The sequence below is a fragment of the Nonomuraea typhae genome (assembly GCF_009760925.1).
GTDB classification, from domain to species: Bacteria; Actinomycetota; Actinomycetes; order Streptosporangiales; family Streptosporangiaceae; genus Nonomuraea; species Nonomuraea typhae.
This window is the reverse complement of record NZ_VRLV01000002.1, coordinates 224382-282052: the sequence shown is the minus strand read 5'-3', so window position 1 is coordinate 282052 and position 57671 is coordinate 224382. Positions and strand designations below refer to the sequence as shown.

Below are 57671 nucleotides of genomic sequence, written 5' to 3'. Positions count from 1 at the left end.
GGCTGCATGACCTCCTCGGCCGAGGTCAGGCGGGGGCTGCGCGTGGTCTCCAGGGCCATGCGCAGCACGTGCTCGCGCATGGCCTCGTACGACTTGAGCAGGTCGCCGGGCGTGGCCAGGCCCGCCTCGACGAGCATGGTGGCGGTGCGCAGCAGCGGATCGCGCTCGACGTCGGCGCGGATCTCGCGCTGGGTGCGGTAGGCGACCTCGACGTCGGAGCCGGCGTGGCCCATGAGCCGCACGGTGGACAGGTGCAGGATCGCGGGCGAGCGGTTGGCCCGCACGTGCGCGGCCGCGCGGGTGGCGGCGTCGTAGGCGGCGGCCAGGTCGCAGCCGTCGGCGGAGAAGTACTCGATGCCGGGGCGGCGCGCGGCCTGCTCGACCCAGCCCTTGGGGGTGCGCACGCTGATGCCGATGCCGTTGTCCTCGCAGACGAACAGGATCGGCATCGCCTGCCCCTGGTAGGTGGCGTAGGCGGCGGTGTTCAGCCCGGTCTGCGCGCTGGCGTGGTTGAGGGAGGCGTCGCCGAAGCTGCACACGGCGACCGCGTCCTCGGGCCAGGCGCCGGACACCCCGAGCGCGCGGGAACGTTCTATGGCGAAGGCCACGCCGACCGCCCTGGGCAGGTGGCTGGCGATGGTGGAGGTCTGCGGGATGATCGCCAGCTGCGGGTGGCCGAAAACCTTGTGCCGCCCGCCGGCGATGGGCTCCTCGGCCGCCGCGGTCAGGCCCATGAGCACGTCGCGGATGCCCTGCTCGGGCAGGCGGCCGGCCTGGGTGGAGCGGGTGAGGTAGAAGGCGCCGGAGCGGTAGTGCAGGAGGGCGGGGTCGCCGGGCCGCAGCGCGGCGGCCACCGCGGCGTTGCCCTCGTGCCCGGCCGAGCCGATGGTGTAGAACCCCTGATCCTGCTGGCGCAGCCAGCGGGCGGCGATGTCGAGCAGCCGGCTGTCGAGCTGACGGTGGAAGAGCTCGAGAGCGAGCCGGCCGGTCAGCGTGCTTCCCTCCCGGACCGGTGTCGACGGGTCCCGCGGGATGCCCGGCCTGAGGTCGGCTACGGCTTCGAGGAAGTGAGTCTCAACTGTGTCGCGCGCCACAAGCCCGATTATGCCCCCCAGCGGCCTCGTGAGGAGGTGACATGTTCTGGACCGGCGGCTTTGACAGAAATTCCTTACGAGTTGTCGGCTTTACGAACCTTTTGCGTGTCCTAAACGTCTACTACAGAGAAACGCGTGGCACCCTCAATGCCGCGTTGACCGCTTGCGGACTCCAGAAAGGACGGAAACCCGCATGTCGCAACGCATCCGTGCCGTAGCCGTCGCGCTCGCGATGGGTGCCGGGGCACTCGCCCTGGCCTCTCCGGCGTCGGCCGCGGCCGCACCGAGCATCTCCGACGTGGACGTGAGCCCATCGCCGGTCGTCGTCTTCGACAACTCGGTCACGGCGACGTTCAGCTTCACCACGAAGGGCGCCGGCAAGGCCGAGCTCCAGCTCCGGGCGCCCGGGGACGTCTCCGTCCCCACCCCGGTCGAGCTGAAGCCCGCTCCCCACGGCGAGTGGACCAAGTGGACCGGCACCAAGACCTTCGACGCCGGCAACGCCGGGCGCTGGAACATCCTCGCCATCGCCCACGGCGACGGCGAGAGCTCTTCGCGCGGCTCGTTCGAGGTGAAGAAGGCTCTCGACACCAAGATCGCCAACTTCGGGGCCACCCCCGACCTCGTGCCGAAGGGCGGGACGATCCGCGTGTCCGGCCGCCTCCTCGCCGAGGGCAAGGGGTACGGCGGGCAGCAGGTCACCATCACCTTCCGTGAGAGGGGCACCGACGCCTACCGCCACATCGTCAAGATCGGCACCGGCGGCTCCGGCTGGTTCTCCACCCACGTCAAGGCCGAGGCCACCGGCTGGTGGCGGGCCGAGTTCGACAAGACCTCCACCGCCAGGGGCTCGGTCAGCGACTCCGACCGCGTGGACGTCAAGGCAGGCGACCGGCCCAGCCGGATCGTCGGCTTCGACGCCTCGCCCGAGCCCGTGGACAAGGGCGACCGGCTGCAGTTCACCGGCACCCTGCAGGGCCGCGGCTGGGACGGGCTGTCCGGCGAGCGGGTCACGATCCAGTTCAAGGCCCACAACTCCAGCCGCTGGGAGAACGTGACCAGCGACGTCACCGGACGCGACGGCCGCTTCTGGGCCGGCGCCCGCGCCTACGCCTCCGGTTGGTGGCGGGCCGTCTACGCCGGCGCCCCCGGCATCGACGGCTCCGTCAGCAACACCGACTGGGTGCGGGTGGAGTCCCCGACTCCGCCGCCTCCGCCGTCCAAGGCCGACACCCGGCTGATCAAGTTCAACGCCTACCCCGAGCCGGTCAAGCGCGGCAAGCACCTGAAGTTCAAGGGCGTGCTGCAGGTTGAGGACGGCGGCGCCTGGGAGGGCTACGGCGCCAAGGTCCGGCTGTACTTCAAGCCCGCCGGCTCCAGCAAGTACCGCTACGTCAAGACCACCTGGTCGACCGACAGCGGCAAGATCTACACCAAGGTGAAGGCATCGAAGTCGGGCCGCTGGCGCTTCGTCTTCAACGGTGACTCCGACACCTACGGCGACACCAGCAGCAGCGACTACGTCCGCGTGAAGCGCTGACGCTCCGCTGCTTGCCGGGATTCATCTGGGCGCGGGTCTCTTCGGGGGCCCGCGCCCTTCCCGTCTCAGAAGAGGCCGTTCCGCGGCCGGCTCAGAGGAGGCCGCGTTCCATGGCCGTCTCAGAGGAGGCCGCGCTCCATCGCCGCGACCACGGCCGCGGCCCTGGTCTCCACACCCAGCTTGGCGAAGACGTTCTTGAGGTGCGTCTTCACCGTGGTCTCGCTGATCAGCAGCGTCCTGGCCACCTCCTTGTTGCCCGCGCCCCGGGCGATCAGCCGCAGCACCTCCAGCTCACGGGGGCTCGGGTCGCTGCGCGGGCCGCGCTGGGCCATCAGCTGACCGGCCACCGCCGGGGACAGCACCCTGCCGCCGGCGGCAGCCGTACGCACCGCCTGGTGCAGGTCCTCGCGCGGCGTGTCCTTCAGCAGGTAGCCGGCCACCCCCTCGGCCAGCGCACGGCTGACGTCGCCGTCGGTGTCGTAGGTGGTCAGCACGATCACCTTGAGCGCGGGGTGGGCGGCGTGCAGGCGGCGGATCGCGCCCACGCCGTCCAGATGCGGCATGCGCAGGTCCATGAGGACCACGTCCGGCTCGGCGGCGCGGGCCAGCGCCAGCGCCTCGCGGCCGTCGGCCGCCGCCGCGACCACCGTGATGTCGGGCAGGCCGTCGAACATGCCGCGCAGGCCGTCCCTGACCACCGGGTGGTCGTCCACGATCATCAGGCGCACGGGATGCTCACGCACAGCGCCGTCCCCTCTCCCGGTGCCGACTCGACCGTGACCGAGCCGCCGACCGCCGCCGCGCGCTCGCGCATCGCGGTCAGCCCGTAGCCGCCGGTCTGTTCCGTGGTGAATCCGCGGCCGTCGTCCAGGACGTCCAGGGTGACCTCGGCGTCCATGTACGACAGGGTGATGGCCACCCGTCGCGCCCGCGCGTGCTTGGCCGCGTTGGCCAGCCCCTCCTGCGCCGCCCGCAGCAACGTCGCCTCGACCTCGGGATCCAGCGGGCGCGCCCGCCCGTCCACCGCCATGGTGGCCGGCACGCCGCTGGCCGCCGACCAGCGTGCCGCGACGTCGGTCAGCGCCATGTCGAGCCGGGCGCGGCGCAGCGGCCCGGGCCGCAGCGCCTCCACCGAGCGCCGGGCCTCGCCGAGGTTCTCGCGGGCCAGCTGCTTGGCCACCCGGATCCGCCGGCGTACGGCGGGCGGATCGTCGATCGCCTGCTCGGCCGCCTCGAGCTGGGCGATGATCCCGCTGAAGCCCTGGGCCAGCGTGTCGTGGATCTCCCTGGCCAGCCGCGCCCGCTCCTCCAGAACCCCGATCTCACCCTCCTTGATCAGGCGGTTGGCGAACATGCCCATGATCATGATCAGTCCGGCGTTGGCCACGAGCGTGCCCAGGACCCGGGGATCCGAGGCCACCGCCGCCAGCCTGCCGCCGGCGCCGAACGAGGTCAGCACCAGGGCCACCGCCCCCGCGTAACCCCACTTCCTGGGCAGCATCACCCAGGGCAGCGGGCACATGCCGAACTGGGCGACCTCGAAGATGGGCTCCCGCCGTACCAGAAGGAACAGCAGGCCCAGCAGGACCAGGAAGTGCCAGATCATCGGGTGCAGGCGCGGCCGCTCGACGTCGCCGCGCACCACGAACAGCCAGTAGTAGGCGCCCATGACGGCGGCCAGCCCGAGCGTCAGCGGGCGGCCGCCGCCGACGCCCATCAGCGCGGCGAGCGCGGACGGCGTCGCCAGGCAGACGTAGAACAGCAGGTGGAAGGCGTGGGGCCAGCGGATCATTCCCAGCGGAAGGTCAGGGCGGCGATTGCCGTGCATATCACGATTATTCCGGTGAGCAGCAGGAGCGGCAGCGCCGCGGGTGTCCCGAACCACCCCTCGCGCATCGCCGTCACCGCCTGGGTGAGCGGCAGGTAGTCGCCCACCCTCCGCAACGCCTCCGGCAGCCCCTCGCGCGGGATCGCCGCCCCGGCCAGGAAGATCATCGGAAACATCACGGTCAGCCCCATCAGATCCGCCGTCCGCGCCCGGGGCGCCAGCGCCGCGATCACGAACCCGATCGCGCACGTCATCAGCGTGCTCAGCAGGAACGCCAGCACCAGCGGCAGCGGATGGGCGGGCGGATCCACCCCGAACACCGCCATGCCCGCCCCGACCACCAGCAGCGAACCGACCAGCCCCATGACCAGCTGCGCCACCACCTGGGCGCCCAGCAGCGCCAGCGGCGAGATCGGGGTCACGGCCAGCCGGCGCAGCACCTTGCGCTCGCGATAGGTCGCCACGATCCCCGGCAGCGCCGCGATCCCGCCGATGGCCAGGATCATCGCCATGTAGCTCGGCAGGAAGATCTCCAGCCGCTTGTTGCCGCTGTTGAGGACCAGCAGCATCAGCGGGAACGCGACCATGAAGAACAGGCTGCCCGGATCGCGGGCCAGCATCCTCAGCTCGTTCAGCGACAGGTGGGCGAACGCTCTCACAGGACACCCTCCAGCGACTGCGCGCCCGCGCGCTCCATCAGCTCCCGTGGCGGGCCGATCGCCGCCACCTTCCCCGCCCGCAGTACGGCGACGCGGTCGCACAGCTCCTCCGCCTCGTCCATGAAGTGGCTGACCAGGACGATCGTGGTGCCCGCCAGCTTCATCCCCCGCACCAGGTCCCACGTCTCGCGCCGGGCGACCGGGTCCAGGGCGGTGGTCAGCTCGTCCAGCACCACCAGCTCCGGGTTGCCCACGAGAGCCAGCGCCAGGAGCAGCCGCTGCCGCTGGCCGCCGGAAAGGTCGCCGAACGCCTGGTTGCGCAGCTTGCCCAGGTCCCAGGTCGCCTCCAGTGCCTTGACGTCGGCCGGGTCCGGGTAGAAGGAGGCGAACAGCTTGAGCGCCTCGCCGGCCTTGATCCGGTCCGGGAGGGCGCCGTCCTGCAGCTGAACGCCCACCCGGCGGGCCAGCTCTCTCCGGTTCGCCGGGTCGATGCCCAGGACGGTGACGGTGCCCCGGTCGGGCTTGCGCAGGCCGATCAGGCATTCGACCGTCGTGGTCTTGCCCGCGCCGTTGCGGCCGATGAGGCCGAAGGTCTCACCCGGTGCCACCTCGAACGACACGCCGTCCACGGCTGGGGCGCCGCCGTAGGTTTTGCGCAGGTCGCGCACGATTATCGCGGTCATGATGCCGATGGTGGCGGGCGGCGGACCTCGCGGGCATCCTCCGGTCCGGCGCGGTGCCATCCCCCGAACGGAGGACCCCGCCGGTCTAGTCCGTCCGCCGGAACTGCAGGATCCCCACCCCCAGAAGGACGGCGCCCAGACCCGCCACGACCCCGAGTTCCAGCACCACCGGCACCTGCCACCCGAACCACTGCACCCCGGGGTTCAGCACGGCGTTGACCTGGTCCGGCACGTTCAGGTGCGAGAACACGGCCTGCCGCATCGGGTCCACCGCATAGGTCATCGGGTTGATCACGGTGAGGATGTGCAGCCACGACGGCAGGTTCGCCAGCGGGAACATCGCTCCCGACAGGAACATCATCGGCATGATCGCCATCTGCATCAGCCCGAAGAACGTCTGCATGTTCTTCATCCGCGCCGCCAGCATCACCCCGAACGCGGTGATCGTGAAGGCGGCCAGGAACATCTCGGCCAGCAGCGTGAGCATGAGGCTCGGCGAGTAGGGCACGCCGACCAGCCCGGCCATCGCCAGGATCACCACGCCCTGCCCGGTGGCGACGAGCGCGCCGCCGAGGCTCTTGCCCAGCACGATCGCCCCGCGCGAGACCGGCGCGACGAGCATCTCGCGCAGGAACCCGAACTCGCGGTCCCAGACGATCGAACCGGCCGAGAACATGCCGGTCATGATGACCGTCATCGAGATCATCCCGGGATACATGAACGTCCGGTAGTCGACGCCCGGGATGCTGCCCTGCACCAGCGAGCCGAGACCGGTGCCCATGACGAACAACCACAACACAGGCTGGAAGAACATGGACAGCATCCGGGTCCGGTCGTTGACGAACCGCAGCATCTCCCGGTGCAGCACCACCTTGATGGCCCGCAGGTCGTGCCCGGCGCTGCGGGCGGGCACCACGACCGCGATCGTCTCACTCGTCATCGCCGCACCATCGCTCTCATCCAGTCGTTCTTGCCGCCGCCGGCCTCGGCGTCCCTGATGGTGGAGCCGGTGTAGGACATGAAGACGTCGTCGAGCGAGGGCCGTGACACGCTCACCGACCTGATGGGCAGGCCCAGTTCGGAGAAGAGCCGGGGCACGAACTCCTCACCCGAGGCGACCGCGAACGTCACCGCCCCCTCGTGCACCGCCGCCTCCAGGCCGAAGCGCTCGCGCAGCGCGGTGATGGCGGCCTCGTCGTCGCCGGTGTGGATCTGGACGCGGTCCTCGCCGATGCTGGCCTTGAGCGCCTCGGGCGAGTCGACGACGACGATCTCGCCGTGGTCGATGATGGCGATCCGGTCGCAGTACTCGGCCTCGTCCATGTAGTGGGTGGTCATGAAGATCGTGATGTCCTCGGTCAGGCGCAGCCGGTTGATGTAGCCCCAGATGGCCGCCCTGGTCTGCGGGTCGAGGCCGACGGTCGGCTCGTCCAGGAACAGCACCCTGGGGGAGTGGAGCAGCCCGCGGGCGATCTCCAGCCGCCGCTTCATGCCGCCGGAGAACGTCATGACCTTGGCGTCCTTGCGGTCCCAGAGCGCGACCATCTCCATGACCTGCTGGATCCGGTCGCCGACGATGTGGCGCGGCACGCCGTACAGCTCCGCGTGGAAGCGGAGGTTCTGCTCGGCGGTCAGGTAGGAGTCGAGGGTGGGGTCCTGGAAGACCAGCCCGATGTTGCGCCGCACCTCGTCCCGGGCGCCGACCACGTCGTGCCCCGCGACGGTGGCGCTTCCGCCGGAGGGGTTGGCTAGCGTGCAGAGCATGCTGATGGTCGTGGTCTTCCCGGCGCCGTTGGGCCCGAGGAACCCGAAAACCTCTCCTGGGGCGACCTCGAAACTCACCCCCTTGACCGCGTCGACCTTCCCATAGGTCTTTTTCAGATCGTGTACGGCTACCGCCGGAATCAACGTCATCTAGTCCTCCGCCAGGATCTGGAACATCGACTTGCGCGTCCGCCGGAGCAGTCGCTTGGCCTCGGCGACCTGCTGATCGTTGGCCGTGTGGACGAGGTGGTGGAACGCCTCCCCGACCTGCCCCCACAGCAGCCGCAGCTCGTGCCGGTCCTCGGGCACCGTCCGCGCCACCTCGTCCCAGGGCGCGCTCCGCGTGGCCGCCCGTTCGGCCCCCTTGCGGCCCTCGTCGGTCAGCCGGAAGGTACGGCTGCCGCCGGAATCGTCGCCGCTCACCAGCCGCTCGTCCTCGAGCTGCTGCAGCGCCGGGTACACGGACCCGGGACTCGGCCGCCAGACGCCGCGGCTGCGCTCGGCGATGTCCTGGATCATCTGGTAGCCGTTGCGCGGTCCCTCGAGGAGAAGGGCCAGCAGGGCGGCTCTGACGTCGCCCCGCCGTACGCGCGGGGCGGTCACGGGGATGGGCGGGCCTATCGGGTGAAACGGGGTGCCCGGGGGCGGCGCGTCCAGCGCCCAGGCCGTCAGATCGTCGGCCCATTCGTCGGATTCGGTCATGTTCGTCACCTTCCAACTATCTAGATGCCTCAAAGATATATCTAGATAGTTGGGCCATCAATCGGATTTTCCGCTTCGCCTTCGAGGCGGGCGCCGCCGTGCGCACCGCCAGCCACGCCGTCGAGCGCATGCGCTCCCGCGGCTCTCAAGGACGAGGCGTCAGCTCCGGCGCGCTCGACCTGCTGCTCCGCCTCCACGACAGCGAACGCGGCATCAGCATCGGCGACCTGGCCCGCGCCGCCGGGGTCAGCTCCCGCAACGTCACCGGGCTGGTCGACACGCTGGAGCACGACGGACTCGCCCGCCGCGTCCCCGATGCGAAGGATCGGCGTTCGGTTCTGGCCGAGATCACCCCTGCCGGGCGGGCGTGGATCGCGGCGTTCCGCAGACCGTCGCAGCTCGCGATGCGGGCGATGTTCCACGGGTTCACGCCCGGAGAACTGGCCGTCCTGCGTGACCTGTGCCTGCGGCTGACCGTCAACCAGCTCCGCCTCGCCGGCCATGCGCGCCAGATCGGGCGGCGGTCATGACCATGACGGCCGGGAACGGACCCGTCGCACGGTGCGCGGCTACCACGAGGCCCGATTCCGCGGCGAGGTGTCCGCGGCGGCCGAGCATCTGGGGGAGCCGTTCCGCTTCCAGAGCCCGTTCATCACCTCCGGCGATCGGGCGGGCCATCTGGCGGCCCTTCCGGGATTCGTGTCGATCGTGACCGGGGTCGAGCTGATCAGCGAGTTGTACGGCGAAGCCGAGGCGACGCTCGTCTACGACGTGCACACCGCGACGCCGGTGGGCACGCAGCGCACGGCCGAGCACTTCCGGCTGGAGGGCGGCAAGATCGTGTCGATCATGCTGGTGTTCGACGCCTCACCCTGGCAGCCGATGAAGGCTCAGATCCTTGGTTAGGGGATGTTAACCAAGGCCGTATGGGACAGGGCGTAGAGGAGGTCGGCGGCGTCCGGGGAGGGGAGTTCGCCGGCGCTGTGCGGGGTGGAGTTGAGCAGGCCGAACACCGCGTGCGTGGCGGCGCGCAGGCGGGCGGCCGGGACGCCGGGGCGCAGTTCCGTGAGGACCGTGACCCACTCCTCCACGTACAGGCGCTGCAGGCGGCGGATCTGGCGGCGTTGCGGGTCGGGGACGTTGCCCAGCTCCCGGTCATGGACCGTGATCAGGTACGGCTCGCGCACGGCGAAGGCGATGTGGCCGCGCAGCAGGGCCGAGAGCGCCTCCTGCGGGGTGGCGGCGGAGGTGACCAGGCCGGCGGCGGCGTCGTGCAGGCGGGAGCTGATGTCCAGCAGCATCTCGGCCAGCAGGGCGTCCTTGCCGCTGAAGTGCTTGTAGAGGGCGGGCCCCGACACTCCTACGGCGGCGCCCAGGTCCTCGATCGAGACCCCGTGGAAGCCGCGTTCGGCGAAGAGCCGGGCGGCGGCTTCGAGAATCTCGGCGCGTCTGGCTCCGCGGCTGCGGGTAGGAGTGCTCATGTCTCATATTCTAGACAGTTACGTTAATGATGACTAACCTTTCCAGCATGACTGACTGGCCGGTGATCAAAACGGTCGCCGATTCCGGGGCCGAGGTCTTCAAGACCAACGCCGAGCTCAACGAACGGCTCGCCGCCGAGCTGCGGGAACGGCTCGCCCACGCGGCGCTCGGCGGGCCCGAGCGCTCGCGGCAGCGGCACGTCGAGCGGGGCAAGCTGCTCCCGCGCGACCGGGTCGACGGGCTGCTCGATCCGGGGTCCCGGTTCCTCGAGCTGTCACCCCTGGCGGCCAACGGGCTCTACGACGACCAGGCTCCGGCGGCGGGCATCATCACCGGCGTCGGCCGCGTGTCCGGGCGCGAGTGCGTGATCGTGGCCAACGACGCGACGGTCAAGGGCGGCACCTACTACCCCCTCACCGTGAAGAAGCATCTCCGGGCGCAGGAAGTCGCGCTGCACAACCGGCTTCCGTGCATCTACCTGGTCGACTCGGGCGGCGCCTTCCTGCCCAAGCAGGACGAGGTCTTCCCGGATCGGGAGCACTTCGGGCGGATCTTCTACAACCAGGCGACGATGTCCGCGCAGGGCATCCCGCAGATCGCCGCGGTGCTCGGCTCCTGTACGGCGGGCGGCGCCTACGTCCCGGCCATGAGCGACGAGGCGGTCATCGTCCGCAACCAGGGAACGATCTTCCTGGGCGGCCCGCCGCTGGTGAAGGCGGCGACCGGGGAGGAGGTCAGCGCCGAGGAACTGGGCGGCGGTGACCTGCACTCCCGCATCAGCGGCGTCACCGACCATCTCGCCGAGGACGACGCCCACGCGCTGGCCATCGTCAGGAACATCGTCTCCACCCTGGCCCCGAAGGCGCCGCGGCCGTGGGCGGCGAAGGACCCGCAGGCGCCCCTGCTCGACCCGCGCGACCTCTACGGCATCGTCCCGGCCGACACGCGGCAGCCGTACGACGTGCGCGAGGTCATCGGGCGCATCGTGGACGGCTCGCGCTTCCAGGAGTTCAAGGCCGAGTACGGGCACACGCTGGTCACCGGGTTCGCCCACATCCACGGGCACCCGGTCGGGATCATCGCCAACAACGGCATCCTGTTCGCCGAGTCGGCGCTCAAGGGCGCCCACTTCATCGAGTTGTGCGACCGGCGCCAGGTGCCGCTGGTGTTCCTGCAGAACATCAGCGGGTTCATGGTCGGCAAGGCGTACGAGGCGGGCGGCATCGCCAAGCACGGGGCGAAGATGGTCACCGCGGTGTCCTGCGCCAGGGTGCCGAAGCTGACGGTGATCATCGGCGGCTCGTTCGGCGCGGGCAACTACGCGATGGCGGGACGGGCCTATTCCCCGCGTTTCCTGTGGATGTGGCCGAACGCCCGCATCTCGGTCATGGGCGGCGAGCAGGCGGCGAACGTGCTCACGACCGTGGGCAACGCCGATCCCGCCGCGATCCGGGCTCAGTACGAGAGCCAGGGCAATCCCTACTACTCCACCGCCAGGCTCTGGGACGACGGCGTGATCGACCCGGTCGACACCCGCACGGTGCTGGGGCTGGCGCTGTCGGCGGCGGCCAACGCGCCGCTGGAACCCATCGGCTACGGCGTCTTCAGGATGTGACGATGTTCTCCACCGTTCTGATCGCCAACCGTGGCGAGATCGCCGTCCGGATCATCCGGACCCTGCGCGCGCTGGGCGTCGCGAGCGTCGCCGTCCACACCGAGGCGGACGCGGGCGCCCTGCACGTCCGCGAAGCCGACCAAGCCCTTCAGGTCCCGAAATATCTGGACATGCAGGCCATCGTCGCCGCCGCCCACGCCACCCACGCCCAGGCCATCCACCCCGGCTACGGCTTCCTGGCGGAGAACGCCCAGTTCGCCAGGTTGTGCGCGCAGGAGGGCCTGGTCTTCATCGGCCCGCCCGCCGAGGCCATCGAGGCCATGGGCGACAAGATCCGCGCCAAGGCCACGGTCGCCGCGGCCGGCGTCCCCGTCGTGCCCGGCGGCGCCGAGCCCGCCGACGACCTGGCCGCCTGGAACGTCTTCCCCGCGCTGATCAAGCCGTCGGCGGGCGGCGGCGGCAAGGGCATGGTCCTGGTCCGCTCGGCCGCGGAGCTGCCGGAGGCGCTGGAGTCGGCCCGCCGTACCGCCACGAACGCCTTCGGCGACGGCACGCTGCTCATCGAGCGCTTCATCGAGAACCCCCGCCACATCGAGATCCAGGTCCTGGCCGACACCCGCGGCAACGTCGTGCACCTGGGCGAGCGCGAGTGCAGCCTCCAGCGCAGGCACCAGAAGATCATCGAGGAGGCCCCCTCGCCCTTCGTCTCGCCCGGGATGCGCGCCGGCATGGGCGCCGCGGCCGTCGAGGCGGCCCGCTCGGTCGGCTACACCGGCGCGGGAACGGTCGAGTTCATCGTCGACGGCACCACCGGCGACTACCACTTCATGGAGATGAACACCCGGCTGCAGGTGGAGCACCCGGTCACCGAGCTGGTCGCCGGCGTCGACTTGGTCGCGCTGCAGCTGCGGGTGGCCGCGGGCCAGGCGCTCCCGTTCACCCAGGACGAGGTACGGCTGAGCGGCCACGCCGTCGAGGCCCGCGTGTACGCCGAGGACCCTGCCCGCGGCTTCCTGCCGACCGGCGGCCGGGTGCTGGCGCTGGCGGAGCCCCTCGGCGTGCGCGTCGACTCCTCCCTGACCGCCGGGACCGTGGTCGGCAGCGACTTCGACCCGATGCTCTCCAAGGTCGTGGCCCGCGCCGCGACCCGCGAGGAGGCGCTGCGGGCCCTCGACCGGGCGCTCGGGCGCACCTCGGTACTGGGGGTGACGACCAACATCCCGTTCCTGCGGGCGCTGGTGACGCGGCCGGAGGTGCTGGCAGGGGCGCTGGACACCGGGCTGGTGGAGCGGGTCCTGCCCGAGCTGGAGCTGACGGCCGGGGTGCCGGACGACGTGCTGGCCGCCGCGGCCCTGGTCTTCCACACCGTCCCGGCCGGGCGCGACCCCTGGGACGTGGCCGACGGCTGGCGCATGGGCGAGCGGGCCTGGACCACGTGGCGGCTGGAGTCACGGGACGGCGTGCACGAGGTGGCGGTCCGCGGCCTGCCCGAAATTTCGGCAGAAATCCGCTTGGCTGAGCCCGGTGGGGACGGCCGGGCCGTACCGGCGAACGTGGCGGTGCGCGGCGAGAGGCTGCGGCTGACGCTCGGCGGCGCCACCCGCTCCTACACCCTGGCCCGCGACGGCGACACCCTCTGGCTGGGACGGGACGGCGGCGCGTGGGCGCTCACCCGGCACCTGATCGGTGACCCGGGCGACCGTCCGGGCGCGGCGGGCGGCGGCGACGGCGTGGTGCGCAGCCCGATGCCGGGCACGGTGCTGCTGGTCAAGGCGGCCGTCGGCGACCGGGTCGAGAAGGACCAGCCGCTGGTCGTGGTCGAGGCGATGAAGATGGAGCACACGGTCACCGCCCCCGTCGAGGGCGTGGTGCGCGAACTGCCGGTGAGAGCGGGCCAGTCCGTGGACATGGACGCGGTCCTGGCCGTGGTGGAGGCGTGATGCACAGCCTGGACGGACTGCCGGAGCGGGTCACGGTCTACGAGGTCGGCCCGCGCGACGGCCTGCAGAACGAGAAGGCGATCGTCCCGGTCGAGGTGAAGGCCGAGTTCATCGACCGCCTGGCCGCCGCCGGGCACACGGTGATCGAGACGACCAGCTTCGTGCACCCGGCATGGGTGCCGCAGCTCGCCGACTCCGGTGAGCTGCTGGAGCGCCTCGTGCGCGAGCCGGGCGTCCGCTACCCGGTGCTGGTCCCGAACGAGCGCGGCCTGCAGCGGGCCCTGGACAGCGGGGTCGAGGAGATCGCCGTCTTCGCCAGCGCCACCGAGACCTTCGCCCAGCGCAACCTCAACCGGGGCCTGGAGTCGCAGTTCGAGATGTTCGAGCCGGTGATCGCCCGGGCGCTGGAGCACGGCCTGAGGGTGCGCGCCTACGTCTCCATGGTCTTCGGCGACCCGTGGGAGGGCCCGACCCCGATCGAGCAGGTGGTCCGCGTGGGCCGGCGGCTGCTCGGCCTCGGCTGCTTCGAGCTGTCGCTGGGCGACACCATCGGCGTCGGCACCCCCGGCCACGCCACCGCGCTCATCGAGGCGTTCGGCTCTCCGGAACGCCTGGCCGTCCACTTCCACGACACCTACGGCCAGGCGCTGGCCAACACCATGGCCGCCCTCAAGGCCGGGGTCACCGTCGTGGACGCCTCGACCGGCGGCATCGGCGGCTGCCCCTTCGCCGGATCGGCCACCGGCAACCTCGCCACCGAGGACCTGGTCTGGATGCTGAACGGCCTCGGCATCGAGACCGGCCTCAACCTGGACGAGCTGGTCGCCACCAGCGTCTGGCTCGCCGAGCGGCTGGGCCGCCCCAGCCCGTCCCGCGTCGTCCAAGCCCTCTCCCAGAAGGACTAAGCATGCTCAACGACGAGTACTCAGAGCTGCGCAAGACCGTCGAGGCGTTCGCCCGCGAGGTGGTCGCGCCGGTGATCGGCGACTACTACGAGCGCGAGGAGTTCCCCTACGACATCGTCCGGCAGATGGGGGCGATGGGCCTGTTCGGGCTGCCGCTGCCGGAGGAGCACGGCGGCATGGGCGGCGACTACTTCGCGCTCTGCCTCGCCCTGGAGGAGCTGGCGCGCGTGGACTCCAGCGTCGCGATCACGCTGGAGGCCGCGGTCTCGCTGGGCGCCATGCCGATCCATCGTTTCGGTACGGCGGAGCAGAAGGCGACGTGGCTGCCCAGGCTGGCCAGTGGCGAGGTGCTGGGCGCGTTCGGCCTGACCGAACCCGGCGGCGGCTCGGACGTGCCCGGTGGCATGCGCACCACGGCCGTCCTGGACGGGAACGAATGGGTGATCAACGGCACCAAGGCGTTCATCACGAACTCGGGCACCGACATCACCGGCGTGGTCGGCGTGGCGGCGATCACGGGGGAGCGTGACGGCAAGAAGGAGATCTCGACGATCCTGGTGCCGTCCGGCACGCCCGGCTTCACCGTCTCCAAGAAGTACTCGAAGGTCGGCTGGAACGCCTCCGACACCCGCGAGCTGTCCTTCTCCGACTGCCGCGTGCCCGCCGGCAACCTGCTGGGCGAGCGCGGCCGGGGGTACGCCCAGTTCCTGCAGACCCTGGACGAGGGCCGCATCGCCATCGCCGCGCTGAGCGTCGGCCTGGCCCAGGGCTGCGTGGACGAGTCCCTGCGCTACGTCCGCGAACGGCAGGCGTTCGGGCACCCGATCGGCCACTACCAGGCCATCCAGTTCAAGATCGCCGACATGGAGGCCAGGACCCACACCGCCCGCCTGGCCTACTATCACGCGGCGGAGAAGATGCTGGCCGGCCGGCCGTTCAAGAAGGAGGCGGCCATCGCCAAGCTCGTCTCCTCGAACGCGGCCATGGACAACTCGCGCGAGGCCACGCAGATCTTCGGCGGCTACGGGTTCATGAACGAGTTCCCGGTCGGCCGCTTCTACCGGGACGCCAAGATCCTGGAGATCGGCGAGGGCACCAGCGAGGTCCAGCGCATGCTCATCGCCCGGCAGCTCGGCCTTTCGGATCTCTGACGGTGGTGTAGAGCACTCTGCGTTCGCTATTGTCGTCGGCTTGACCACAACTCGTGACGGCCCGGTCGCAGGGCCATATGTCGGCATCGGTGAAGTAGGGTGCGCAGGGTGACATCTGACGATCTTGTCATCAGGAGAGCCGAGAAGGGCGACGCGGACGAGATCTTCGCCCTGGCCCGCGAGTTCGGGATGACCTTCCGGCCCGAGCGCGCGGCGTTCGACGTGGCCCTGCCCCACCTGCTGCGCAACGAGGACGCGCTGCTGCTGTCCGCGGTGGTCGGCGGGCACGTGCACGGATACCTGCTGGGCTTCGTGCACATGACGCTCTTCGCGAACGGGCCGGTCGCCTGGGTGGAGGAGGCCATGGTGCAGACCGGGTCGCGACGTCAGGGCATGGGGCGCGCGCTGCTGGAGGAGTTCGAGCGGTGGGCGCGCAGGCGGAAGGCCGGGTACGTGGCGATGGCCACCCGCCGGGCGCCCGAGTTCTACTCCGCGCTCGGGTACGAGGAGTCCGCGACCTTCTTTAGGAAGGTCCTCCGATGACCGTTCTGTCCTAGTCAGATGGCATCCTATGGGGCGTGAGCATCCATACGGTGAGCCCCCGGTTCGTCGGGCGCGCGACTGAACTCGGCGCGCTCGGTCGTGCGCTGGCGCGTGCCAGGGCCGGATCGGCTTCGACCGTGCTGGTCGGCGGCGAGGCGGGCGTCGGCAAGACCCGCCTGATCAAGGAGTTCGCCGAGCGCATCGGCGACGTGCGCGAGCTCGTCGGCCACTGCCTCGAGCTCGGCACGGACGGCCTGCCGTTCGCGCCCTTCACCGCGGTCCTGCGCCGGCTGGTGCGCGACCTCGGGCAGGACGGCGTGGCCGCGCTGGTCCCCGGCGGCAGCACCCGCGGGCTGGCCAGGCTCCTGCCCGACTTCGGCGAGCCGGAGGGCGACGGCGCCGAGGCCAGGGCCCGGCTGTTCGAGCAGGTGCTCGGCCTGCTGGAAAACCTCGCCGAGCAGCAGCCGGTGCTCATGGTGATCGAGGACGCCCACTGGGCCGACCGCTCCACCCGCGACCTGCTCTCCTTCCTGGTCCGATACCAGCGCACCGACGTGCCGCTGCTCATCGTCGTGACCTACCGCACCGACGAACTGCACCGCACCCACCCGCTGCGCCCGCTGCTGGCCGAGCTGGGCCGCGTCGACTGGGTGACCCGGCTGGAGCTGGGCCGCCTGACCCGCAGGGAGGTCGTCGCCCAGGCCGCCAGCATCCTGGAGCACGAGCCGTCGCCGGTCATCATCGACGAGATCTACGCGCGCAGCGAGGGCAACCCGCTGTTCGTCGAGGCGCTGCTCAGCGAGGGCGGCGGTGACGAACTGCCCGAGTCGCTGCGCGACCTGCTGCTGGCCAGCGTCGAACGGCTGCCCGAGGAGACCCAGGACCTCATGCGCGTGGCCAGCGCGGGCGGCCAGCGCATAGAACACGAACTCCTGCTCGCGGTCACCGGCCTCGACGACGGCGCGCTCTCCCGCTCCCTGCGCCCGGCGGTCGCCGGGAACGTGCTGGTCGTCGACGGCGAGGGCTACGCCTTCCGGCACGCGCTGATCCGCGAGGCGCTCCACGACGACCTGCTGCCCGGCGAGCACGCCCGCCTGCACACCCGCTTCGCCGAGGCGCTCGAACGCGACCTGGCCATCCTGCCCGCGCCGCGCGGCGCCATCGAGCTGGCCCACCACTGGCACGCCGCCCACGACGCCACCTGGGCGCTGGTCAGCGCCTGGCGGGCGGCCGCGGCCGCGCGCAAGTCCACCGCCTACGACGAGCAACTGCGCATGCTCTCCCGCGTGCTCGAACTGTGGGACAACGTGCCGGACGCCGCCGAGCGCATCGAGGCCGACCGGATCGGCGTGCTGCACTCGGCCGCCGCCGTGGCGTTCAACGCCGGCGAGTACGACCGGGGCATCTCGCTGACCACCGCCGCCCTGGAGGAGATCGACCGGGTGGCCGACCCCGTGCGTACCGCCCGGCTCCTGCGGCTGCGCGGCCTGCTCCGCTACGACATGAGCCGCAAGGGGCACCTGGAGGACCTGCAGGAGGCCGCCACCCTCGTCCCGGCCGACCCGCCGACCAATCTGCGCGCCCAGATCGCCGAAACGCTGGCCCGCATGTGCAACACGCGCGACAGGTGGCCGGACAAGATCCGCAACGCCGAAGAGGCCGTCGCGATCGCCCGCGCCGTCGGCGACCGCGCCACGGAGGCGAACGCCCTGACCACGCTGGCCTGGGGCCGCTTCAACTTCGGCGACGTGGAGGGCGGCCTGCCGAGGTTCGCCGAGGCCCGCGAGATCGCCGTGGCCGACAAGGCGTACGGCGCGCTCATGCGGCACGCGATCTCCCTGTCCGACGCGCTCGAAGGCGCCGGCTGGCACGAGGAGGCGGTCAAGGTCGCCGAGCGCGGCATCGCCGACGCCGAGGAGTACGGCCTGGCCCGCACGTCGGGCACGTTCCTGGCCATCAACCTGGCCGAGCCGCTGGTCTCCCTCGGGCGCTGGGACGAGGCGCTCGAGGTCATCGAGCGGGCGCTCGACCTGGCGCCGCCGCCGATCTACCGGGCCAGCCTGGAGGGGTTCGTCGGCGACATCGCGCTGTGGCGCGGCGACCTGGAGCGCGCACAGGCGATGTACGCCGCCCAGAACAGCGTGCTCAAGCGCACCATCTACCGCGACCAGCACATGCTGCCCTCGGCCGCGCGCGAGATCGAACTGCTCACCGCCGGGGGACGCCTGGAGGAGGCGGCCGAGGCCGCCCTGCGCGCGCTGCGCGAGCAGGACCTCGCCGCCAGCCCCCGCTACTCCTGGCCGGTGCTCGTCGGCAGCGCGCTCCTGGGCGGGCAGGTGCTGGAGGAGGCGCGGGCCCAGGCGCGGTGGATGCGGGCAGAGGGCGTGCTGCAGGAGGCCGAACGGCTGACGTTCAACGCCATCGCGGGACCGGCCGACGACCTCGACGCCTGGGACGCCGCCGCCCAGGCATGGAGCGGGCTGCGGCAGCCGTACCGGGAAGCCAGGGCGCTCGTGGGCGCGGCGCGGGCGGCGCACGCGGGCGGCGCGCGCAAGGAGGCCGCCGAGCGGGTGGCGCGGGCGCGCGAGCTGGCCGGCCGGGTCGGCGCGCGGCCGCTGCTGGAGGAACTGGACTCCTTCGCGCGGCGGGCGCGGCTGGCCGTGGGCGAGGAGCCGGAGCCGCAGGCGCCGCAGCTCGGGCTGACCGCGCGCGAGCTGGAGGTGCTGCGGCACCTGACCGACGGCAAGAGCAACCGGGAGATCGGCGGCGAGCTGTTCATCTCGGTCAAGACGGTCAGCGTGCACGTGTCGAACATCCTGGCCAAGCTGGGCGTCGCCTCGCGCGGGGAGGCGGCGGCCACGGCGCACCGGCTGGGGCTGTTCGAGTCAGCCGGTTAGCTGCGCCTCCAGGCGGTAGCCGTCCACGGTGACGTAGACCTGGTCGCCGGGACGGGCGTTGAGGCGCATGAGGACCGGCTGCAGCGAGTCGAAGACCGGCTGGTGACCCTGCCAGACCAGCACGATCGCGTTGTCGCCCGGGCCGGTGACCGACAGCAGGGTGCCCGGGCGCATGCCGAGCTGCGCCGCGTACCCCTCCGGCACCGGCACCGGGCCGCCGCGCAGGTGCTCCGGCGTCACCTCGATGCGCTGCCAGCGGCGCGGGTCCGCCGAAGGGCTCGGCAGCGGGGCCGGCGGCGTCGAGGGCGTCCCGGCCAGCATCGGCGAGCGTCCGCCCGACAGCGCGGAAAGGGTCGCCAGCGCCGCGGACGGATCGATGTTCCCGGTGGGCGCGGCCGGGATCGGGGTGCCGCCCCGATGGTGGTGTCCGTTGGCTCCAGGAGTACGGCGGGGCAGCGGCTGCTGCGGCGCGGCCTGGGCGGCGGGGGCGGCCGGTTGCCTGGGCGCCTCCAGCGGCAGGGAGTCCAGCCACGCCTGGGCGGAGTGGCGGCGGATGCCGAGCTGTTCGAGGAGCTCGTGGCGGTCGGCGTCGTTCGGGGCGCCGGCCAGGAGCTGGCGGGTGCGTTGCTGGAGGCCGTGGATGTCGCCGACCACCAGCCAGCCGTCCTGCAGGCGGCGGTCGGGCATGAGCGTGACCAGCACCCGCCACAGCGGGCTGCGCAGCGACGGGACCATCACCGGGTGGGCCGGGTCGGCGCCGATCAGCTGCTCCTGGGTGGCGGCGGCGCCCAGCCATTCGGTCAGGCGGAACATGTGCCCGGTGACCGGAGCCGACTCCGACGAACGCAGCCAGTGCAGCACCCGCTCCTCGGCCATGCGCTGGGCCTGGGAGAGGACGTCGCGTTCGACGAGCATCTTGTGGGCGAGCGTGCGGAGGCTGACCGGGTCCTCGGCGAACAGGCGGTGCACGGCCACCGACAACTCCAGGCGGTCCATGCTGCGGAACAGCCCGTCGACGACCCGGACCATCGCGTGGTCGGTCTCGGACGGCTCCGCCGCGGGCCGCTGCTGCGCACCGGGGGCGGGGTGGCCGCCGGGCAAGGCCAGCCCTTGCTGGGCGCCGGGTCCCTGGGCGCCGGGGACCTGGGGTCCCTGGAGGCCGGCGGCGCTGCCCGGGCCGGGTGCCTCGGGTCCGGTGCGGCCGCCGTCGGGGCCCGGGGTTCCGGGGGTACCTGGGGCGCCTTGGGCACCGCCTGGTTGCGCGCCGGCGACGGGGCGGGTGGGGCCGTCGGCGGGCGGGGCGGACATGGGCACGCCGGAACCGGCGGGGGCGGGCGCGCCCGGGGTTTCAGCACCCGGGGCGCCTCGGCCCTTGCGTGAGGGAAGCCCGGTGGACGGCCCCGAGGCCGTGCCCGCGCTCGCGGCGGCCGGTCGCGCGGGAGTGCCCGGCTGGCCGGGCTGCCCCGGGGCGCCGGGCTGAGCGGAGATGCCGGGTTGGGGCGAGACACCGGGCTGAGCAGGAGCGCCGGGCTGCATGGCGCCGGGTTGGGCCGGGACGCCGGGTTGCCCAGGGGCGCCGGGTTGCCCAGGGGCGCCGGGTTGCCCGGGAGCGCCGGGTTGCCCGGGGACGCCGGGCTGGGCGGGGACCGCCGGCTGACCGGGAGGTCCGGAGGCGCCGGGCCGGCCAGGCTGAACGGGGACGCCAGGCTGAACGGGGACGCCAGGCTGAACGGGGACGCCAGGTTGGCCGGCGCCGCCAGGCTGAGCCGGGACGCCGGGCTGCCCGGCGACACCGGGCTGGGGCGTGACGCCAGGTTGGCCGGCGGCGCCTGGTTGGGCGGAGGTACCGGGCCGGCCGGAAGCGCCGGGTTGCCCAGGGGCGCCGGGTTGCCCAGGGGTGCCGGGTTGCCCAGGGGTGCCGGCTTGTCCGGGAACTCCGGGCAGGGGGCCGGTCTGGATGGGGATCTGGGCCAGGATCTCGCGGAAGACCGAGCCGATCACCGCCTCCTTGGGCGCCCCGGGCGAGGACAGGTCACCGGGACACAGGCGGCGCAACCGATGCCAGCCACCCAGCCCCGTGATGGCCGAGCGGGTGGGCTCCGGCCAGCCGGGCAGGGTGGGGTCCACGTGGTGGACGGTCAGCGCGGGCAGGAAGTCACCGAGGGGGAGGTGGTCCCAGCGGGCCGAGGCGAGCCGGGCCAGCCGTTCGCAGATCCAGTCGAGCCCCGTCGCCCCGAGCGCGTGGGGTAGGGACACCGTGTTCCACCATCCGGCCGGCAGCCGCGGATCGGCCAGAATCGCGGCCACATGCTGGGGACGGCTCCAGCGCAGGGCAGGGACCAGGTCGCTCAGGCAGATCGATGACTCGACGTCCATCGGCGGACCTTATCCTCCCCAGAGTGATCCTTGTGACTGGTGGTGAAGCCTACGTGGAAAGCTATCAATCGGTGTGAATAGGGTAAAGATGGTTCAACTCCAAACCGTACCGTGGACGGCCGCCTACTAGGGCCACACAATCCGCACCCGCACGGCATCCCGCCTGCACCGCGGCCTCTTCGCCGGCCCCGGAAAGCCACGCCGTGAGGTACCCGGCGGCGAACGCGTCACCGGCCCCCGTGGAGTCCACCGCGTCGACCGGCAGCGCCTCGGCCGTCGCCGCGATCCGGCCCGCGACGGCCGCGACCGCGCCTCCGGGCCCGAGCTTCACGACCGCTCTGCCGTACCTCTCACTCAGCACTTCGGCGGCGCGTTCCGGAGTGGCGGCGCCCGTGAGGAGCAGGGCCTCGTCGAGGTTGGGGATGACGAGTCCGGCGGGGGCGATCTCGCGCAGGAACCGCTCGACGCCGAAGGCGCGCAGGGGGCCGGTGGAGGCGGGGTCGATGCTCATCGACACGCCGCGCCCGGCCGCCGCCGCCATGATCGTCCGAGCAAGTTGGAGCCCCGGCTCGGCGAAGAACGTGTAGCCGGACAGATGGAGATGGCGGATTCCGTCGAGCATCGGCTCCGCGAAGTCGGCCGGGGAGATCCTGCCGCCGGCGCCGCGGTTGGTGAGCATGGAGCGTTCGCCGGTGGGGTCCACCATCGCGATCACGACCGCGGTCGGATGGTCGGCGTCCACCGACAGCAGCGGCCGCACACCCGCCTTGACCAGCTCGTTCGTGTGCCACTCGCTGCTGTCGTAGCCGACGCGGGACAGCAGCGCCGCGTCCGCGCCCAGATAGGCGGCCCAGGAGGCGGTGTTCGCCCCCGACCCGCCGGGGCGCAGCACGATGTCGGCCTCGGTGTCGGTGCCGGTGGCGACCGGCGTGCCGTGCACGGCCACCACGTCCGTGACCACGTCGCCGACGACGAGCAGGCCCTCACCCATGGCCGTGCCCCTCACTGGGCCCAGGCGAGCGCGATGCGCGAGGCCAGCGCCACGTTGCCGCGGACGGCCGCGAGGTTGGCCTCCAGGGAGGCGCCGGCGGTGCCGCGCACCAGATAGCCGAGCAGGAACGGGGTGATGGCCTGGCCGGTGACGCCCTCCCGCTCGGCGGCGGCCAGCGCCTCGCCGAGCACGCGGTCGTGCAGCTCGGGGTCGAGCTGCTGCGCCACGGGGACCGGGTTGGCCACGATCAGCGCCGTCTCCGGGCCGCCGAGCGCGTCCTGGCCGCGCATGATCGCGGCGGCCTCCTCGGGGGCCTCGATGCGCCAGTCGATGGGCTCGCCGGAGGTGTGCAGGTAGAAGCCGGGGAAGGTGTCGGTCTGGTACCCGGCGATGGTGACGCCGCGGGTCTCCAGCCGCTGCAGCGTGGACGGCACGTCCAGGATGGACTTCACGCCCGCGCACACGATCGTGATCCGGGTGCGGGCCAGCGTGTCCAGGTCGGCGGACTCGTCCTGCTCCTCGGTCCACCCGCGGTGCACGCCGCCCAGCCCGCCCGTGGCGAAGATCCGGATCCCGGCGCGCGCGGCCAGGAACGAGGTGGCCGACACCGTGGTGGCCCCGCTGGCCTTGAGCGCCGCCGCCACGGGCAGGTCGCGCTGGCCGAGCTTGCGCAGGCCCGACTCGGTGGCGATGCGCTCCAGCTCGACCTCGTCCAGCCCGACCTTGGCCACGCCGTCCAGCACCGCGATCGTGGCCGGCACCGCGCCCGCGTCCCGGACGACCGCCTCCAGCTCCCTGGCGACCTCCAGGTTGCGGGGCTGGGGCAGCCCGTGCGAGATGATCGTGGACTCCAGCGCGACCACGGGGGCGCCGGCCGCCAGGGCCGCGGCCACCTCGTCGGAGGGCTGGAGGATGGGGTGTGCGGTGGTGCGCATGATCGGGTACGTGCTCCTCGTGGGGACCTGGACGTGGCACTGATGGAACGGTCTATTTCCAGATGTCATTCCAAAGTGAGCACGTTACGGGCGGATAGGGCCAACGTCCACTCGCGATCACACCAGGAGTGTCACGCCCGCCAGCGAGATGCCGGTGATCAGGGCCGTGGAGATGCCGCCCAGCAGTACGGCCCGGCCGCCCCTGGCCAGCTTCCGCACGTCGATCCCGGTCCCGAGCCCGAACAGCGCGGCCGCCAGCAACAGGCTCGTCACCTGCGGCACCGCCGTCGTCACGGCCTCCGGCACCACCCCGAGACTCCGCACGACCACCATGGCCAGGAACCCGGCCACGAACAACGGCATGATGGGCGGCCGCTTGGCCTGGGACGCCACGGGTGGTTCGGCCAGGGCGTGGATGGTTCGCCCCGTGTGTACGGCGGTGGCCGGCTCGGCGCTGACCGGGCCGGCGTGCCTGAGGCGGTGGCGGAAGGCGGTGGCCGCGACCATGGGGGCCAGCAGCACCACCCTGGCCAGCTTGGCGGTGACGGCCACCGCCAGCACCGCCGCCCCCGAGGCCGCGCCGATCGCCGCCACCTGGGCCACCTCGTGCACCGCCGCCCCGGCCCACACCCCGAGCTGCTTGCCCGTCAGCCCCAGCCACCCGGCCACCAGCGGCACGAACACGATGGCGGCCGTGCCGTACAACGTCACGACACCCAGGGCGGAGGCGGCGTCGTCGTCGTCGGAGCCGGCGCTCTCATGCATGGCGGCTATGGCCGAGGCGCCGCAGATGCTGACGCCCGTGGCGATGAGCAGGGAGCTGCCCGGCGCGACGCCGAGGCGGCGGCCGATCAGCGGCGTGAGCACGAACGTGAGGCCGGTCGCCGCGACCACGATCAGCAGGGTCGGCCGTCCCAGCGTGAGCACCTGGGGGAGCGCGATCTGCAGCCCGAGCAGGACGATCGCCGCCCGCAGCACCTTCTTGGCGACGAACTGCAGGCCGGGCCGCAGCCGCTCGTGCAGCCAGCCGAGGTTGTGCAGGGCCGCCCCCGCTGTCACCGCGATGATCGCCGGGCTGAGCGCCGGCAGGAACCGGCTCACGGCCAGCGCCATCGCGACCGCCGCCGCGGCCACGGCGATGCCGGGGACATGCAGGCGGGGCCAGGCGCGAGTGACGGCGAGGGAGACCATGATCCCAGTCTTGGGCCGTCCGGAACAGCCCAGTAGCCACCCATTGCCTGGCAGGTCATAGCCTATGGCTATGAGTGCGCTGCCGGATCTCGACTCGCTCAAGCTCCTCGTCGACGTGGGCGAGCTGGGCAGCCTCGGCCGCGCCGCTCGCGCCTCGGGCATCGCCCAGCCGTCGGCCAGCAAACGCATCGCCCAGCTCGAACGCCGCCTCGGCCTGCCCCTGCTGGAACGCACGCCCCGGGGCTCGGCGCTGACGGACGAGGGGAAGATGGTGGCGGGGTGGGCGGCCCAGGTGCTGTCGGCCGCGTATGAGCTGATGCGCGGGGCGCAGGCGGTACGGCACAGCGAGGCGGCCCATTTGCGGGTGGCGGCGTCGATGACGGTCGCCGAGTATCTGGTGCCGCGCTGGCTGGGCGAGTTCCAGAATCGCGAGCCGGACGTGCAGGTGGGCCTGGACGTGGTCAACTCGGCCGAGGTGGCGGCGCTGGTCCTGGCCGGGGCGAGGCTCGAGGAGCCGGCGGGCGACGGCGGCGCCGGGGACCGGGGGCGGGCGGTGGAGCTGGGGTTCGTGGAAGGGCCGAGCGTGCCGGACGGGCTGGACGCGCGGGTCGTGGGGACCGACCGGCTGGTGGTCGTGGTGGCGGCCGGGCATCCGTGGGCGCGCCGCCGTACCGTGCTGCGGGGGGCGGAGCTGGCGGCCACGCCGCTGGTGGTGCGCGAGCGCGGGTCGGGCACCCGGGAGACGCTCGACGTGGCCTTCCGCGGGCTTCACCAGGCCAGCCCCCGGCTGGAGCTGGGCTCGAACAGCGCGGTGAAGGGCGCGGCCGCGGCGGGCGTGGCGCCCGCGGTGCTGAGCGGGTACGCCGTGGAGGCCGATCTGGCGACCGGCAGGCTGGTGGAGGTGCCGCTGGCGGGCCTCAACCTGGTGCGCAGCCTGCGTGCGGTCTGGCGGCGCGGCCGTCCGCTCACCGGTCCCGCCGCCACCCTCCTGGCCATCGCCAGCCGCCCCTGAAAAGCAGCCGCCCCTGAAAAGCAGCCGAATAAATGCCGTTAAATCGTCCTTTGTTAATGGAGTAAGGCGATTATCGCCTAGCCGCAGGTCTTTCCCGGTGCGATATTGAAGGATCAGGGCACCCAAGGAAAGGCCCCCTCGATGCCTGCGTTGCACGGAGAAACCCAAAGGCCGGGAGAAGCCGCCGTAAAAGGCGTCAGCAAGAGCGGACCCGGAATTCACGGAATCAGCGATGAATTCGACGGCGTCCACGCCACCACCAATTCCCCGCAGAACGCCGCGATAGCCGGCTACAACCTCAACGCCAACGGCACCGGCGCGACCCTGTTCCTGGAGAACCGGGGCAAGGGACCCGGCGTGTTCGTCCGGACCACGACCGGCGCCGCGCTGGACGCCAAGAGCACGGAGTTCGAGGCCCTGCACGCCGAGACCGCCGCCCCGGGCGTGGCCGCCGTCGCCGCCTACAACGTCAACCCCGACGGCACCGGCGCCTCCTTCTTCGGCGACAATCGCGGCCGCGGCCCCGGCGTGTTCGTCAGGACGTTGTCCGGCGCGGCCGTGGACGCCAGAAGCGAAGCCTACGAGGCGATCCACGCGGAAACCAATTCCCCGAACGTCGCCGCCATAGCCGCCTACAACCTGAACGGCACGAGCACCGGCGCGGCGCTCTTCGCCGAGCACCGCGGCACCGGCCCCGCCGGATTCTTCAAGGGAAATGTCATCGTCACCGGCGACGTCCTTCTCACCGGCGCGGACCTGGCCGAGAATTTCTCCCTCGCCGAACACGAAGAGGCGGAACCCGGAACCGTGGTCGTGCTCGACGGGGCCGACCGGGTCAGGGTGAGCACGCGGGCCTATGACACGAGGGTCGCCGGGGTGGTGTCCGGGGCGGGCGACTACCGGCCGGGCGTCATTCTCGACCATGACGGCCGGCGGGCCGGGCGCTACCCGCTCGCGCTGGTCGGCAAGGTCTACTGCCGCGTGGACGCCTCCTACGCGCCCGTGGGCGTGGGCGACCTGCTCACCACCTCCGACACGCCAGGGCACGCCATGCGGGCGCTCGACCCGGGCCGTGCGTTCGGGGCGGTCATCGGCAAGGCCATGGCCGCCCTCGACCGGGGCGCCGGGCTGGTCCCGATCCTCGTCCTGCTCCGCTGAGATCGCTGGAGGCCCCGATGCTTTCCGTCCGCCAGAGCAAGGCGGTCCGGTCCCTGCCGATCAGCGTGCGCGCGCTCGGGCGCGAGGCGGGGCTGCCGGGCCAGGTCTCGGTGCGCGAGCTGCTGCGCCGTACCGGGATGTTCACCAAGCCCGTTCACGTCAAGGTTCTCCGCTACACCTGGGGCACGGTCGCCCCGGACGCGCGCAACCATCCGATCTGGCCGGATGCGGCGCTGGCCGAGATCCTGTACGCGCCCAACGGGTGGAGCCTGGCCGATTTCTGGTCCGACTCGACGCTGCGGTTGTCCGAGCTGCGGTTCTCGGTCGAGCCGTGGCGGGTGCTGGTCAACGTCTCGCACAAGGACGCCCGCGACGACCGCGGGGGAGTCGTGGACAAGTGCCGGCACCAGGCCGAGCAGGACGGCGTCTCGTTCGAGGGCGTGGACCGGATCGTGGCGATGGTGCACCCGCCGCCGGTCAACGCCGGGGCCATCGGCGGCAACGCCGTACTCGATCAAGGGGCCTTCGGGCTGAGCTTCTTTCAGCACGAGCTCGGGCACGTGCTGGGGTTCGAGCACGCCTTCGGGCCGTGCGGCGACTACGTCTATCACGACGACTACTCGGTCATGGGGTTCAGCGCGGTGCAGACCCGGGCGATCGCGGTGCCGGCCGCGTTCAACGGCGTGCAGGTGCTGGAGGCGGCGACGTTCTGGAACAGCGACCGGGCGTTGTCGCCGGCGGCGTTGTATCGGTATGCGGCGGATTTCGCCGCCTCCAGCAGCGTGCTCCGGGTGGATCTCGCGACCAGGCCGCGGGTACGGCTGGCGGCGTTCGGCCAGGCCGGCCTGCACGATCCGGTGCTGGCGGTGGCCTCGACCGCGCAGGGCGAGATCATGGCCGAGTACCGGGCCCGGTTCGGGCAGGACGGCGGCGTGCAGCCGGCGGTCGTCGTGCACTCCCTCCGGCGGCGGCCCGTGCTGCGCTGGCATGGCGAGCGGGATCCGGTCTGGTACGAGGGGCACATGGGGGTGAGCTCGCCCGTGCCCAGTCCGGGGCCGTCGGTGAGCGTGGACAACGTGTTCAAGGCCGAACTGGTCGCCGTCACCCCGGATCTTCGGTATGTGGAGGTGGTCCTGAGCTAGGCGGGCCGGGTAAGGTCCGGGACATGGTGTCCAGGGAGGAACTGCTGCGGCCCGAGCCGCACTGGCAGAGCGGGCTGTAGCCGGGCGCGCCCGCATTCCGGACCTCTCCCTCCTCCTCGACAGGACTCTTCCATGCGTTATGACGCTGTCATCGTGGGCGCCGGGCACAACGGGCTCGTGGCCGCCGCCTATCTCGCCCGGGCCGGGCGCCGGGTGCTCGTGCTCGAACGGCTGGGCCACGTGGGCGGGCTGGCCATCTCCGCGCAGGCGTTCCCCGGGGTCGAGGCGCGGCTGTCGCGTTACTCCTATCTGGTCAGCCTCCTGCCCGCCAAGATCGTCAAGGATCTCGGGCTCCGGATCGAGCTGCGGCGGCGGCGCTACGCCTCCTACACCCCCGTCGGGACGACGGGGCTGCTCGTGGACAACGAGGACGCCGGCCGTACCGAGGCGTCCTTCCGGGAGGTGACCGGGGGCGTGGCCGACTACCACGCCTGGCGGGACTTCTACGGAATGACCGCGAAGGTGGCCAGGGTGCTGGCGCCGACGTTGCTCGGGCCGCTGCCCACCGCGCGGGAGGTCGAGCGGCTGGTCGGGGCGCGGGCGTGGCGGGAGATGTTCGCCGAGCCGATCGGGCGGGCGGTGGACGCGCGCTTCGGTGACGACACCGTCCGGGGGGTCGTGCTCACGGACGCGCTCATCGGGACCTTCGCCGACCCCGGCCGCGACCTGCTGGCCAACCGGTGCTTCCTCTACCACGTGATCGGGGACGGGACCGGCGAGTGGAACGTCCCGGTGGGCGGCATGGGCGCGGTGTCCGGAGCGCTGGCCCGGGCGGCCGCGGAGGCCGGCGCCGACATCCGGACCGGGGCGGAGGTCATCGGGATCGATCCCGGCGCCGGGGAGGTGACGTTCCGGGACGGCTCGGGGGAGCACGCGGTGAGCGGGGAGAAGGTGCTGGCCAACGTGCCGCCGGCCGTACTGGATCGGTTGCTCGGGACGGCGCCGCAGGTGCCCGAGGGGGCGCAGCTCAAGGTGAACATGGTGCTGCGGCGGCTGCCGCGGCTCAAGGACGAGCGGGTCGATCCGCGGGCGGCCTTCAGCGGCACCTTCCACATCAACGAGGGGCGGGAGCAGCTCGCGCGGGCGTTCGCGCAGGCCGACGGCGGGGAGATGCCGGAGGTGCCGCCCGCCGAGGTCTACTGTCACTCGCTCACCGACCGGTCGATCCTCGGCGAGGGTGAGGGGGAGACGATGACGCTCTTCGGCCTCCACCTGCCCGCCCGACTTTTCCGGAAAAATCCGGAGAAATCCAGGCGGGAGGCGCTTGCCGCCACCCTCCGCTCCATCAACTCCGTCCTGGCCGAACCCCTCGAGGACTGCCTCGCCCACACCCCGGGCGGCGACCCGTGCCTCGAGGCCAAGACCCCCGTCGACCTGGAGAACGAGGCCGGGCTGCCCGGCGGCCACATCTTCCACCGCGACCTCGCCTGGCCCTACGCCGACGACGGCGGCTGGGGCGTCGAGACCGGCCACCCCCGCCTGCTCCTGTGCGGCGCCGGGGCGCGGCGCGGCGGCGGGGTCAGCGGCATCCCCGGCCACAACGCGGCCATGTCACTCCTGTGAGGACGTCCCCGGCTCAGCGAGTTCTCATGAACGCCGCCTAGCCTGGCGCCCATGACCGCACGTGTCCTGGTGGTGGACGACGAACCCGCGCTGCGCGAGGCCCTGCAGTCCAGCCTGGAGTTCGAGGGCTATCGCGTGGGCACCGCCTGCGACGGGCAGGCGGCGCTGGACGAACTCGCCCGTGCGGAGTTCGACGCGGTCCTGCTGGACGTCATGATGCCCAGGCTCGACGGCCTGAGCGCCTGCCGGCGGCTGCGCCAGGGCGGCAACCACGTGCCCGTGCTCATGCTGACCGCCCTGGACACCGTCGGCGAACGCGTCACCGGCCTGGACGCGGGCGCCGACGACTACCTGGTCAAGCCGTTCGAGCTGGACGAGCTGCTGGCCAGGGTCCGGGCGCTGCTGCGCCGCCGGGCCCTGGGCACGACGCCGCGGGGCCACGTGCTGGCCTGCGCCGACCTGCGCATGGACCCGATGACCCGCGAGGTCACCAGGGGCGGGCGTCCGCTCGAGCTGACGAGGACCGAGTACCACCTGCTGGAGCTGCTGCTCAGCCACCCGCGCCAGGTGCTGACCCGCGACCAGATCCTGGGCGAGGTGTGGGGCTTCGACTTCGAGCCCTCCTCCAACTCGCTGGACGTCTACGTCATGTACCTGCGGCGCAAGACCGAGGCCGGCGGCGAGCCGCGCCTGATCCACACCGTGCGCGGCGTGGGCTACGTGCTGCGGGCCGCGCCGTGAGCCGGCGCAGCCTGCGCACCCGCATGACGCTGCTGGTGACCGCCGCCGTGACGCTGGCGATCGCGCTGTCGGCCGTGCTCTGCTACACCATCGTGCGCAAGGAGCTGAACGCCCACCTCGACCTCGAGATCACGCCGGCGCCGGGCACGAAGCCGGACCTGCGCAAGGTGTTCTCGCGCTGCACCACCGACCCGCCCGCCCGCGAGCCGGACGCGACCCCCTACCTCGAGCAGGTCGTCTTCGCCGACAACCGGCCGCCGTGCTACTTCGGCGAACCGCTGAAGGTGCAGCCCGACGACCTGCGCGTGGCCCGCGAGGGCGGCACCTGCCTGCACGAGACGAAGACGGCCGACGGCGAGCCGGTGCGCGTGTTCACCCAGAACGTCGGCCCGGGCATGGCGATCATGACCGCCCGCCGTACCGCCCGGACGCGGGAGTCCCTGAGGACGCTGGCGGCCCTGCTCGCGACCGTGACGGGGCTGGGCGTGCTGGGCGCCGCCTCGGCGGGCCTGCTCGTCTCCCGTACGGCGCTGCGGCCCGTCGCCCGGTTGACCAGGGCGGTCGAGCACATCGCCACCACCCGCGACCTCGACACCTCGATCCCGGTGGACGGCGAGGACGAGATCGCCCGCCTGAGCCGCTCGTTCAACGCGATGACCGCCGCTCTGGCCGGTTCGCGCGACCATCAGCGCCGTCTCGTCGCCGACGCCGGGCACGAGCTGCGCACCCCGCTGACCACGCTGCGCACCAACATCGACCTGCTGCTGCGCAGCGAGCAGACCGGCAGGCAACTCGACCCGGCGGCCAAGGAACGCCTGCTGGTGAACGTGAAGGCGCAGTTCGCGGAGTTGTCGGCGCTGGTCGGCGACCTGCTCATGCTGGCCCGCGGCGACACCGACCACGGGCCGCACCTGGAGCTGGCGCTGCACGAGGTGGTCGGGTCGGCCGCCGAGCGCGCGAGGCTGCGCGGCGCGGAGGTGAGCACTGAGCTGGCCGAGTGGTACGTGAGCGGGAACGCCGCCGCGCTGGAGCGCGCGGTCCTCAACCTGATCGACAACGCCCGCAAGTTCAGCGCGGCCGGCATCGAGGTGGTGCTGGAGGCCGGGGTGCTGACCGTGCGCGACCACGGGCCCGGCATCCCGGAGGAGGAACTGCCGCACGTCTTCGACCGGTTCTGGCGCTCGTCGTCGGCCCGCGCGCTGCCGGGCTCCGGGCTGGGGCTGGCGATCGTGGCCCAGGCGGTGGCCGAGGCGGGCGGGACGGTCCGGCTGGAGAACGCGCCGGGCGGCGGCGTGCTGGCCACGGTCGAGCTGCCGGGATCGCCCGAACCCCGATGATCGGGGGTTGACAACGATGTCAGCGCCGCCCTTGATAGATCTATGGCCGGAGCGCTCCTTGAAGCCCGCGGGATCGTCAAGAGCTACGGCCACGTCGAAGCGCTGCGCGGCGCCGACTTCGCGCTGCCGCCCGGCGAGGTCGTCGCGCTGATCGGGGACAACGGCGCGGGAAAGTCCACCCTCGCCAAGATCCTGTCCGGGGTCGAGGCGCCGGACGACGGCCAGATCCTCCTCGACGGCCGCCCGATCGCCTTCGCCTCCGCCGAGGACGCCAGGTCCGCCGGGATCGAGACCGTCTACCAGGACCTCGCCCTCTGCGCCGACCTCACCCCGGCCGCCAACTTCTTCCTCGGCCGCGAGCTGCTCAGGCCCGGCCTGCTCGGCCGCCTCGGCCTGCTGGACAACGCCGCCATGCGCGCCCGCGCCCGGGAAGCCTGCGAGCGCCTGGGCGTGGAGCTGAAGACCCAGGACGCCCCCGTCTCCACGCTCTCCGGCGGCCAGCGCCAGGGCGTCGCCGTCGCCCGGGCGGTCACCTGGGCCCGCCGCGTCGTCTTCATGGACGAGCCGACCGCCGCGCTCGGCGTCGTGCAGACCCGGCGCGTGCTCGACCTCGTGCGCGGCGTGCGCGACTCGGGGGTGGCGGTGGTCCTGATCAGCCACAACATGCAGGACGTGAAGGCGGTCTCCGACCGGGTCGAGGTCCTGCGCCTCGGCCGCCGGGTGGCCCGCTTCTCCACCGCCCAGGTGTCCATGGAAGAGCTGGTCGGCGCCATGACCGGAGCCCTCGGGTGAGCCCGCGGCGCCTGCTGCGGGCGCAGGTGTTCTGGATCGGGCTGGTCCTGGCGGCGTTGCTGGCCGCCTTCTCCCTGGCCCGCCCCGGCAGCTTCGCCACCGCCTTCAACCTGCTCAACCTGGTCAGCGACGCGGCGATCCTGCTGCTCCTGGCCACCGGCATGACCTACGTGATCATCACCGCGGGCATCGACCTGTCCGTGGGCGGGGTGCTGGTCTTCTCCGCCGTCGTGGCCACGCTGACCGCCGAGGCCACCGGCTCGCTCACCGCGGGGGCGGCGGCAGCCGTACTGGCCGGGCTGGGGTGGGGGCTGCTCAACGGCGTGCTCGTCGCGCACGGGCGCATCCCCGCGCTCATCGTCACCCTGGGCACGCTCGGCATGTCCCTGGGCGCCGCGCTGCTGCTGACCGGCGGCGTCGACCTGCGCGCCCCCGGCGAGCTCAACCTCGGGCTCGGCCTGGCCCGCTGGCTCGGCGTCCCGGCCATCGTGTGGATCTGCGCCGCCATCACCGCCGTGCTCGGCTTCGCCCTCGCCCGCACCCGCTTCGGCCGCCACACCTACGCGATCGGCTCCAACGCCGAAGCGTCCCGCCGCGGCGGCGTGCGCGTGGCGCGGCACCTGGTCAGGGTGTACGGCCTGGCGGGCGTGCTGGCCGGGCTGGCGGGATACCTGTCGCTGGCCAAGTACGGCATCACCGGCGTCTCCGCCCACTCCACCGACAACCTCCAGGCCATCGCCGCCGTCGTCATCGGCGGCACCTCGCTGTTCGGCGGCGTGGGAACCGTGGCCGGCACCGTGATCGGCGTGTTCATCCCGGCGGTGCTGCAGAACGGCTTCCAGATCCTCGGGGTCCGTCCCTTCTGGCAGCAGGTGGTGGTCGGCGCCGTGCTGATCGCCGCCGTCTACGTCGACCAGTGGCAACGCGCCCGCCGCGACCTGTGAGGAGGCACCACCCATGCGCAAGACCCTCGCCGCCGCCCTCCTGCTCACCCTCGCCGCCTGCGGCCAGCCCGGCGCCGGCGGCGCGGTCCGGGTCACGCTGGTCCAAGGGCTGGCCGGGGAGGAGTTCTACGAGACCATGGCCTGCGGCGCCCGGGCGAAGGCCGAAGAACTCGGCGTGCAGCTGGACGTGCAGGGGCCGCAGAAGTTCGACCCGACGCTCCAGACCCCGATCGTCAACTCCGTCGTGGCCGCCAAACCCGACGCCCTGCTCGTCGCGCCCACCGACGTCAAGGCGATGATCGCCCCGCTCACCCAGGCCAAGCAGCAGAACATCAAGATCGTCCTGGTGGACACCGTGGTCGAGGACCCCTCGATCGGCCTGTCCAGGATCAGCACCGACAACGTCAAGGGCGGCGTCGCCGCGGCCAAGGCACTGGCCGAGCAGATCGGCGACAAGGGGAAGGTGCTGGTCATCTCCACCGACCCCGGCGTCAGCACCGTGGACGCCCGGATCAAGGGCTTCGAGGACGAGATCAAGGCCGCCCACCCGGCCGTCACCTCGCTCGGCGTCCAGTACTCCCACAACGACGTGAGCGAAGCCGCCAAGATCGTCAACGCCGCGCTGGCCAAGGACCCCGACCTGGCCGGCGTCTTCGCCACCAACCTCAACTCCGCCACCGGCGCCGGCACCGCCCTGCAGCAGGCCGGCAAGCTCGGCCTGGTGAAGATGGTCGGCTTCGACGCCGGACCGGCCCAGGTCAAGCAGCTCAAGGACGGCGTCGTCCAGGCGCTCATCGCCCAGCTCCCCGGCGAGATCGGCGCCAAGGGCGTCGAACAGGCCGTGGCCGCCGTCCGGGGACAGCAGGTGACCGCCTCGATCCCCACCGACGCCACCATCGTCACCGCCGCGAATGTGGACAGTCCCGGCATCCAGAAGGTCCTCTACAAGGCGGCATGCTGACCGGCGGCGCTACGCTTTGGCCGTGCGAAGTGCTTCCTCCCGTGCCGGACAGGCCGACCAGCGCCGGGCCGAGCTCCTGGCCGCCACCCGGCGCGTCGTCCTGGAAAAAGGGCTGGCCAACACCCGGATCGCCGACATCGCCAAGGCGGTCAACGTCAGCGGCGGCCTCATCCACTACCACTTCGCCACCAAGGACGAGCTGATCACCGCGATGCTCAAGGCGACGCTCGATGTGGAGAGCGCCCGGCTGGAAGAACTCGTGCGCGGCCCCGGCACCGCCGCGCGGCGCTTCGACCGGGTCCTGCAGTACTACATCCCCGCCTCCCCCAACGACCAGAGCTGGCTGCTCTGGCTCGACGCCTGGAACACCGCCCTGCGCGAGCCCGCGGTCAACGCCATCGTGCTGGAGCTGGAGGCGACCTGGCTCAGCGCGATCGAACGCGTCATCGCCGAGGGAGTCGCCGCCGGCGAGTTCACCTGCGACGACCCCGCGGGCGCCGCGGAACGCCTCGACGCCATGCTCGACGGCCTGGCCATCCGCTACACCCTCCACCCCGAGGTGCTCACCCTGGAACGCCTGCTCGAGCACGCCCGCACCGCCGCCGCCCGCGAGGTCGGCCTGACGCCCGAGGCGTTCGCGTCATGACGCCGCGGGCTCGCGACCTCGGGCTGGCGGCCGGGCCGTACCAGCCGGGCGAGCACAACGCGATCACCGACGTGGCGGGCGTGCGCGTCGGGCACACGACGCTGCGCCGCGAACCCGCCATCCACACCGGGGTGAGCGCCGTCGTGCCCGAACGGCTGCCGCTGAGCGCCGGGGTCTACGCCGGCAACGGGTACGGCAAGCTCGTCGGCTCCACCCAGGTGGCCGAGCTGGGCGTGATCGAGACGCCGATCCTGCTGACCGCCACGATGTCCACCTTCCGGGTGGCCGACGCGCTGATCAGCTGGATGCTGACCCGTGACCCCGGCCTGCCGTCGGTCAACCCGGTCGTCGGGGAGTGCAACGACGGATGGCTGTCCGACATGCCGGCCCGGCCGATCACCGCCGAGCACGTCTTCGCGGCGCTCGACGGCGCCCGCCCCGGCCCGGTGGAAGAGGGGTGCGTCGGTGCCGGGACGGGCACGGTCGCGCTCGGGTTCAAGGCGGGCATCGGCACCTCCTCGCGCACGCTCACGCTGCGCGGCGCCGGTACGGTCACCGTCGGGGCGCTCGTCCAGGCCAATTTCGGGGGCACCCTGCGGACCTGCGCCGGCACCCACGCCCGGCCCGGCGCCTCCGAGATGGAACTTCTCGGCCTCGACGACGGCTCCTGCATGATCGTCGTGGCCACCGACGCCCGCCTGGACGGCCGGCAGCTCACCCGCCTGGCCAAGCGCGGCGTCTACGCCCTCGGCCGGGTCGGCGCCGCCTACTCCCACGGCAGCGGCGACTACGGCCTGGCCTTCTCCACCGCCTCCGCCGGCGAGCACGTCGCGGACCGGCACCTGAGTCCCCTGTTCGCGGCCACGCTCGACGCGGTGGAGGAGTCGGTGCTCAACAGCCTGCTGGCCGCCGTCACCACCGTGGGCCGCGCGGGCCATACGGCACCCGCCTGGCGGCCCGGCTAGGCACGCCACCAGAGAGTGCCCCGGGGCGCGGCACGCAGGACGTTCGTGCCGCAGTGGATCGAGCCCAGGCGCACGTGGTAATACCACGCCTCCACCCAGTGCACCCGGTAGCCGAGCCGGTCGGCGATCGCCTCGGTCCACGCCTCGAACAGGTCGACGGTGTTCTCCGGGATCGTCAGCCGCCGCCAGGCCGTGCCCTTCAGGAAGCCGCGGCCGTCGAAGGCGCCGGCGTTGGCGCGCACGATGAGCTCGGCGATCTTGCCACGGACCCGGGCGGCGGGCACCTGGAGGCGGCCGGCCGGGAAGCCGTCGGCGAAGGCGGCGGCGAGCTGGTCGGCGTCGCTGCCGCTCGCGCCCGCCACCGAGTGCCGGCGTGCCCAGAACGTGGAGGTCACCAGGCCGCGGGCACGCAGCCACTGGGGGGTGAAACGGGCGGCGGGCAGGTCCTCGACCGCCCGGGTGACCGCACGCAGCACCCGGGCCGCCGACTCCGGTGACATGCGCGGGCCGTGCGGGCGGGGGATGAGCAGCCGGTCACCGGCCACCTGGAGGTTGACGAGGTTGGGGGTGAAGGCCGCGCTCCGCCCGGTGGCCCGCGAGCGGTTGTCGAACAGCACCGGCAGCTTGAGGATCGGCAGCCGGCCGTCGTACTCCGTCTGGATCGCGTCGTGGGCCTCCAGCAGGTGTCCCTTGGCCGGGGTGTCCGGTCCCGGCGGTTCCGGCGCGGCCTCCAGGTCCGCGTTGAGGCCGTCCGTGAACGCGCGCAACTCGAACAGCGAGATGCCCGCCGGGTAGACGACCTCGCCCGGCGCGGCCCACGGAGAGCCGGGCTCCGGCAGCACGTGCACGCTCTGCAGGCGCAGCGCGTTGTGGTGGGCCAGGCTCTGGTAGATCTCGGGCGGCTCGGTGGGCAGCGACTGGCCCGGGCCGTGCACCCGCATCCACTGCAGGCCGCGCAGCAGATGGGTGACGGGCCTGGCGCCCTGGGAGTTGAGGCGGGTGCGGTCGTAGGGGAACGTCCACCGGGCGTAGTCGGCGAGTTCCGGGCCGGTCAGGCCGCTCATGAACTCCTTCCTGGCCTCCTCCAGGATGGCCAGCGCCACCAGGGGCGAGGCGCGCAGCGCGGCGCCCGGCGCCCGCGGGTCACGCGGATCGGGGACGAAGGCCAGCATCTCGTCCACGTGGCCGACGTCCAGCCAGCTCGTGTCCACCTCGAGCACCCGCTGGTGGCCGTGCGCCTGCCCGCGCAGGAACGCCAGCAGATCCGGGTCCATGTCGGTGACCGTGGAGCCGTCGATCGCCTGGCCGGTGGTGTTGCCGACGACGACCACCCCGGCCGGCGCGTTCTTCGACGGCGGGCCGACCTCGAGGTTGCCGCCGTAGTTGTGGCTGGAATGCCAGGTGGACAGGCGGGCGTCCAGCCGCGCCAGCTCCTGGCCGGTCAGGATCGCGTCGCGGGGCGGTTTCTGGAGCGTCAAGATGACCCGGTCGCCGCCCGCGGAGACCGGCATGTCCCGCTTCATCGCCGCCACCTGACCGGCGGCGTCGGCCAGGATCCGGGTCAGGACGGTGTGCCGGTCCGGCGTCACCGCCCGCTTCAGCGCCTCCGCGACCACGCCGCGCAGGTGACTCAGCAGCAGGTCGAGATCCAGCCTGGACTTCCACACGTCGGCCTGCACCGGGCCGATCGCCGCCGCCATCCGCCCGATCTCGGCGGCGGTGCCGTACCTCGAGATCACCTCGGCCATCTGGCGGCGCAGGAGCTTGACCCGGTTCATGACCGCGAGCAGCAGGTCGCTCTCGGCGAAGCCCATCCGGACGGGCCCGCCCCCGCCGGGAACCGTCAGCTCGCGGTCCCAGAACGCCTGGCAGACGCCGAGGTCCTTGCTCAGGAAGTGCCCGGCCATCAGCGTGGCGAGGTTCGGGACGCCGTGCCGTACCGCGTCGGCGCGGGTGCGCGGCGCGTGCAGGAGCACCCGCTGGACGCCGTCGGGGGTGCGGGTGAAGCCGAGTTGGTACTGGTCCTGGATCCAGCTGTCGCCGCCGTGCACCGTGTCCGGGATCAGCGTCAGCGGGACCCCGATCTGGGCCAGCGCCGCGCGTACGTCCGCGACGGCCGGGCCGTTGTCGTCCAGCGGCCTGGACAGCTCGGCGGAGCGCACGTCGCACATGTAGAGGCGTTCGAGGCGGCCGGCGTTGCCGATGAGCACGAGCGGGGCGAGCGTCACCACCGCCTCGTCCTCCACCACCGCGCCCGTCGCGGCGTCGCGCTCCAGCCGCACCACGACCCTGGCGCCCGGGGGCGGCGGCGGCCCGGACCCGAGCAGCCGGTTGGTCGCCGGGCTGGCCGCCAGATCCACCGCCTCCAGCGCGAGCTGCTTCGGGTACGGCCCGGCCGGCAGGGGGTAGCGTGCCCCGGTCCGGGTCTGCTTCGGCCGGATCCGCACGCCGGTGCCGTCGACCACCGCGATCCGCCGCGGGTCCCCGCCTTCCAGCACGACGAACAGCGGCCCGGGCGCGGCCGTCACCTCCTGCACCTGCATCCTGAGCGGCTCGTCGTCACCGGCCGTCTTGACCTGGAGCTCGCGGTCCGGCCTGGCCGGGCCGGCAGGGGTGACCGCGCCGGGCAGCCGCCTGGTGTCGGCGTCGAGGTTGGGGCGCAGCACGGCCCCGGGGTCGCGCCCGCGCTCGGCCCACTCCTCGGGCCGCCCGCTCACCCGGCCGTCGCGATCGTAGTCGGCGTGCAGCCGGAAGGCGCACATGCGCTAGCCTTCGCCGGCGTCGAGGCCGACCGGGGCGCCGGGGCGCAGCGCGTCCCGCATCGGCGGCACCTCCGACAAGTCCTGCAGCAGCACCAGGTCCGTCGGCACCACGACCTCCCACGGCTTGGAGCCGGCCGGGTACGGCACCCCGCCGTCGATCTTGCCGAGGTTGGCGGTGATCTCGTCGATGATCGGCACGTACAGCTCGTCCTCCACCCGGGGCACGTCGTTGCCGTCCCAGACGTTGCCGGTGTGCGCGAAGTAGGCCACCGCCTTCTCGAAGCCGGGCCGCACCGGCACCTGCACCCGCGCCGCCCCGGCCCGCAGGAACGCGGCGAAGTCGGGATCCGGGTCGGTGACGTTCAGCGCCTGCACCCAGCGCGCCCGGCGGCCCCACAGGTGCGGGTAGAAGACGTAGAGCATGTTCTGCCACTCGAAGGCGTTCTCCAGGAAGCGGATCAGGCGGCCGTTGGCGTTGGCCTTGTCGAGGTCGAGCAGCGGCTGGCCGGAGCCGGCCTGGAAGGAGTCCAGGTTGAGATCCGGCTTCCTGGTCAGCATCATGACCACCCACTTCTTCAGCTCGTCGCGCTCCACCCGGCGGTTGGCCAGCGGGTTGCGGCCGAACTGCTGGTTGCCGCGGCGCTCCAGCTCGCGTTGCGCCTTGCGCTCGTTGTACTCGGCGAGCTGCTGCTGGTAGGCGGCGATGATGGCGTCGAAGGCGGAGTGCTGCCAGGTCGCGTACGCCTCCGGCGAGAGCTTGCAGTCCAGGTCCACCGCCACCGCCCAGGAGGCGGCCACGACCGAGATCGAGACCGACGCCTCCTTCTCCAGCCAGCTGGTGGTGTCGCTCCTGGAGCCCCAGGTGTCGGTGAAGTCGTACATCTTCCCGTCGACGACGATCTGGAAGGCGTGCGGCCTGCCCTCGAAGAACAGGTGCGTGGCCTGCACGGTCGCGCGCCAGGCTCGGTACCCCTCGGGGATCGTCAGCTTCCCCGAGCGCCCGTAGTTGGCCAGGTCGCCGCCCTCTCCCTTCTCGGCGAAGGTCACCGTCTGGAGCTCGGCCGGCATCGCGGGCGCGTCGGTGACGCGGTAGCGCGCCAGCAGCGGCCCGTAGGTCGCGGGGCCGATGTGCCCCGGGGTGAGCGGCGCCCCGTCGACCGCCGGCGGCGCCGGCTTGACCAGCTCGCTGTCCTGCGGCGGGTTCTCCACCAGCCCGTACAGGTAGAACGCGGCCGGCTCCGGCACCACGAAGTCGAACATCATCCGCTGGCCGTAGGTGAAGACCTGCGCGTCGTAGACCTTGTTCAGCCACCGGTACAGGCCCCGCGTGTGGCGCAGCGAGTCGTTGGCGAACCCGTGCCGGTTGTTCTCCTCGAACTCCTCCAGCGTGCGCCTGCGCACCAGCGTCCGCACCCGCTCGCGCACCTTCTCCACCGTGCGCTGGGTGACCTCCTGGGAGAACGAGGACGCCTTGCGCTGCGCCTCCTCGGTCGTGGAGGAGAACCCGGCCTTGAGGCTGGAGGTGAACGAGGCGGCCGGGCCGTAGCTGCCGCTCACCTGCAGCCCGGCCTCGACGTCGAGCTGGTCCTTGACGTGTTTCTCCGCCTCGTTCTGCAGCTCGTTGCGGGTGGTGGAGGCGAGGTCCTTCTCCTTTTCCGTCTCGGTCTCGGTCTCCGTCTCAGTGAGCTGCTCGACCTGGGTGAGGCGGCGGGTGGAGCGCTCGCGCGACTCGCCGGCCATGACGTTCTCGACGTGGGCGTACTCGCCCAGCTCGTATGCCTTGATCTTCTGGCGGACGACCAGCAGGTCGGCGACGCCCGCCTGGGAGTGCTGGGGAACCGGCGGCGGATCGGTGCCGGGCGCGGGCCGCGCGAGGGCGGCGCGGAAGCGGTCGAGGTCGATCTCGCCGCCGTCGAAGGCGAGCACCCCACTGGGTACGGCCGGCCGTACCGCCTGGACGCCGGCCCGGCGCAGCTCCTCCTCGACGGCCGTGACCGCCTGGAAGGGCAGGACTCCGCCGTCGAGCCGGCCCAGGCGCTCCAGGACGGCCCGGGTGCCGTCGGTCAGGCCGGCCAGGCCCTCCTCGGTGAGCCGGGGCCGGGCGGGGCGCGGCTCCTGGAATGGCCGGTCGGCCTCGGCGCCCTCGACGGCCTCGATCGGCAGGGCGGGGGCGAGCGTGCCGGGGTGGTCGATGTGGCGGCCGTCGGTGACGAGGGCGATGAGCTCGTCCCGGGCCGTCTCCAGCCGGCGCAGCCAGGCGGCGGCCTCGTCGTCGTTCCCGGCGGGTACGGCCGGCGGCACGGGCACGGGCTCCGCGCGCACCCGGGTCAGGAACCCGGGCAGCACGACCACGGCCTCGGCCACCATGTCGCCGACGGTCACCTCCTGGCGGGGCGGCGCGGCGGAGAGGGCGGCGGCCAGGGCGAGGAGCTTGGCGTCCAGCACGTGCCGCTGCCCGTTGCCGTCGGCGTCCCCGAGGACGGCGGTGGCCAGCACGCGGTCGGTTACCTGGGCGCGGGTGGCGGCGAAACGGTCGCCGGCGACCAGCTCGGGCAGCGAGATGCCGTAGGCGTGCCGCACCAGGGCGTCGAGGTCGGCGGTCTCGAGGGGGCGGTCCTGGTTGGCGTAGAACCATTCGCGCAGGGCCATGGGGTCGAGCGTCTCTGGGTGATCGGCGGCGGTGGCGTAGTGGCGGGCGACCTCGCGCAGGCCCTGCCGGGTGGCGCCTTGGTCCACGGCGGCGGCGAGCCGCTGGTAGAGCCCGGCGGACGGCACCAGGGTGCTCGATGCGGGCGGCGGCTGGACGCGTGCCTTGGCGGGCCGGACGGTGATGAACCGGAGAATGCCTTCACTGGCCAATGGGGCACCTCACCCTCGCTGGAGCACCCTTGGTGATGGTTTGACCACCACGTGCACGGGACTTGACGCGCCAACGTTACGCCTGTCAGACGGCCTGTCACCAGGGTTTGCCGCACAGCGGACCGCCTGGTGAAACGTCTGCCGGTAAAGCTAGGCCGGAAGGGCGGCGAGGAGATAGGCGAGGCGGGCGGCCGCGGCCTCGACGTCGTCGGCGGTGCCGAGGCGGTAGCCCCAGGACGTGACGAAGGTGCCCTCTTCGGAGCAGGTGACGGTTTCGGTCAGCGTGGCGGAGAACCGGTTGCGCACCGAGACGTAGGCGGGGTCACAGGCCAGTGCGACATTCTGCACGGACAGGTCGGCGTGGCGACCCGCGTACCAGGCGAAGCGCTCCAGGAAGAGCGTGGTGTCCAGCATCAGGCGTCACCTCCGCAACGTCATGCGACAGAATTGCACGATCTTCGTCCGCGGGGCAAGCAATTGCTGGGATTAAAGTGAGGATTGTTTCCCGTATTCACGAAGAATCCGGATGATGATGGCTCTGCCTGATTCGTCGAAATGTGCCACCTTGCAGTAGTCGTCGAAGGCGTTGACGTAGAAGGCGATGTCATCCGGATCCCGGAGGACCAGGTCCTTCGTCATCGTGGCCACGCCCACCATGGCCTCGTTGTAGACCCAGAAGCCGTTGATCGGCGAGGACGGCAGCTCGGCGGCGAACGGGATCACGCCGAACTCGACGTTGGGCAGCGTGCTGACCGCCAGCAGCCGGTCGAGCTGGCCGCGCATCACGTCCACCGGGGCCAGCCTGGTGTGCAGCACCGCCTCGGGCACGACGAAGCGGAAGGTCCGCGTGGGGTCGTACAAGATCTCCTGCCGCTGCATGCGCACCCGGACCGCCGAGTCGATCTGGTCGGGGGCGCTGTAGAGGCGCTTGACCTTGCGGAAGACGTGCCGGGCGTACTCGGTGGTCTGCAGCAGGCCGACCACGATGCCCGGCTCGAAGACCCGGAAGAGCCGGGTGCGCGCCTCCAGGTCGCGGATGTCCTCCTGGAGGGAGGCCAGGCCGCTGCGGTGGCGCTGCTTCCAGTCGTCGTGCCGCTCCACCAGCGCGATCGCCTGCACGATGAGCTGGTCGGTCACCTCGGGCGGGGCCTGTACGGCGTGCGCCCACACGACCACATCGTCCTCCGTGGCGGTCTGCCGGGCGTTCTCCAGGCGGGAGACCTTGGACGGCTGCCAGCCGAGCCGCTCGGCCAGGTCCTTGCCGGACAGGTGCGCGGCCTCGCGCAGCTGTCGGAGCTGGGCGCCCAAGTCGATGCGCGCCTGCTGAAAGGACGTCACGCCGGTAGAGGCTAGACCCGTCTGCCTCGATCATGCCAGGCCCGGTTTTGCAATTGTGATCAATCGGTCGCGGCGGGTGGCGTTCCGCTAGCCGGAAAGCGATTGCCCGCGCCGGGGCGGCGCGGGCAGCGCCCGAGCGGGTCGGTCACAGTACCCGGCGTGCGATGTCCACGAGCAGCTCCCGTGGTACCTCGACCGCCGACTCGCCGGCGAGGACGTCGCGCAGATCCGCGAGCGCCTCGGGGTCGGTGAGCTGGAGGCCCTGGACCACGATGGTGCCGCGGTCGGTCTCGTAGAGGGTGGGACAGGCCCCGGCTTCCGAGGTGGAGCCGAGAAACCGCAAACGCATGACGATCCTTCCCCGATCAATCCTGCAATTGCTCGCAATTGTAGGAGTTCCGGGGATTTATGTGATCGTTTCGCCAAATATTCATCCAAAAAGGTATGAGTCGGTCAGCGGGGGCCGGTCAGGCGGACGTCGCCCTTCGCGGACAGCACGAAGACCTGCCAGTTGTAGTAGGCGTAATAGCTGCGCGGATCCCGCTTGATCTGGGCGGCGTGGACCAGCACCGCGTCCACGTAGCGCACGTCGTGGTTGTAGGCGAAGACCGCGCGGCGGTAGTTCCGCGGGGCGCCGGTCGCCTTCAGGTAGTTGGCGGCGGCCATGATCGCGTCCTTGGCGTTCTGCACGTCGCCGCCCATGCCGTACGCCTTCCAGGTGCCCGGCATGAACTGCATCGGCCCCTGCGCGCCGGTCGAACTGGCCGAGCGCACCCGGCCGAACTTCGTCTCCACCAGCATGATGGCCGCCAGCACCTCCCACTCGACGCCGAAGCGCTTCTCGGCCTTGACCATGTGGCCGCGCAGGGTGGCCGCGGGCTCGGCCTCGGCCAGGCGCATCTTCTTACGGCGGGCGTCGCTGATCGGGCGGGCCATGGACAGCAACTTGCCGACGGCCTTGGCGTTGTCACGCGCCTCGGCGGCGATCGGCTTCGGCAGCTTGGCGATGACCGCCGCGCTCAGTTTCGCGTTCCTGGCCAGGGTGCGATAGATGCGCTGGTGGTGCAGGGCGTACAGGACGACGTCCTGGGGCGGCTGGGCGGCCTTGCTCCTGGTCCACGCGTCGATGCCGCGGTAGAGGGCGGTGGTGGTGGCCTCGAGGCCGGCGGCCAGCTTGGCGGGGTTCGCCGGGATGGCGGCGTCGGGGGCGGGCGCTCCGGCGCCGGACTCGTTCGTGCCGGACTCGTTCGTGCTGGGCTTGCCGGTGCCGGGCTTGCCCGTGCCGGGGTTGCCCGCGCTCGCCGACCCGCCGTTGACGCCCGGCTTGGCCGCCGGTGCGAGCTGGTCACGGTCTGCCAGGCCGCTCGCCGTACCGCATCCGGACAGGACGACAGCCAGGGAGGCTGCGAGGACGAGTCTCATGTCGCCCTACCGTACTGGGTGGATCTATCAGATATCCCCGTATTTCGCCCGAGCGGCGGCAATCTTGTCCGGCAGATACTCCGTGGGCCACAACCCCGGCGCCGGTTCGTACCCCTTCAGTACCCGGCGGGCGATCGACGCCTGGTGCACCTCCGTCGGCCCGTCCATGATCCCCATCAGCGGCGCCGACTGCCACAGCCGGGCCAGCGGCGTGTCGCCGGAGACGCCCAGCGCCCCGTGCAGGTGCATGGCCCGCTGGACCACGTCGTGGAAGACCCGTGCCGCCGCCACCTTGCACGCGGCGATCTGCGTGCGCGCCTCCCTGGTCGAGGACTGGTCGATCAGCCAGGCGGTGTGCAGCACGAGCAGGCGGAACTGCTGGATCTGCAGGTAGGAGTCGGCGATCGCCGCCTGCACGAGCTGCTTGCCGGCCAGCACGCCGTCGTGGGTGGCGCGGGACAGCGCCCGCTCGCACATCATGTCGAAGGCCCGCTTGACCGCCGCCACGGTGCGCATGGCGTGGTGCACCCGGCCGCCGCCGAGCCGGGCCTGGGCCACCGCGAAGGCGCCGCCCTCCTCGCCCAGCAGGGCGTCGGCGTCCACGCGCACGCCGGTGTAGCGCATGTGGGCGTGGTGGCCGGACCGGTCGCCCATGGTGGCGATGTCGCGCACGATCTCGACGCCGGGCGTGCCGGCGGGCACCAGGAACATGGACATGCGCTGGTACGGATGCGCCTCCGGGTTCGTCACCGCCATGACGACGAAGAAGGAGGCGTTGCGGGCGTTGGAGGTGAAGTACTTCTCGCCGTCCAGGACCCAGCCGCCGGCGTCCTTGACCGCGCGCATGGTGAACAGCCTCGGGTCGGAGCCGCCCTGCGGTTCTGTCATCGAGTACGCGGAGAACGCCTCGCCGTCCAGGAGCGGGCGCAGGTAGCGTTCCTTCTGCGCGGCGGTGCCGTACATGGCGATGATCTCGGCGTTGCCGGTGTCGGGCGCCTGGCAGCCGAAGATCACCGGGGCCCAGGCCGAGCGGCCGATCAGCTCGTTCATCAGCGCCAGCCTGAGCTGGCCGTACCCCTGGCCGCCCAGCTCGGGGCCCAGATGGCAGGCCCACAGGCCCCGGGCCCGCACCTGCTCCTTGAGCGGGTCCACGATCGCGCGCAGCCGCTCGCCGGGCTTCTCGTAGGCCCGCCCGGGGAAGGCCAGGTCGAGCGGCTCCACCTCGTCCCGGATAAAGGCGTCCATCCAGTCGAGCTTGACCTGGAACTCCGGCTCTACGGCGAAATCCATCTCTGCGCCCTCGCAAAAAGGTCCAGTGTGGTCTGGTGGAGGAGGTCTCCGGTGTCCTTGGGCGCCTTCCCCGCGCAGGCGCGGGCGTAGGTGCCCTCCAGCACGATGCCGAGCTTGAAGCAGGCCAGGACGGCGTACCACTCGATCGCCGACATGTCCCGATCGGTCAGCTCGGTGTAGCAGTCCACGATCTCCTGCGCGTCCGGCAGCCCCGGCACGTGCTCGCCGTTGGCCGGCCAGGTGGCCAGCAGCCAGCCGAGGTCCAGCAGCGGATCGCCGACCGTGCACATCTCCCAGTCCACGATCGCCGCCACCCGCGGGCCGTCGGTCGCGAACATCAGGTTCCCGACGTGGTAGTCGCCGTGCATGACCCCCGGCGTGAACGCCGCCGGCCGGTGGCGCTCCAGCCACTCCGCGGTCCGGCTCAACCCGGGAATCTCCGGCCCCGGGTAGCCGTCGAGCCGGCCGTACGACGCGAGCTCGCCCATCCACCGCGGGACCTGGCGCTCCAGGAATCCCTCCGGATGCCCGAACCCCGGCAGCCGCCCCGGGTCCACGCGCCCGAGCTCGGCCAGCGCCATCGTGGCCTCCAGGCCCATCCGGTGCCGGATCGCCGGGTCGGAGGCGTGCGGCTCGGGCAGCCCCGTGGCGGGGTTGAACCCGTCGACCGGTTCCATGAGGTAGAAGACCGGTTCGCCGCCGGTCCGCGCCGCGATCAGCCGGGGCGCCGGCACGCCGGTGTCCCGCAGCGCCTCCAGCACTCTCACCTCACGCCGCAGCGCCTCGTTGCTGTGCGCGCGCGGGCGCAGCGGCGGCCTTCTCAGGATGTACGGCGTGCCGCCGCGGACGAAGCGGACCATGACGTTCTGGGTGCCGCCGAGGACCGGGGCCACGTCCGTGACGGGACCGCCGGGCAGCCCCTGCGTGTCCATCCAGGCGCCGAGCTCGTCGAAGTCGATGGTGCTGACGTCGATGTGCGTGGAGGTCATGGCGCCCTGTCCTCGTAGAATTAAATTCTGGTCGTGAATCTACGGTCGCCCCACGGCACCGGTCAACCCAGCGACACCATCAGCGGCAGGAAGCGCCGGTCACGGTCGCCGGGCAGGTCGCCGCCGCGGACCATGACCGTGTTCTCGAACGGCTGGGCCAGGCCCCGCTCGCGCGCCCAGGCGACCAGGCCGGGACGGCCCATGTCGAGGTCGAGCCGGACCGGCAGGTCCCAGCCGGTGGCCAGGTCGCTGATCAGGGCCTCCGCCTGCTCGGCGCGCTCGGCCACCACGGGGCCGATGACCATGTGGGTCTCGTTGTTCCACGCCCCGCCGTACCCCTGGACGCGGCCCGCCTCCTCCGCGACCAGGACGCGTTCGTGGAAGGCCGGCATGCGGCGCAGCAGGTTCTCGCGGTCGGCGCCGAAGACCTTCGCGTCCAGCGCGACGATCTCGTCCAGGTCGCGCGCGGTGGCGGGGCGGGTGCTCCCGGACCTCTCGCCGGTGAACGCGCCCCTGTGGGAGTCGACGCGGCCCACCGCGCGGAAGCCGAGGCGTTCGTAGACGGGGCGGCCGGCGGCGGTCGAGTACAGCCAGACCGTGCGCTCGCCCGCCCGCTCCAGGATGTGCCGGAGGATGCCGCCGGCCAGGCCCTTGCGCTCGTGGTCCGCCGCGGTCAGGACCATGCTGACGGCGGCCGCGTGGGGGCCGTAGGGGATGAGCATGGCGGTGGAGGCCAGGGTGCCGTCCGGGGCGTCCACGCCGTAGACCTCGGCCACGTCGAACAGGAAACGCCACTTGTGCTCCTCCTGGCCCCACTGGCGGGAGACGGCCAGGGCGGTGCATCGGGGGAGGTCGGCGGGGGTGAGACGGCGTACGTGCATGGGGACATGATGTCGGGTTTCCGGCTTGGGGGAGGATCTGGCGTTATGGAGTGCGTGGTGGCGGTCGATGTGGGCGGGACGTCGATGAAGGGCGGCCTGGTGTCGAGTGGTGGGGAGATCCTGGTCGCCGAGCGGCGGCCGACGCCGCGGGACGGTGGGGTTGAGGGGGTGCTAGGCGCTATCTCAGGATTTATCGGCGATCTGGCGGAAATTTCGGGATATCGGCAGGTTGGGGTGGGTTTGGCGGTGCCCGGGCTGGTCGCCCCCGACCGGGCGGTGTACTCGGCCGCGTTCGGCTGGCGGGACGTGCCGGTGGCCGCCTTCACGTCGGTGCCGCTGCCGGTCGCGCTGGGGCACGACGTGCGCTCGGCCGGGGAGGCGGAACTCGCGTACGGCGCCGCCCGCGACCGGCGCGACGCCCTGTTCGTCCCCATCGGCACCGGCATGGCCGCCGCCCTCGCCCTCTCCTCCCGCGAGAGCCCGCCGTCCCGCGAGGGTTTGTACGGCGGTGCCGGGGGGTGGGCCGGGCAGATCGGGCACATACCGGTCTACCCGGACGGCCTGCCCTGCCGGTGCGGGCAACGGGGTTGCCTGTCCGTGTACGCCTCCGCCGTGGCCATCGCCCGGCGCTGCGGCGCAGCGTCGGCCGCGGACGTCGTCACCAGGGTACGAGCGGGGGAGCCCGAGGCGTCCCGGGTGTGGGGTGCGGCGATGGACGCGCTCGCCCTGGCGCTGGCCACCGCCACGCTCCTGCTCGACCCCGAGGTGATCGTCATCGGCGGCGGACTGTCGCTGGCCGGGCAGACGCTGCTCGACCCCCTCCGCGAGCGCCTGACCGCACGGCTCGCCTTCCGCCCCGCCCCGGAACTGGCCACCTCGCGCCTCGGCGTGCAGGCCGGGCTCCTGGGCGCCGGGCTGCTCGGCTGGCGGGCGGCATCGGCGGCGAACCCGGACGGCCGGTGACCCAGGTAGGCCCCGAGACGTACGGGGTGGGTTCGGAGAGGAAGGCGTCAGTTCGGGGAGGAGGGCGTCGGTTTGGGGAGGAAGGTTTGGGTTCGGGAGAGGAGAGACGTGGGTTCGGGTGAGGAAGGGTGTGGGGTTCAGGTGAGGAAGGCGGCGGGGATGTCCGCCACCTGTGCCCTGAGCTCCTCGCCGAGCGCCTTGGCCTGCGGGTCCAGCCGTGGGCTGGCCGCGACCCCGCGGCCCAGGAGGCCGTGGACCACGAAGTTGACCGCGTTCAGGTTGGGCAGCTCGTAGCGGTCGATCCGGAATCCGGCCAGCTCGGGGAGGAGTTCCTTGACCCGCTCCACGGTCAGGTAGGCGCTGAGCCAGCCGTACTGCCCGGCCGTGCGCACCCATACGCCCAGGTTCGCGTTGCCGCCCTTGTCGCCGGAGCGCGCCCCGGCCACCCCGCCCAGCGGCGCCCGGACCGTCGGCCCGCCGTCGTAGGAGCTCCGCCGTACCTCCTCCTGGAAGACGTCCTCGGCCTGCACGGGGTCCTCGGGAGGCAGCGCCACCGGCTCGCCGTTCAGCGTGACGGTGGGCCGTACCGACGAGGCGGGCACCAGAACCGGCCAGTACACCCCATACGGCGAGGCGTTCCCGGGCGGCGTCAGCCCGTAGAAGCCCGGGTAGGCGGCCAGCCCGGTCTCCACCACGGCCGAGGAGAACGCGCGGCCGGCGATCCGGTCGTCGGCCGACATGACGGTGATCCGGAGCAGGGGCGGGTCGAAGGTGACGTGGACGTCGTCGAAGGAGTCGCGGGGGACGCGGGCCCAGAGCGCCTCCTGCGCCACCCGGACCTTCTCTTCCTGGTCGAGGCCGGTGACCATCAGGGTCATGGTGTTGCGGTAGCCGCCGAGGTAGTTGACGGCGACCTTCAGCGTGTCCGGGGGCGGGCTGCCGCGCACGCCGGTGACGCGGACGCGGTCGGGGGCCTCCTGGGTCAGGCTGATGGTGTCGAAGTGTGCGGTGACGTCGGGGCCCGGGTAGCGGGGGGCGGCGATCTCGTACAGGAGCTGGGCGGTCACCGTGCCGGTCGTGACGGCGCCGCCGGTGCCGGGGTGCTTGGTGATGACGCTGGAGCCGTCGGCCTGCAGTTCGGCGATGGGGAAGCCGCAGTGCGCCAGGTCGGGGATCTCGGTGAAGAAGGCGTAGTTGCCGCCGGTCGCCTGGCAGCCGCATTCGATGACGTGCCCGGCGACGACCGATCCGGCCAGGGCGTCCCAGTCGCCGGGACGCCAGCCGTACCGCCAGATGCCGGGGCCCGTGACGAGGGCGGCGTCGGTCACGCGGCCGGTGACGACGACGTCGGCGCCCGCGCTCAGGGCGGCGGCGATGGGACGGCCGCCGAGGTAGGCGTTGGCGGTCAGGGGCGTGGCCGTCAGCTTCTCGCCGGTGTCGGCGTTGGTCAGGTCGAGGGCGGTTCCGGTCAGGTCGTCGCCGGTCACGCAGGCGATGTTCGCGTCGAGGCCGAGCTTGGCGGCCAGGTCGGCCACGGCCTCCGCGCAGCCGGCCGGGTCCAGGCCGCCCGCGTTGGAGACGATCTTGATGCCGCGCTCCAGGCAGGTGCCCAGGACCTGTTCCAGCTGCTTGAGGAAGGTGGGGGCGTAGCCGGGACGGCCCTTCAGGCGGTTCCCGGCCAGGATGAGCATGGTCAGCTCGGCCAGCCAGTCGCCGGTCAGGACGTCGATGGGGCCGCCCTCGACCATCTCGCGGGCGGCCGACAGGCGGTCGCCGTAGAAGCCGCTGCAGTTGGCCACGCGCAGGCTCATGGCACCCACTTCGCCGGGCGCTTGTCCATGAACGCGGCGATGCCCTCCTGGCCTTCCTCCGAGGTGAAGCGCTGGGCGGACAACGCGGTCATCTGCCGCAATCCCTCTTCGAAGGAGATGCCGGGGATGTCGCGGACCAGGCGTTTGGTGATGGCCAGCGCCTCGGGGCCGCCCTTGACGAGCATCTCGGCGTAGCGGGCCACCTCGGCGTCCAGGTCCTCCTCGGGTACGGCCCGCGTCAGGAGGCCGATCTCCACGGCCCGGGCGGCGTTGAAGACCTCGCCGGTCAGGAAGTACTCGGCCGCGGCCCGGGGCTCCAGCCTGCGCAGGACCGGCACCGAGATCATGGCGGGCACGACGCCCAGCCGTACCTCGGTGAAGGCGAACGAGGCGGTGTCGGGCGCGATGGCGAAGTCACAGGCGGCGACCAGGCCGAGGCCACCGGCCCGGGCGGTACCGTTCAGGCGGCAGATGACCGGTTTGGGGCTCTCCCAGATCAGCGCCAGGATCTCCGGGAACGACGCGGTCACCGGCGCGTCCGCCGCCCCCGTGGCCGGGGTGACGCGCTGCTCCTTCAGGTCGGCGCCGGAGCAGAAGACCGGGCCGGTGCCGGTCAGCACGATCAGGCGCACCTCCGGCTCGGCCAGCGCCCAGTCGAGCCTGGCCTCCAGATCGCCGAGCAGGCGCACCGACAGGGCGTTGCGGTTCGGCGGGGAGTCCAGCGTGATCGTGGCGATGCCGCCCTCGAGCTCCTTGTGGACCAGACTGCTCACTCGTCCCCCTCCTGAATGATCGCCAGCACGGTGCCCGCCTCGACCTGCTGTCCCTTGCCGGCGCGTACGTCGGCGACGATTCCGCCGGCGGGCGCGGCGATCTGATGCTCCATCTTCATGGCCTCCAGCACCAGCACCACCTGACCCCTGGTCACGCGGTCGCCGGGCTCGATGTCCACGCGCAGCACGCTACCGGGCATGGGCGCGAGCAGGGATCCCGGGGCCACGTGCACGACGGGCTCGGGCAGTCGCGGCAGCGCGGTCAGCCTGGTCGTGCCCGCGTAGACGATCTCGCCGTAGCGGGCGACGTCGTAGGCGTGCCGGACGCCGTCGCGCTCCAGCACCACGTGGTACGGCGTGGCCTCGGCGACGGTGACGCCCTCCGGCAGCGGGCGGTAGGTGACCTCGATCTCCGCGAAGCTCGCCCGGTCGGGCTGGGAGCGGACGTTGCGCCAGCCGCTGGGCAGGGTGGTCAGGACCCCGGCTCCGGCCCGGCGTTCCGCGGCCATGGCCAGGGCGGCGGCCAGGGCTTCCAGGTCGGTGGGCTCGGGGGTGGTGGTGAGGTGGTGTTCGTCCAGGAAGTCCGTGTGGGTACGGCCGTCCACGAAGTCCGGATTTTTCAGGATATTGAGGAGAAAGTCGCGGTTGGTGGTGAGGCCGTGGAGAGTGGCGGTCTTCAGGGATCTGGTCAGCTTTCTGATGGCCTCCTGGCGGGTGGCCCCGTGGGCGATCACCTTGGCCAGCATCGGGTCGTAGTGGGTGGAGACCACGGAACCCGATTCGACCCCCGAATCCACCCTGACCGGGCCCGGGACCTCGAACCGATGCAGGGTTCCGGATTGCGGGACGTAGTGCGCGTCCTCCGCGTACAGGCGGACCTCGATCGCGTGGCCGGTGGGCTCCGGCGGTGCGGCGGGAAGCGCGGCGCCCTCGGCCACCTCGAGCTGGAGGCGGACCAGGTCCAGGCCGTAGACGAGCTCGGTGACCGGGTGCTCGACCTGGAGGCGGGTGTTCATCTCCAGGAAGGCGACGGTGTCACCCTTGACCATGAACTCGACGGTTCCGGCGCCGGTGTAGCCGATGGTGCGGGCGGCGGTGCTTGCGGCTTTTTCTAGATTTTTCCGCATTTCTTGGGAAATGGCGGGTGAGGGGGCTTCTTCCAGGACCTTCTGGTGCCTGCGCTGGATGCTGCATTCGCGCTCACCCAGGGCCCAGACGGTGCCGTGGGCGTCGGCCAGAATCTGCACCTCGATGTGCCGGGCGCCCTCCAGCAGCGGCTCCACGAACACGGTGCCGTCCCCGAAGGCCGCCTCCGCCTCACGCCGCGCCGAGGCCACCTCCCGCTCAAGATCCTCGGGCCTCCTGACCACCCGCATCCCCCGGCCCCCACCCCCGGCCGACGCCTTGACCAGCAGGGGGTACGGCAGTGCCGTACCCACCTCCACGGACGGCAGCGCCGTACCCACCTCCACGGACGGCAGCGCCGTACCCACCTCCAGGGATGGCAGCACGGGCACTCCCGCCTCCGCCATCAGCCGCTTGGCCGTGACCTTCGAGCCCATGGCGGCGATGGCCTCGGGGGAAGGGCCCACCCAGGTCAGACCGGCCGCCAGGACCGCACGCGCGAAATCCGCGTTCTCCGACAGGAACCCGTAACCCGGGTGCACGGCATCGGCGCCCGAGGCGCGGCACGCCTCCAGGATCCGGCCGATGTTCAGGTAGGTGTCGGTCGGCGCGGCGCCGCGCAGCCGTACCGCGAGATCGGCCTCGGCCGTGTGCGGCGCGTCCGCGTCGGCGTCGGAGAAGACGGCGACCGTCTCGATGCCGAGCTCCCGGCACGTACGGAAGACGCGGCGGGCGATCTCCCCGCGGTTCGCGACGAGAAGGCGCGTGATCGCGGTCATGGGCGGAACACCCCGTATCCGGTCGGTGCGGGCTCAGGCGCGCTGTTGATCGCCGACAGGCAGAGGCCGAGCACGGTGCGCGTGTCGCGCGGGTCGATCACCCCGTCGTCGTACAGCCGCCCGGACAGGAAGAACGGCAGCGACTCCGCCTCGATCTGCGCCTCGACCATGGCCCGCATAGCCGCGTCCTGCTCCTCGTCGTACGGCAGGCCACGCGCCTGCGCCGAGGCCCGGCCCACGATGGACAGCACCCCCGCCAGTTGGGCCGGCCCCATGACCGCCGATTTCGCGCTCGGCCAGGTGAACAGGAAGCGCGGGTCGTAGGCGCGGCCGCACATGCCGTAGTTGCCGGCGCCGTAGGAGGCGCCCATGGTCACGGTCAGGTGCGGCACGCTGGAGTTGGCGACCGCGTTGATCATCATGGCGCCGTGTTTGATGATGCCGCCCTGCTCGTACTCCTTGCCGACCATGTAGCCCGTGGTGTTCTGCAGGAAGAGCAGCGGGGTGCGCGCCTGGCCGGCGAGCTGGATGAACTGGGTCGCCTTCTGCGACTCCTCGCTGAACAACACGCCGCGGGCGTTGGCGAGGATGCCGATCGGGTAGCCGTGGAGCGTGGCCCAGCCGGTGACCAGGGAGGCGCCGTAGAGGGGCTTGAACTCCTCGAACTCGCTGCCGTCCACGATCCTGGCGATGACCTCGCGGGGGTCGAAGGGGATCTTGAGGTCTTCCGGCACGATGCCGAGAAGCTCGTCGGCCGGATACAGGGGTTCACGGACGGCTCGGGGGGCACGGCCGAGTTTCCGCCAGCGCAGCGATTTCACGATATTTCGGCCTATGCGAAGGGCGTCATGCTCGTCCGCCGCGAGATAGTCGGCCAGCCCGCTGGTCCGCGCGTGCATCTCGGCCCCGCCCAGCGACTCGTCGTCCGACTCCTCCCCGGTGGCCATCTTGACCAGCGGCGGCCCGCCCAGGAACACCTTCGCGCGCTCCTTGACCATCACCACGTAGTCACTCATCCCAGGCACATATGCTCCGCCCGCCGTGGAATTCCCGAAAACCACCGCAATCGTCGGAATCCCGGCGGCACTCAACTGCGTCAGTTCCCGAAATATCCGCCCACCCGGGATGAAGATCTCCTTCTGCGTAGGCAGATCCGCCCCGCCGGACTCCACCAGATTCACGTACGGCAGGCGGTTCCGGAGCGCGATCTCCGACGCCCGCAGCGTCTTCCGGAGCGTCCACGGATTCGACGCCCCGCCCCGCACGGTCGGATCGCTGGCCGTGATCACGCACTCGACGCCCTCGATCACCCCGATCCCGGTGACCACACTCGCACCCACGGGAAAATCACTGCCCCAGGCGGCCAGCGGCGACAACTCCAGGAACGGCGAGTCCGGGTCCACCAGCAACTCGATCCGCTCCCTGGCCAGCAGCTTGCCGCGTCGCCGATGCCGCTCCACGTACTTCTCGCCACCACCCGCGACCGCCTTGGCATGCTCGGCATCCAGTTCGGCCAGCTTCCCCAGCATGGCCACCCGCCGCAGCCGGTAGTCCTCCCCGCCTGTGTCCAGAATGCTGGTGATCACGACTCCTCCTCGGCGCGCGAAGGTGATCCGGCGTCGCCGGAGGTTGATGCGGTGCGGCCCGATGGTGTCGTGCCGCCGCCCTGCGTTGAGTCCGAAGTTGACGTTGGCGTCAATCCGATGGCCCGAGCCCACAAGGTGGTCAGCAAGTCGACCGCGGCGCCTTCGTCGGCGTGTTCCCCGAGGTCCAGCCAGACGTGGGCGAAGTGCTCCACCATGCCGCCCAGCATGATCGCCGTCAGCCTCGGGTCCAGGGCGGGGTCGGCCAGCCCCTGGTCCTGAAGACGGCGCAGGCCCTCGGCGCCCCGCCGTACGAAAACCTCCCGCAACTCCAGCAGCAGCCCCGCGAAGCTCTCGTCGCCCGTGGCCGCCTGCTCGACCATGCGCACCAGCCGCGAGTTCGCCGCCCAGGCGCGCAGGTAGCGCCGGTTGGCCGCTTCGATGCGGGCGTACGGCTCGTCGGGGACGGCCGGGCCGACGATGCCGGCGGCGAACATCTCGCCCACCACCACGCCCGCCACCTCCCGCAGGAGGCTCTCCTTGGAGTCGAAGTAGGTGTAGAAGGTCCCGTGGGAGACCCCGGCCCGCACGCACACGTCGTCGATGCGCACCGCGTCGAACGGCTGCGCCTCGAACGCCTCCCGCCCGGCGTGCACCAGCGCCGTCCTGGTCCTGCGCCCGCGTGCGGTCAAGGTCTCAGACTTGACGATCACGTCAATCAGCCTATGCGGGCCACGGCGGTCAGGGGAAGACCCATGACAAGGCGGCGGCGCCGTCCCCGAAGAAGAGGAGGACGGCGCCGCCGAAAGGGACCGGTCAGGAAGCTGCTACCCGCAGTTGGTCCAGCCTGACTTCCAGGACAGGCTCCCCCAGGAACCGCCCCACATGACGCACTTCTTCGCCGCGGCCAGCCGGACCGGCCCGGCGTACGCCGTGAACGCCCCCGCGTTGCCGCCCGAGGCGCCACCCTGCACCTGGAGGCTGACTCCCATCTGCACCTTGCCCGGGTACTGCAGGCGCGACATCGTCACGACGCAGTTCTTGCCCTGCGCGGCGTTGTACATGAGGTAGATGGTCGCCTTGTCGCCCAACGCCCGGCTGTTGACCGTCTTGAACCCGGCACCGCACACCGCCTCGACCCGATACGGGTTCGGCTTCGGCTGCGGAGTGGGCTTCGCGGTCGGCTTCGGCGTCGGCTTCACCGTTGGCTTCACCGTCGGTTTGGGCGTCGGCTTCACCGTCGGTTTGGTCGTGGGCTTCGAGGTGGGCTTGGTCGTCGGCTTCGTCTGGCCCGGGTCGCCGTCGCCGTACGGATCCGACGGGTCGGAGTGCTCGCCGCCCGGGTCCACCATGCCCGTGTCCTTCGACTTGGTGGGAGTCGGGTCCGGCTTCTTCGTCGGCTTGTCCGACGGGCGCTCGTCTTCCTTCTTCTCGTTCGACGGAGGCGTGACGGGGTCGGGCTGCGCGATCACCGTCTTCGTCTCGACCGGGTCCGGCAGCGTGCCGATCGTCGGTTCGTCAGGCTTGGGCTGGTCTTCGGAGAGGAGGTCGCTCGGCCGCACGTCTTCCGGCGCGTCCGTGGGTACGGCCGGCGGCTCCGAACCCAGGGGCTGCTGAGGCTGCTGCTGGGTGTTCTCGCCCGCGTTCCCGCTCTTCTCCGCGTTGGGGGAATCGCCGGAGCCCAGTGCGTTGACCAGGGCGATCGGGGTGTTGCCCGTCTGGGCCGCCACGACCACACCACCCACGGCCACCAGCGCCAGCGCGGCCACCCCGGAAAGCGCGTAGGTCAGCGTACGCCGGCCCCGCGAGGCGGCATCCGCCTTGTCCCCTTGCCGGGGAACCCCGGGCTGCCCGGGACCAGCGGGCTGGCCGGGAGCACTGCCCTGGGCAGGAACGCCCTGCGGGCCGGAGCCAGGCCGGCCGGGGGCGCCGGGCTGACCGTGGGGCGGCATGCCACCCGGGCCGGACATCCCGGGCTGACCACCCTGCGCGAAGGTCTGTCCCTGCGGGCCGGCGCCCTGCGGGTGCGGCACAGCGCCCTGGACCGCCGGCATCCCCTGGACCGTCGGCATCCCCTGGGGCCCGGAAGCCATGCCCCCAGGGCCCGCCGCGGCACCGGAAGCCGCGGCAGCCGTACCACCACCGGAAGCCGCGCCGCCGGCACCGAAGGCGGCGGCGCCAACGCCGGAAGCCGCGGCACCGGCGCCGGGGGCAGCGACACCGGAGGCGCCGCCTGTGCCCGGCTGGCCGGGGATGACGTGGGTGGGGCCGGTGACGGGTTCGACGGCGGCGCGGGGGACCGGCTGGCCGGTCAGGCGGATGATGATCTCGTCAGCCGCAGGCCGGACGGACGGGTCCTTGGACAGGCAGGCGGCCACCAGTTCGGCCATCGTCCCGTCCAGCCCGACGATCTCCGGCTCCTCGTGCAGGATCCGGTTCATGACCACGGGGATCGAGTCGGCCCCGAAGGCGGGCCGTCCGGAGGCGGCGAAGACCATCGTGACGCCCCAGGCGAACACGTCGGCCGCTTCGGAGACCGGGGCGCCGCTGAGCTGCTCCGGCGCGAGGTAGGACGGCGTCCCCATGGCCATGCCGGTCGCGGTGGCGCCGGGCGCGTCCAGGGCGCGGGCGATGCCGAAGTCGATGACGACCGGCCCCTCGGGCCCCATGAGGACGTTGGCCGGCTTGAAGTCGCGGTGCAGGATGCCGGCGCGGTGGATGGCCGCGAGCGCGGTGGCGGTGCTGATGGCGAGCCGTTCGAGCGCCGCTCCCCGGCGCGGCCCCTCCTGGTCGACGAGCTGGCGCAGCGACGGCCCCGGCACGTACTCGCTGACGATGTACGGCCGGCTGCCGTCGAGGTCGGCGTGGAGCACGGGCGCGGTACAGAACCTGGCGACCCGCTGCGCGACGGCGACTTCCCGCAGGAAGCGGTCGCGGGCGGCGGGGTCGGCGACGAGCGCGTGGTGCAGGAGCTTGACCGCCACCTGCTCCCCGGAGTCGGATCTGCCCAGGTAGACGATGCCCTGCCCGCCCTCACCGAGCCGGGCGACGATGTCGTACGCGCCCAGCCGTCGCGGGTCGTCCGCCGCCAACGGCTGGTTCGGATTCACGTCGGACCCCCATATGTCACTTACAGATGGGGCAAAACGCTACCAGTGGGACAGTTAGTACGTCTGCCGACCCGACTCATCTCAACGGATTTCAGTCATGGTTAACCACAAAGCCACGCAGGTGAGACACTCTGCGCGGCTTCAGGTCACGAATTAGATAGCCTTGCCCGGGTTGAGGATGCCCAGCGGATCGAACACGGCCTTGATGCCGTGGTGGATCTCCGTGCCCAGCTCCCCGGTCTCCAGCCCCAGCCAGCGCTTCTTCAGCAGCCCGACGCCGTGCTCGCCGGTCAGCGTGCCGCCGAGCGCCAGGGCCTGGGTGAAGACCTCGTCGGCCGCGGCCCAGATCTCCGGGGGCGGCTCCGGGAC

At 72.0% G+C, this 57671-nt stretch carries 50 protein-coding genes (2 of these 50 cut by a window edge); 21 read left to right on the top strand and 29 right to left on the bottom strand.

The features are described from left to right. Positions 1-1094, bottom strand: partial view of a thiamine pyrophosphate-dependent enzyme gene (locus FVE25_RS07850; protein ID WP_157245770.1) — the start only. It extends 1126 nt beyond the left edge of the window; 1094 of the gene's 2220 nt are visible here — the first part of the coding sequence; it begins with the start codon at positions 1092-1094; the stop codon falls past the left edge of the window. A gap of 193 nt (positions 1095-1287) precedes the next feature. Here FVE25_RS07850 and FVE25_RS07845 point away from each other — a divergent pair, with 193 nt between their 5' ends. Continuing rightward, on the top strand, positions 1288-2634 hold the full coding sequence (locus tag FVE25_RS07845) for a hypothetical protein (protein ID WP_157245769.1): 1347 nt from the start codon (positions 1288-1290) through the stop codon (positions 2632-2634). 119 nt (positions 2635-2753) lie between these two features. On the opposite strand, the gene FVE25_RS07840 is transcribed toward FVE25_RS07845, so the two are convergent. From FVE25_RS07840 to FVE25_RS07810, 7 genes are all read right to left on the bottom strand, one after another. Next, the gene (locus FVE25_RS07840) at positions 2754-3377 is read right to left on the bottom strand and encodes a response regulator (protein WP_246266783.1); all 624 of its coding nucleotides are present in this window, start codon (positions 3375-3377) and stop codon (positions 2754-2756) included. After that, positions 3353-4426, bottom strand: coding sequence for a sensor histidine kinase (locus FVE25_RS07835; protein ID WP_157245768.1), 1074 nt, complete (start codon positions 4424-4426; stop codon positions 3353-3355). The genes FVE25_RS07840 and FVE25_RS07835 overlap by 25 nt, the downstream gene beginning before the upstream one ends. Then, the gene (locus FVE25_RS07830) at positions 4423-5121 is read right to left on the bottom strand and encodes an ABC transporter permease (RefSeq protein ID WP_157245767.1); all 699 of its coding nucleotides are present in this window, start codon (positions 5119-5121) and stop codon (positions 4423-4425) included. Before FVE25_RS07830 ends, FVE25_RS07835 begins: the two co-directional genes overlap by 4 nt. Beyond that, entirely contained in the window at positions 5118-5804 is a 687-nt protein-coding gene (locus FVE25_RS07825; RefSeq protein ID WP_157245766.1) for an ABC transporter ATP-binding protein, read from the bottom strand. Before FVE25_RS07825 ends, FVE25_RS07830 begins: the two co-directional genes overlap by 4 nt. A gap of 85 nt (positions 5805-5889) precedes the next feature. Next, a complete protein-coding gene (locus tag FVE25_RS07820) occupies positions 5890-6744 on the bottom strand; it encodes an ABC transporter permease (protein ID WP_157245765.1) in 855 nt (284 codons plus the stop codon). Further along, complete coding sequence (locus tag FVE25_RS07815) at positions 6741-7718, bottom strand: ATP-binding cassette domain-containing protein (RefSeq protein WP_157245764.1); 978 nt, start codon at positions 7716-7718, stop codon at positions 6741-6743. Before FVE25_RS07815 ends, FVE25_RS07820 begins: the two co-directional genes overlap by 4 nt. Then, on the bottom strand, positions 7719-8270 hold the full coding sequence (locus FVE25_RS07810; protein ID WP_157245763.1) for a PadR family transcriptional regulator: 552 nt from the start codon (positions 8268-8270) through the stop codon (positions 7719-7721). A gap of 98 nt (positions 8271-8368) precedes the next feature. Here FVE25_RS07810 and FVE25_RS07805 point away from each other — a divergent pair, with 98 nt between their 5' ends. Both FVE25_RS07805 and FVE25_RS07800 read left to right on the top strand, forming a co-directional pair. Continuing rightward, positions 8369-8800, top strand: a complete 432-nt coding sequence (locus tag FVE25_RS07805) for a MarR family winged helix-turn-helix transcriptional regulator (RefSeq protein ID WP_219825378.1) — start codon at positions 8369-8371, stop codon at positions 8798-8800. Continuing rightward, positions 8772-9176, top strand: a complete 405-nt coding sequence (locus FVE25_RS07800) for a nuclear transport factor 2-like protein (RefSeq protein WP_157245762.1) — start codon at positions 8772-8774, stop codon at positions 9174-9176. The genes FVE25_RS07805 and FVE25_RS07800 overlap by 29 nt, the downstream gene beginning before the upstream one ends. On the opposite strand, the gene FVE25_RS07795 is transcribed toward FVE25_RS07800, so the two are convergent. Then, positions 9173-9751, bottom strand: coding sequence for an SACE_7040 family transcriptional regulator (locus FVE25_RS07795; protein ID WP_157245761.1), 579 nt, complete (start codon positions 9749-9751; stop codon positions 9173-9175). The genes FVE25_RS07800 and FVE25_RS07795 overlap by 4 nt on opposite strands. Before the next feature lie 47 nt (positions 9752-9798). Here FVE25_RS07795 and FVE25_RS07790 point away from each other — a divergent pair, with 47 nt between their 5' ends. The 6 genes from FVE25_RS07790 to FVE25_RS56195 all read left to right on the top strand — a co-directional run bounded on the left by FVE25_RS07790 (position 9799) and on the right by FVE25_RS56195 (position 18803). After that, complete coding sequence (locus FVE25_RS07790; protein WP_157245760.1) at positions 9799-11367, top strand: carboxyl transferase domain-containing protein; 1569 nt, start codon at positions 9799-9801, stop codon at positions 11365-11367. A gap of 2 nt (positions 11368-11369) precedes the next feature. Next, positions 11370-13307: an acetyl/propionyl/methylcrotonyl-CoA carboxylase subunit alpha gene (locus FVE25_RS07785; protein ID WP_157245759.1), complete on the top strand. Its 1938-nt coding sequence runs from the start codon at positions 11370-11372 to the stop codon at positions 13305-13307. Then, positions 13307-14212 carry a hydroxymethylglutaryl-CoA lyase gene (locus FVE25_RS07780; protein WP_157245758.1) on the top strand — a complete coding sequence of 302 codons (906 nt, stop codon included), beginning with the start codon at positions 13307-13309 and terminating at the stop codon, positions 14210-14212. The genes FVE25_RS07785 and FVE25_RS07780 overlap by 1 nt, the downstream gene beginning before the upstream one ends. A 2-nt stretch (positions 14213-14214) precedes the next feature. Continuing rightward, entirely contained in the window at positions 14215-15363 is a 1149-nt protein-coding gene (locus tag FVE25_RS07775) for an acyl-CoA dehydrogenase family protein (RefSeq protein ID WP_157245757.1), read from the top strand. A gap of 108 nt (positions 15364-15471) precedes the next feature. Then, complete coding sequence (locus FVE25_RS07770) at positions 15472-15906, top strand: GNAT family N-acetyltransferase (RefSeq protein WP_157245756.1); 435 nt, start codon at positions 15472-15474, stop codon at positions 15904-15906. Positions 15907-15941: 35 nt separating this feature from the next. After that, positions 15942-18803: a helix-turn-helix transcriptional regulator gene (locus FVE25_RS56195; protein ID WP_157245755.1), complete on the top strand. Its 2862-nt coding sequence runs from the start codon at positions 15942-15944 to the stop codon at positions 18801-18803. Here FVE25_RS56195 and FVE25_RS54320 read toward each other — a convergent pair. The 4 genes from FVE25_RS54320 to FVE25_RS07745 all read right to left on the bottom strand — a co-directional run bounded on the left by FVE25_RS54320 (position 18792) and on the right by FVE25_RS07745 (position 24296). Continuing rightward, positions 18792-21179 (bottom strand): hypothetical protein, encoded by a 2388-nt coding sequence (locus FVE25_RS54320; protein ID WP_157245754.1) that lies wholly within the window; start codon positions 21177-21179, stop codon positions 18792-18794. The genes FVE25_RS56195 and FVE25_RS54320 overlap by 12 nt on opposite strands. A 64-nt stretch (positions 21180-21243) precedes the next feature. Beyond that, positions 21244-22170 carry a carbohydrate kinase family protein gene (locus FVE25_RS07755; RefSeq protein WP_157245753.1) on the bottom strand — a complete coding sequence of 309 codons (927 nt, stop codon included), beginning with the start codon at positions 22168-22170 and terminating at the stop codon, positions 21244-21246. Between the two features lie 11 nt (positions 22171-22181). Next, entirely contained in the window at positions 22182-23105 is a 924-nt protein-coding gene (locus FVE25_RS07750) for a pseudouridine-5'-phosphate glycosidase (protein ID WP_157245752.1), read from the bottom strand. Between the two features lie 117 nt (positions 23106-23222). Next, positions 23223-24296 carry a YeiH family protein gene (locus tag FVE25_RS07745; RefSeq protein WP_157245751.1) on the bottom strand — a complete coding sequence of 358 codons (1074 nt, stop codon included), beginning with the start codon at positions 24294-24296 and terminating at the stop codon, positions 23223-23225. A 70-nt stretch (positions 24297-24366) separates the two neighbouring features. Here FVE25_RS07745 and FVE25_RS07740 point away from each other — a divergent pair, with 70 nt between their 5' ends. The 11 genes from FVE25_RS07740 (at position 24367) to FVE25_RS07690 (ending at position 35617) form a co-directional block, all read left to right on the top strand. Beyond that, positions 24367-25308 (top strand): LysR family transcriptional regulator, encoded by a 942-nt coding sequence (locus FVE25_RS07740; RefSeq protein WP_157245750.1) that lies wholly within the window; start codon positions 24367-24369, stop codon positions 25306-25308. Between the two features lie 141 nt (positions 25309-25449). Further along, positions 25450-26466: a hypothetical protein gene (locus tag FVE25_RS07735; RefSeq protein ID WP_157245749.1), complete on the top strand. Its 1017-nt coding sequence runs from the start codon at positions 25450-25452 to the stop codon at positions 26464-26466. Between the two features lie 17 nt (positions 26467-26483). Then, a complete protein-coding gene (locus tag FVE25_RS07730) occupies positions 26484-27608 on the top strand; it encodes a hypothetical protein (RefSeq protein ID WP_157245748.1) in 1125 nt (374 codons plus the stop codon). A 132-nt stretch (positions 27609-27740) separates the two neighbouring features. Beyond that, positions 27741-29231, top strand: coding sequence for a phytoene desaturase family protein (locus FVE25_RS07725; protein WP_157245747.1), 1491 nt, complete (start codon positions 27741-27743; stop codon positions 29229-29231). A gap of 51 nt (positions 29232-29282) precedes the next feature. Next, positions 29283-29972 carry a response regulator transcription factor gene (locus FVE25_RS07720; RefSeq protein ID WP_157245746.1) on the top strand — a complete coding sequence of 230 codons (690 nt, stop codon included), beginning with the start codon at positions 29283-29285 and terminating at the stop codon, positions 29970-29972. Further along, the gene (locus FVE25_RS07715; protein WP_246266782.1) at positions 29969-31309 is read left to right on the top strand and encodes a sensor histidine kinase; all 1341 of its coding nucleotides are present in this window, start codon (positions 29969-29971) and stop codon (positions 31307-31309) included. Before FVE25_RS07720 ends, FVE25_RS07715 begins: the two co-directional genes overlap by 4 nt. A 42-nt stretch (positions 31310-31351) precedes the next feature. Next, positions 31352-32101 carry an ATP-binding cassette domain-containing protein gene (locus tag FVE25_RS07710; RefSeq protein WP_157245745.1) on the top strand — a complete coding sequence of 250 codons (750 nt, stop codon included), beginning with the start codon at positions 31352-31354 and terminating at the stop codon, positions 32099-32101. Further along, the gene (locus FVE25_RS07705) at positions 32098-33045 is read left to right on the top strand and encodes an ABC transporter permease (protein WP_157245744.1); all 948 of its coding nucleotides are present in this window, start codon (positions 32098-32100) and stop codon (positions 33043-33045) included. The genes FVE25_RS07710 and FVE25_RS07705 overlap by 4 nt, the downstream gene beginning before the upstream one ends. Before the next feature lie 13 nt (positions 33046-33058). Continuing rightward, positions 33059-34006: an ABC transporter substrate-binding protein gene (locus FVE25_RS07700; protein ID WP_157245743.1), complete on the top strand. Its 948-nt coding sequence runs from the start codon at positions 33059-33061 to the stop codon at positions 34004-34006. Positions 34007-34028: 22 nt separating this feature from the next. Further along, positions 34029-34652, top strand: a complete 624-nt coding sequence (locus FVE25_RS07695) for a TetR/AcrR family transcriptional regulator (protein ID WP_181019498.1) — start codon at positions 34029-34031, stop codon at positions 34650-34652. Continuing rightward, positions 34649-35617 carry a P1 family peptidase gene (locus tag FVE25_RS07690; RefSeq protein ID WP_157245741.1) on the top strand — a complete coding sequence of 323 codons (969 nt, stop codon included), beginning with the start codon at positions 34649-34651 and terminating at the stop codon, positions 35615-35617. The genes FVE25_RS07695 and FVE25_RS07690 overlap by 4 nt, the downstream gene beginning before the upstream one ends. Here FVE25_RS07690 and FVE25_RS07685 read toward each other — a convergent pair. From FVE25_RS07685 to FVE25_RS07645, 9 genes are all read right to left on the bottom strand, one after another. Continuing rightward, a complete protein-coding gene (locus FVE25_RS07685; RefSeq protein WP_157245740.1) occupies positions 35614-38379 on the bottom strand; it encodes a protein-arginine deiminase family protein in 2766 nt (921 codons plus the stop codon). The two genes, FVE25_RS07690 and FVE25_RS07685, sit on opposite strands and share 4 nt — an antisense overlap. Positions 38380-38382: 3 nt before the next feature. Next, positions 38383-41238 (bottom strand): hypothetical protein, encoded by a 2856-nt coding sequence (locus tag FVE25_RS07680; RefSeq protein ID WP_157245739.1) that lies wholly within the window; start codon positions 41236-41238, stop codon positions 38383-38385. Between the two features lie 150 nt (positions 41239-41388). Then, positions 41389-41652, bottom strand: coding sequence for a hypothetical protein (locus FVE25_RS07675; RefSeq protein WP_181019497.1), 264 nt, complete (start codon positions 41650-41652; stop codon positions 41389-41391). Between the two features lie 72 nt (positions 41653-41724). Then, positions 41725-42576: a helix-turn-helix domain-containing protein gene (locus FVE25_RS07670; protein WP_157245738.1), complete on the bottom strand. Its 852-nt coding sequence runs from the start codon at positions 42574-42576 to the stop codon at positions 41725-41727. Between the two features lie 145 nt (positions 42577-42721). Next, a complete protein-coding gene (locus tag FVE25_RS07665; protein ID WP_157245737.1) occupies positions 42722-42925 on the bottom strand; it encodes a hypothetical protein in 204 nt (67 codons plus the stop codon). 104 nt (positions 42926-43029) lie between these two features. Then, positions 43030-43998 (bottom strand): lytic transglycosylase domain-containing protein, encoded by a 969-nt coding sequence (locus tag FVE25_RS07660; protein ID WP_157245736.1) that lies wholly within the window; start codon positions 43996-43998, stop codon positions 43030-43032. 27 nt (positions 43999-44025) lie between these two features. After that, positions 44026-45288, bottom strand: coding sequence for an acyl-CoA dehydrogenase family protein (locus FVE25_RS07655; protein WP_157245735.1), 1263 nt, complete (start codon positions 45286-45288; stop codon positions 44026-44028). Then, positions 45273-46277, bottom strand: a complete 1005-nt coding sequence (locus FVE25_RS07650) for a phosphotransferase family protein (RefSeq protein WP_157245734.1) — start codon at positions 46275-46277, stop codon at positions 45273-45275. Before FVE25_RS07650 ends, FVE25_RS07655 begins: the two co-directional genes overlap by 16 nt. 62 nt (positions 46278-46339) lie before the next feature. Then, positions 46340-47158, bottom strand: a complete 819-nt coding sequence (locus tag FVE25_RS07645; protein ID WP_157245733.1) for a GNAT family N-acetyltransferase — start codon at positions 47156-47158, stop codon at positions 46340-46342. A gap of 57 nt (positions 47159-47215) precedes the next feature. Between FVE25_RS07645 and FVE25_RS07640 the strand changes: the two genes are divergently transcribed. After that, positions 47216-48121 (top strand): ROK family protein, encoded by a 906-nt coding sequence (locus FVE25_RS07640; protein ID WP_246266780.1) that lies wholly within the window; start codon positions 47216-47218, stop codon positions 48119-48121. 137 nt (positions 48122-48258) lie between these two features. Here the strand turns inward: FVE25_RS07640 and FVE25_RS07635 are convergent, their stop codons facing one another. The 7 genes from FVE25_RS07635 to FVE25_RS07605 all read right to left on the bottom strand — a co-directional run. After that, positions 48259-49932, bottom strand: coding sequence for an acyclic terpene utilization AtuA family protein (locus FVE25_RS07635; protein ID WP_157245731.1), 1674 nt, complete (start codon positions 49930-49932; stop codon positions 48259-48261). After that, the gene (locus FVE25_RS07630; protein ID WP_157245730.1) at positions 49929-50705 is read right to left on the bottom strand and encodes an enoyl-CoA hydratase-related protein; all 777 of its coding nucleotides are present in this window, start codon (positions 50703-50705) and stop codon (positions 49929-49931) included. The genes FVE25_RS07635 and FVE25_RS07630 overlap by 4 nt, the downstream gene beginning before the upstream one ends. Next, entirely contained in the window at positions 50702-52609 is a 1908-nt protein-coding gene (locus FVE25_RS07625) for an ATP-binding protein (RefSeq protein WP_157245729.1), read from the bottom strand. The genes FVE25_RS07630 and FVE25_RS07625 overlap by 4 nt, the downstream gene beginning before the upstream one ends. Continuing rightward, positions 52606-54138, bottom strand: coding sequence for an acyl-CoA carboxylase subunit beta (locus tag FVE25_RS07620; protein ID WP_157246552.1), 1533 nt, complete (start codon positions 54136-54138; stop codon positions 52606-52608). Before FVE25_RS07620 ends, FVE25_RS07625 begins: the two co-directional genes overlap by 4 nt. Before the next feature lie 53 nt (positions 54139-54191). Next, positions 54192-54905, bottom strand: coding sequence for a TetR/AcrR family transcriptional regulator (locus FVE25_RS07615; protein WP_219825377.1), 714 nt, complete (start codon positions 54903-54905; stop codon positions 54192-54194). A 114-nt stretch (positions 54906-55019) separates the two neighbouring features. Continuing rightward, positions 55020-57302 (bottom strand): protein kinase domain-containing protein, encoded by a 2283-nt coding sequence (locus tag FVE25_RS54315; RefSeq protein WP_246266778.1) that lies wholly within the window; start codon positions 57300-57302, stop codon positions 55020-55022. A gap of 153 nt (positions 57303-57455) precedes the next feature. Beyond that, positions 57456-57671 carry the final stretch of an FAD-binding oxidoreductase gene (locus tag FVE25_RS07605; protein ID WP_246266776.1) on the bottom strand. Its footprint extends 1146 nt past the window's final position, so 216 of the gene's 1362 nt are visible here — the last part of the coding sequence; the start codon falls outside the window, past its right edge; the stop codon is at positions 57456-57458.

Bases quoted from the DNA above. Each gene is read 5' to 3' on its own strand.
- FVE25_RS07845 (WP_157245769.1), top strand. From the start codon at position 1,288: ATGTCGCAACGCATCCGTGCCGTAGCCGTCGCGCTCGCGATGGGTGCC.
- FVE25_RS07835 (WP_157245768.1), bottom strand. From the start codon at position 4,426: ATGATCCGCTGGCCCCACGCCTTCCACCTGCTGTTCTACGTCTGCCTG.
- FVE25_RS07825 (WP_157245766.1), bottom strand. From the start codon at position 5,804: ATGACCGCGATAATCGTGCGCGACCTGCGCAAAACCTACGGCGGCGCC.
- FVE25_RS07820 (WP_157245765.1), bottom strand. From the start codon at position 6,744: ATGACGAGTGAGACGATCGCGGTCGTGGTGCCCGCCCGCAGCGCCGGG.
- FVE25_RS07815 (WP_157245764.1), bottom strand. From the start codon at position 7,718: ATGACGTTGATTCCGGCGGTAGCCGTACACGATCTGAAAAAGACCTAT.
- FVE25_RS07810 (WP_157245763.1), bottom strand. From the start codon at position 8,270: ATGACCGAATCCGACGAATGGGCCGACGATCTGACGGCCTGGGCGCTG.
- FVE25_RS07800 (WP_157245762.1), top strand. From the start codon at position 8,772: ATGCGCGCCAGATCGGGCGGCGGTCATGACCATGACGGCCGGGAACGG.
- FVE25_RS07795 (WP_157245761.1), bottom strand. From the start codon at position 9,751: ATGAGCACTCCTACCCGCAGCCGCGGAGCCAGACGCGCCGAGATTCTC.
- FVE25_RS07790 (WP_157245760.1), top strand. From the start codon at position 9,799: ATGACTGACTGGCCGGTGATCAAAACGGTCGCCGATTCCGGGGCCGAG.
- FVE25_RS07785 (WP_157245759.1), top strand. From the start codon at position 11,370: ATGTTCTCCACCGTTCTGATCGCCAACCGTGGCGAGATCGCCGTCCGG.
- FVE25_RS07780 (WP_157245758.1), top strand. From the start codon at position 13,307: ATGCACAGCCTGGACGGACTGCCGGAGCGGGTCACGGTCTACGAGGTC.
- FVE25_RS07775 (WP_157245757.1), top strand. From the start codon at position 14,215: ATGCTCAACGACGAGTACTCAGAGCTGCGCAAGACCGTCGAGGCGTTC.
- FVE25_RS54320 (WP_157245754.1), bottom strand. From the start codon at position 21,179: ATGGACGTCGAGTCATCGATCTGCCTGAGCGACCTGGTCCCTGCCCTG.
- FVE25_RS07755 (WP_157245753.1), bottom strand. From the start codon at position 22,170: ATGGGTGAGGGCCTGCTCGTCGTCGGCGACGTGGTCACGGACGTGGTG.
- FVE25_RS07750 (WP_157245752.1), bottom strand. From the start codon at position 23,105: ATGCGCACCACCGCACACCCCATCCTCCAGCCCTCCGACGAGGTGGCC.
- FVE25_RS07745 (WP_157245751.1), bottom strand. From the start codon at position 24,296: ATGGTCTCCCTCGCCGTCACTCGCGCCTGGCCCCGCCTGCATGTCCCC.
- FVE25_RS07740 (WP_157245750.1), top strand. From the start codon at position 24,367: ATGAGTGCGCTGCCGGATCTCGACTCGCTCAAGCTCCTCGTCGACGTG.
- FVE25_RS07735 (WP_157245749.1), top strand. From the start codon at position 25,450: ATGCCTGCGTTGCACGGAGAAACCCAAAGGCCGGGAGAAGCCGCCGTA.
- FVE25_RS07730 (WP_157245748.1), top strand. From the start codon at position 26,484: ATGCTTTCCGTCCGCCAGAGCAAGGCGGTCCGGTCCCTGCCGATCAGC.
- FVE25_RS07725 (WP_157245747.1), top strand. From the start codon at position 27,741: ATGCGTTATGACGCTGTCATCGTGGGCGCCGGGCACAACGGGCTCGTG.
- FVE25_RS07720 (WP_157245746.1), top strand. From the start codon at position 29,283: ATGACCGCACGTGTCCTGGTGGTGGACGACGAACCCGCGCTGCGCGAG.
- FVE25_RS07710 (WP_157245745.1), top strand. From the start codon at position 31,352: ATGGCCGGAGCGCTCCTTGAAGCCCGCGGGATCGTCAAGAGCTACGGC.
- FVE25_RS07700 (WP_157245743.1), top strand. From the start codon at position 33,059: ATGCGCAAGACCCTCGCCGCCGCCCTCCTGCTCACCCTCGCCGCCTGC.
- FVE25_RS07690 (WP_157245741.1), top strand. From the start codon at position 34,649: ATGACGCCGCGGGCTCGCGACCTCGGGCTGGCGGCCGGGCCGTACCAG.
- FVE25_RS07685 (WP_157245740.1), bottom strand. From the start codon at position 38,379: ATGTGCGCCTTCCGGCTGCACGCCGACTACGATCGCGACGGCCGGGTG.
- FVE25_RS07675 (WP_181019497.1), bottom strand. From the start codon at position 41,652: ATGCTGGACACCACGCTCTTCCTGGAGCGCTTCGCCTGGTACGCGGGT.
- FVE25_RS07665 (WP_157245737.1), bottom strand. From the start codon at position 42,925: ATGCGTTTGCGGTTTCTCGGCTCCACCTCGGAAGCCGGGGCCTGTCCC.
- FVE25_RS07660 (WP_157245736.1), bottom strand. From the start codon at position 43,998: ATGAGACTCGTCCTCGCAGCCTCCCTGGCTGTCGTCCTGTCCGGATGC.
- FVE25_RS07655 (WP_157245735.1), bottom strand. From the start codon at position 45,288: ATGGATTTCGCCGTAGAGCCGGAGTTCCAGGTCAAGCTCGACTGGATG.
- FVE25_RS07650 (WP_157245734.1), bottom strand. From the start codon at position 46,277: ATGACCTCCACGCACATCGACGTCAGCACCATCGACTTCGACGAGCTC.
- FVE25_RS07645 (WP_157245733.1), bottom strand. From the start codon at position 47,158: ATGCACGTACGCCGTCTCACCCCCGCCGACCTCCCCCGATGCACCGCC.
- FVE25_RS07635 (WP_157245731.1), bottom strand. From the start codon at position 49,932: ATGAGCCTGCGCGTGGCCAACTGCAGCGGCTTCTACGGCGACCGCCTG.
- FVE25_RS07625 (WP_157245729.1), bottom strand. From the start codon at position 52,609: ATGACCGCGATCACGCGCCTTCTCGTCGCGAACCGCGGGGAGATCGCC.
- FVE25_RS07620 (WP_157246552.1), bottom strand. From the start codon at position 54,138: ATGCTGGGGAAGCTGGCCGAACTGGATGCCGAGCATGCCAAGGCGGTC.